Source organism: Terriglobia bacterium (genome assembly GCA_020072565.1).
Lineage (GTDB): Bacteria > Acidobacteriota > UBA6911 > UBA6911 > UBA6911 > JAFNAG01.
In genome coordinates, this window is sequence record JAIQGI010000038.1 from 1 (window position 1) to 57,671 (window position 57,671).

Sequence of the window (57,671 nt, forward strand, 5' to 3'; positions counted from 1 at the left end):
GCGGCGACCAGGTCAGACTGCGTTTCGAGCTCGAAAGCATCACAGAGAATACGACCTTCGTCCATCGCAAGCCTTACGGGGCACAATAACATTTTCATGCACCTGGGTGCACCCCCGGTGCATGGGAGACTGCGTTGATCTTTTGCTTTTCTTGCCTGAATGGCAAGGATCTGCAGGTAAGTAGCAGGAATGGCACGAAAGAGGAGATTCGTGCTGTTCGTGTCGTTTGCGGCTGCTTCTTTTTTGTTTTTTCTTCCCCTCCTGCGTTGTTATTTTGCTTTTAGGCATTTCGTGATAGCATTTTTGTTCGTCCAACCACGGGGGAGCTATGGCAAAAGAAGAGGAAGATCAGAGCTTTAGGGTGACGGACAAACGGCTTTTCACCGAGGACGGCAGGCTGCGCGAGGAGGCTGCCAAGGAAGCCCCGAAGCAGCCGGAGGCGCCAGGAGCGTCCGGAGGAAAACCGCGCGCGGCGGAACCTGAAGAGGCGCCGCCGGGAACCGGCGCCCGAATCGACTTTCCTTCCTACGTCCTCTCCTACTACACCCAAAGCCTTGTGCTGCTGGGGGAAGTGCCCAATCCTTATACCAACAAAAAGGAAGAAGACCTGGAAGCTGCGCGCCACACGGTGGACATACTCGGCATGCTCAAGGACAAGACCAAGGGAAACCTCGCCCCTGAGGAAGAGCAGCTCCTGGAGAGCGTGCTCTATGAAGTGCGCATGAAATATATGGCCAAGATCAACAAGATCAAATTGCCGTAGAGAGGTACATGAAGGTAGTCTTTCGCTTGGAGGATCTTCCCCTCGATTTTCCCCGCCCCGTGGCGACGATCGGCAACTTCGACGGTGTGCATCTCGGACACGAGCAGCTTCTGCGCGACCTCGTCGAACGCGCGGAGCGCATCCGGGGTACGCCCGCCGTGGTGACGTTTCACCCGCATCCGTTGCAGGTGCTGGCGCCGAACAACGCTCCCAGGCAGATTCAGACGCTCCACCAGAAACTGGCGACCATGGAGAAACTCGGGATCCGCCTGGTTGTGGTGATACCTTTCACGCGCGAGTTCGCCCTCACCAGCGCGCGCGACTTCGCCCTCGGGATCCTCTGGGAGAAACTCAGGATCCAGGAAATCCATGTCGGTCCCAATTTCGCTTTCGGACACCGCCGTGAGGGGAGCTTCAATCTGTTGAAAGAAATCGGCACAGAAAAGGGCTTTTTTGTGGGCAGGATCCACCAGGTCCAGTTTCGCGGCAACCGCGTGTCGAGCACCGCCGTGCGGCAGGCCCTGGTCGCCGGCCAAGTTGCCCTGGCGCGACGGATGCTCGGCCGCCCCTTTTCACTCGAGGGGGAAATCGTTCACGGGGCCGCCATCGGCACGGGCATCAGCGTGCCGACCGCGAACCTGCGCACGTCGAATGAACTGATCCCTCGCGACGGCGTTTATGTGGTGCTCGTCACGCTGGAAGGGCGGCGTCACCGCGGAGTCACGAACATCGGGGTGCGTCCCACGGTAACCTCCGAAGGATCTGTTGCGGAGCCGACCATTGAAACCCACCTCCTCGATTTCAAGCGGGATCTCTACGGCAGTGAAGTCACGATCGAGCTGCTCCTGTATTTGCGTGAGGAACGGCGCTTTGACAACAAGCAGGCGCTCGTGGCCCAGATTCGCAGAGACATCGCGCGGGCGCGCCGCTATCTCCGCTGGTTCGAGCGCGCGGCGCCGGCCAGGTGGACGGGAAACATCGATTGATCGACAGGAGCGACATAGGTGGCACTACAAATCTCAACGCGGAGAGCGCTGAGATCGCAGAGGCTTCTAAAGGGTAAATATCTGAGGGGTAGTAATTTGGAGGGCTGCTGTGGCTATAACACGTGCGGAAGTGCTCAGAATTGCAGAGCTGGCAAAACTCCACTTCAGCGAGTCGGAACTCGACGCCTTCACGGCACAGTTCCAGCATATCCTCGACTATATCGAAAAACTGAAGGAAGTGGATGTCGAAGGTGTGATGCCGACGAGCCACGTAGCGCTCGCCGGAGATTTTGACAAGCACACTTTCCGTGAGGACCGGACACGCCCTTCCCTCCCTGTGGAGGAGTCTCTGATGAACGCCCCGGACCGCGGCAACGACCATTTCAGAGTTCCGAAGGTCATCTGACGGCAACCACGAAATACGCGAAAAGGCCTTGCGTGCATTTCGTGTGTTTCGTGGTTTGAGAGGCTTAAGGTGGAATTACACAGCGCGTGGGCAATTCGGGAGGCGGTAAACGCCGGCAAGACCACGGCGGTGGCGGTGGCGCGCGCGGCCCTTGCACGTATCGAGGCTGCCGACACGACGCTCCAGGCTTTTATCACGGTGGAGCCGGAGCGGGTGCTGGCGCGCGCGTCTGAAGTGGATCGCCACGTACGTGCTGCGGGAGGCTTGCCCCTGGCCGGAGTGCCCGTCGCCGTCAAAGACAACATCTGCACGCGCCATCTCAAGACTACCTGCGGCTCGAAGATCCTCGCGAATTTTGTGCCACCGTACAATGCTACGGCGGTCGAGCGCATGGAACACACCGGTGCGGTTATCATCGGCAAGACCAATTGCGATGAGTTTGCCATGGGCTCCTCGACGGAAAACTCCGCTTACCAGACGACGCGAAATCCCTACGATCTCGCGCGCGTTTCAGGTGGCAGCAGCGGCGGCAGCGCCGTGGCGGTCGCGGCCGGAATGGCGACGCTGGCCCTCGGTTCTGAAACCGGCGGCTCCGTGCGCCAGCCCGCATCGTTCTGCAACGTGCTCGGGCTGAAGCCGACCTATGGCAGGATCTCACGATATGGCCTGGTGGCTTTTGCTTCTTCGCTGGATTCCATTGGGCCTCTTGCGCACAACCCTCGTGACCTGGCCTTGCTGCTGTCGGTGATCTCCGGCCGTGACGAGTACGACTCGACCTCGGCGCCTGTGCCTGTCCCCGACTATGCTTCTGAAATAAGCCGGGCCTTGACGGGAATGCGCATCGGGATCCCGAGGGAATATTTTGGCGCAGGACTCGATCCGGCCGTCAGGTCGATTGTCGAGCAGGGACTGCGCAACGCCGAAGCACTGGGTTGCTCGCTGATCGAGGTCTCGATGCCCCATACGGAGTATGCGATCGCCGATTATTACATCATCGCGCCCGCCGAGGCGAGCTCGAACCTGGCACGCTATGATGCCGTGCGTTACGGCTATCGCGCGCCCAATCCGGATGACCTGTCGGAGATGTACGAGCAGAGCCGCAGCTCAGGCTTCGGACCGGAGGTGAAACGCCGCATCATGATCGGCACCTACGCGCTATCGTCGGGTTACTACGAAGCCTATTACGGCCGTGCCATGCGGGTGCGCACCCTGATCAAGCGTGATTTCGAGATGGCGTTTGCGAAGGTGGACGCCCTGTTGGCTCCGGTGAGCCCGACCGCGGCTTTCGGCATCGGCGAAAAGACCCAGGATCCTCTCGAGATGTACCTTTCCGACATCTACACGGTCACGGCGAATCTGTCCGGCGTTCCCTCCCTCTCCTTGCCTTGCGGATTTACCCCGGCAGGGCTGCCTGTGGGGCTGCAGGTCCTGGCCAATCAGTTCCAGGAGCCGGCGATCTTGCGGTTTGCCGAAGCCTATGCACAGGCTTACCCCCTCACCGTTCCCGCCCTCAAAGTGTAGCGGGCAAGATTCCTAGGATTACGTTGGATGTGCTGGCCCTTCGGGCCTCACGTCAGATCGTGCCCTAACCCCGCGCTGACGCACTGCCGGTGCTTCGCGCCTCTTGCAAGTTGGGGGCTCGAAACCAGCTTGAGAATGGCCCTGCTACTCGCATTGATTCGTCCATGCTTCGGACTCGCTATCCCCAAGAGGATCTGTTGTGGTTATGATCCGGGTGACAAAGCAACTTCCGAATCCGGGCTGAAGGCGGCGGCGAGCTGCCGCAGTCCAAGGATTTTTCGCTCAAAACGGCGCGCCGGCCGTTAGAAGGAGTATGAAACGGGCATTGGGTGTGATATTGCTCGCTCTGGTCCAACCCCTAGGGGGTGCGGCCAGCGGCCCTCAATCGCTGGCTGAGGTGGCGCGCAAGGAAGCCGAGCGCCGGCAGAAACTCGCGCAGCAGGGCGTTCAGGAGAAACGGATCGAGGCGTCGGATCCAGCACAGCTCGCTCCTGGAGGAACGATCAGTCTCTCCTCTCCGGACCCGCGTCCGGCTCCTGCACGTGCGCCGGCGACGAAGGCCGAACCGCGGGCTTCTCTGCGCTCATTCCAGACACGGCTGCAGAAGCTCGACCGTGACATCGTGCAGGCGGAGGATCGGCTCAAGCTGCTGCGGGCGAGGTTGGAAGCGGAGCGCTGGGCACCCATCAAGACGGCCAAGGGATCCAAAGGGTCCGCTTCGTCAGCGGGGCTGGAGCAATTGCGCTGGCAGATCGTCGAGCAGGAAGGTAAGTTGGCTCGCCTGCGCCAGGACCGCAGCGACACCTTCCAGGCCGGCCGCAAAGCGGGATACCTCCCAGGGGAACTGGAAGGCAGGGGCATCATGCGCTAGCTGGATTCCCATGGAGGGGAGCCGGCCTAACGAGAACTCAAGTGGAAGCCGAAAGGGCGCCGGAGGAGTGGCAGCGGTGGACCGAGGAAGATGGACTGACGCTGCAACCGGCGAAGACGCGGATTGTGGACGCGAGCAACAAAAGGGGCTTCGATACACGATGTCTCATAAGTGGTTCCTTAGATGGAAATAGTTAATCGTAAACCTTCGACAGGTTTCCCTGGTAACCTTCCCGCGATCCTATTTCCGGCGATGTGCAATCGACAAAGCAAAATCAACTTTCCCTAATGCTTTGTTCAGGACCGCCAGATGACCAGAGCATTATTCTGAACGGCCTGCAATTCAGGTTCGCATGTAACAGAGAGAGCAAGGCAATCGGTGTGGTTTTGCGCCTAAGTATGAATTTTTCTTCACCTTCTTCGGCCCCTCTGCATTGAATCAATTTCGACCAATAGGTGGGATTATTCTCTCTTGCCGCATCGACCCGTTTTCTTCTGAACGAATGCGCCCCAGCGCATAAGGGGCGGCAAAGCCCCGCGCCCTCTGCGTTGATCTGTTGCGGCTTGAGGTAGTTTTGATGCGCGTGCATGCCTGCGCGGCACCTTACGGCTTGAGACTTTTCCGGGCAAGCAGCAACTGGCGGTAAGCATCTTTGCGGGAGATGCCGCGCTGCCGGGCTATGGATTTCAGCGCATCTTTCCGCGAGGCGCCGGTCTTCTGCATTTCTTCCTGGAGGTGCTCTGCGATCGACGCCGGCCAGCTGGCTTGCGCCGGTGGCGGAACGGATGCGCCGCGATCTACGATTAGCGTGATCTCTCCCCGAATTTGCGGACGGGTGCGGAGCGCGGTAAGTATCTCTGGAAGGGTTCCCTGGAGCCACTCTTCGTGAATCTTGGTCAATTCGCGGGCCAGGCATGCCTGCCGCGCGCCCAGGATGCCGACCATGTCCTCCAGCGCGGCCTCGAGGCGGTGCGGAGCCTCGTAAAAGACCAGGGTAGCCGGGATATCTGCAATTTCCTGCAGCCTCTTTCTGCGCGGGCCTCGCCTTGGCGGCAAAAATCCCGCGAAAAAAAAGCTGTCGGTCGGGAGCCCGGAACCCGTGAGCGCGGCCACGATGGCGGACGGTCCGGGTATGGGGATAACTGAGAGCCCGGCTTTCCGGCACGCCGTGACCAGAGTATAGCCAGGGTCGGAGAGCAGCGGTGTGCCAGCATCGGATACCAGCGCAACATTCTTTCCTTCCTGGAGCAGCGCCAGAAGACGCCTGGTATGGCCGGCTTCATTGTGCTCGTGATGGCTTTCGCACGGCGTCTTGATCCCGTAATGGTTGAGAAGCCGGGCCGTGTGGCGGGTATCCTCGCAGGCGACCAGATCCACTTCCTTCAGCACGCGCAGGGCACGCAGGGATATATCCTCGAGGTTGCCGATCGGCGTGGCAACCAGAAAAAGGGTCGAGGTTCCGATGCGTGATTCCCCCAATTGACCCTCCGACGATTTTGGATTTTAGATTTTGGATTGCTGATTTGGAGATTTTTTTGTTGAGCAATTCGAGGATGCCATCGCAGTCCTCAAATCCAAAATCGAAAATCAGATTGATCTCATGGCTTCGATCATATCGACAACGGCTTGGCGCATTCCGACCAGGGCTGCGTGCGCCACAATGTTATGGCCGATGTTGAGCTCTTCGATGACCGGGATGTCAGAGATGAGGCGGACGTTGCGATAGGTCAGCCCATGGCCGGCCAGGATTTTCAGGCCTCTCTCGGCGCCCCGGTTGGCTGCGGCCAGCACCTTCGCCAGTTCGCGCCGAAGTTCCGTGCCTGCCAGATCCGGGCTGCGCGGGCAGGTCTCGGAGTAGGCGCGCGTGTTGAGCTCGATCATTGTGGCGCCCGCTTTGATCGCCGCGTCCACCTGGGGCGACTCCGGGTCAATGAACAGGCTTACCTGGATGCCCCCGCCCTGAAGCTTCCTGATCGCGGCTGCAATCTGCTTCAGGTTGCGCGCGACATCGAGGCCCCCCTCGGTCGTGACTTCGCCTTCCCGTTCAGGCACGAGGGTCGCCTGGTCGGGCCGAAGTCCGAGCGCGGCGCGGACCATCTCTGAAGAAGCTGCCATCTCGAGATTGAGGCGCGTAGTTATGGTCTCCCGGAGGCGCCGGACGTCGCTGTCGCGAATGTGCCGGCGGTCCTGGCGCAGATGAACCGTGATGCCGTCGGCTCCGGCCAGTTCCGCCAGCACGGCGGCGGCGACGGGATCGGGCTCGATGGCCTGCCGCGCCTGCCGGATGGTTGCGATATGATCGATATTCACTCCCAGCCTGGTCATTTCCTTATCACCCCCGCGATCGGATGAACTGCATGAGATGGACAGAATTCCACGCGCCTTACAACGCAGATCAAGGCTCACCAGGCCTTGCCTCTACACGTGCAGCTGCTCGAGATAGTGGGCCAGCCTGCGCATGCGTTCAAGTGTGCGCTCCCGCCCCAGCACCTGCATCACTTCGAACAATCCCGGAGCCACTCCCTGCCCGGTCAAACCCACCCGCAATGCATTGATCAGCACTCCCGCCTTGATGCCGCTCTCCTGGGCGAGGGCGCGCAAGTGCTGCTCTGTTGACTCCGGTGTGAAGGAGGCGTCGCGCTCATATCGGTCGAGCAGGGCGGGAATCAGCGTTTTCAGCTGCGGGTCATCCAGGAACTTGGCCGAAGCTGCCGGATCGTACTCATACCGGTTGGTGAAAAATGCACGAAAGCGGCCGCTGAAATCCTTCAGAACATGCGCGCGGTTCTTCAGCAGGGCGAGAGTCCGATCCATGGTTTCGAGATCAAGTCCGGGAATCGTGCCTTGCCAGACACGGACGGCTCTGAGCTCCGCTGCGACCAGACGGCGCAGTTCCGCAGGTGGAGTCGCGTTGATATATTGGCCGTTGAACCAGTTGAGCTTGTCAATGCCGAAAACCGCATTGGCTTTGCCCACCCCTTCGAGAGAAAAGAGGGACACCAATTCCCGGCGCGAAAGGATCTCCCGATCATCGCCGGGCGACCATCCCAGCAGTGCGAGAAAATTGAAAAACGCTTCGGGGAGGTACCCCATCTCCATGTATGCCATCACCGAGGTCGCGCCGTGGCGTTTGGAGAGCCGCTGCTTGTCCGGCCCGAGGATGAGGGGCACGTGGGCAAATTCAGGGAGAGGTTGGCCGGCCGCCTGATACAAGAGAATCTGCTTGGGCGTGTTGGAAATGTGATCGGCGCCGCGGACGACATGAGTAATGTCCATATCCAGGTCGTCGACCACGACTCCGAGGTGATAGGTCGGGACTCCGTCCGAGCGCAGCAGGACGAAATCTTCGACGGTGGCATGCTCGACCTCGATCCGGCCGAACACGTGGTCGAGGTAAGAGGTCTTACCTTCGGGCACCTGGAAACGAACTGCGAATGGGGCACCGGAGCGCTCGAGGGACTCCGACTCGTCGGGCGGAAGGGCGAGGCAGTGCCGGTCGTAGAGCCAGGTGCCTCCCGTGCCCTGCTGGGCGCCCTTGCGCCGGCCGAGTTCTTCGGGAGTGCAGAAACAACGGTAGGCGTGCCCGCTCCCAAGCAGGCTGCGCGCAAACGCCTGATACCGGTCGAGCCGCTGGGACTGAAAATATGGGCCCTCATCCCAGTCGAGGCCAAGCCACCGCATGCCTTGCAATATGCCTTCCACCATCTCTTCGGAGGAACGCGCCAGATCGGTGTCTTCAATGCGCAGGACGAATTTCCCGCCGTGATGCCGGGCGAAGAGCCAGTTGAAGAGGGCGGTGCGGGCCCCGCCTACATGAAGGTAGCCCGTGGGACTGGGAGCAAAACGAACGCGCACGGACGTGGCCATACCGTTTCTTCAACCTCGCTGAAAAACACCAAGATTATAAGACCGTAGCAAAAAAATCAAAGCAACCAAACCCAAAAACAGAAACCACGAAGGACTCGAAACACACGAAAGCCTTATTTGTGGGTTTCTTGGTTATCGTTTTTGAGGCACGGGTGGAATTGCGGATTTTGCATATCGTCCCTGGTTTTCTCTGGCAAAGAACGGCGCGCTTCGCTAACATTGCGTGCTGTGCCGCCGCATAGTTCATCGCGAGCGCATCCGAAATCGACTATGGAGAGGTGCTGGAGTGGCCGAACAGGGCTGCCTGCTAAGCAGTTACACTGGCAAAACCGGTGTCGGGGGTTCGAATCCCCCCCTCTCCGCCATACCCCTGGACGGCATTCGACCCCGCCATGATCCCGCCGCCAGCTGACCTGCGGATGAAGGATAACCGGCGCCGGCCGATCCGCAATTAGTCACCACCCCCGTTTGTCGGGATGTTCCTGTCCGCCGTGCCGGCATCGACTGCAAAAGAAATTGACAGGGGCCCTTCTACGGGAGCCTGTCGACGATCGACGGGACCGATGTCGGTTTCAAAACGCTTTCGTCCTGGATGTTCACAGGAATTGCGCCCGCGGGTTTCACCCCGGATTCACGTGGGAGGTTCCGTCGCGCCGGCGGCGCTTGAGGCGATAGAGCAGCCTGCCGTCGGGCGGAACGGACAGACGCTCGGTGGCCACCGGAGGACGGCCGGCATGACGAAAGAGCCGTTCCAGCCGCATGCGGTCGGCTTCTTCGACTCTCAACCCCAGAGGCGGTGGTTTGACTTGGCCGAATGAGCCTCCATCCGGGCCAGCGGTCTTGCTGAAACAAGGTCGAGTCAGGGATCTTCCACGCCAGGTTAGACTTCCGGCACTCAGCTTTTCTTTCGGACGAACGCGCCGATCAACAGAGAGCAGACAAACCCGGTGACCACGGTTCCGGCGAATCCTGTGATGGCCTGAAAGAACGAAGTCTGAGTTCCGGCTACCATGTCCAGCATGGTTTTGATCTCCGCCGGAGACCGTCCTGATATTCGAAGCGCTTCTTCCCGCATAGCCCTCATTTCAGAGAAGTAATTCGGATACAGGACCGAAGTGAAAAGAAAGGAAACGAAGAAGAGAATCACTCCCGCGATGAGAGACATGAGGGTCCCAAGACCCACCTGGGCCCAATACGCCTTCCCTTCTTTCGCAGTGCGCCTCAATCCCCAGATGAGGAATCCGATCTGAATGAGAATCACCACCCAGAACATGTTCATCATGACAGGATCCTTGTACCAGCCTGTCACACCCAACAGAAGTTGCCAGAGTCCACAAAAGACACCAATGAGAATCCCTGCAGTCAACACATGCTTCATGAGAATCTCCTTGAATCGCACCGGTGCTGATCAGATTACTTCACATGTTCGGAAACGACGGAGGCCAGATTAGCGCAGCCCGGGGGACTAATGCAATGGCGTATGGCAAGAAATGGCCACGTGGCCGGAGCTCAGAGGCTCAGGTCCAGTTGCTGAAAGGTCCCTATGGATCCATCCTCCCTGATGTAAGCACTGGTGGACCTGATCTGGACCAGACCTTCCCCACAGAAAGTCGCCGGGAGCGGCGCGATTAGGGCTCTACTGCCTTTTTCCCAAAGAACTACAACCTTTAGGGTATGGCGAGCAGGATATTGAAATGATAGCGTCACTCGCTGTACGGCTCTTACTCGATCAGGGTCCCAATCTCTTAACAACCACGGTTTATAGGTCCCGGAGCGGCATTCTTGCCTTTGCCCTGAGGGGAGCTGCTGAAGCGGAAATCGTTCCGCCGCCGCTCACCCCTGTCGGGAACTTCCGCGGCCGACAGGGGAAGCACCCGATCCCTGATCCGTTTTGGCGACTCATCAAAATGACAGGCGACCGGATGTTTGCGCGGAGAGAGATCTTCATCGGCCTCGGCCTTTTTCTGCTGACGATCAGCGTTTACTACCCGGCACTCGAAGCCAGCATGGTCGCTGATGATTTCCGCATCGTCGAACGGTTGAACTTTGATGACGCCTTCCGGTCCCTTCATGAAACCGTCGGCTACGGACGCAATGAATACCGTCCTCTGATCGCCTTCTCGTACGCGCTCAGCAACACGCTCTGGAGGGGTGATCCTCGTGGCTACCACCTGGAGAGCATCCTCCTACATGCCCTGAATGTCCTTCTGCTTTTTTCCTGGCTCTTTCTGTTGACGAGGTCGTCGCTGATTTCGAGTGCAGCCGGACTGATGTTCGCCATACATCCGATCCATCATTCCCGCGTCGTCTGGATCGCTGCGAGGGACAGCCTCCCCAGTTTGTTTTTTCTGCTCGCCGCGCTAATAGCGTACACTCTTGCACGCCGCCCAAATGACCACTTATGCGCGAGAAAACCGGGTACCGCAAGAGTACTCGTCATCCTGTCGATTGTTTTTTTCGCTCTAAGCCTCCTTTGCTATGAGGGCGCGGTAGTGCTTCCGGGAATCCTGTTTGGGCTGGAGTTTTTGCTTTTGGCTCGCCCGGCGCAGGCTTTCTGGAGCCGGGTCCGGACTGCGGCCGTCCGGGTCCTGCCGCATGCAGCAGCTCTGGGCATTTACCTGGCCTTCTGGCTGCTTCTGTTTCGCGGGGAGGTAGGTCAATACGATTTGTCCCTCACTTTTGGAAACTTCGTGGGGAACTACCATAACCTGCTCTATCAGTTGCTTCACGGCCATCAGCGTCTTGCCGGCATCCTCTATTTCTTCCTCTTTATTCTAGGGCTGCTCCTTCCTCGAGGATGCCGGCCCCTGCTCTGGTTCTCGATCCTGTTCATGCTGGCCGCCTTTGTTCCCTTCGTGATGATCACGGGCTTTGCTGCCAGGTTTGCCTATGCCAGCGCCATCGGTTATGCATTGCTGGCCGCGCTCTTGCTTTCCGCGGGCTTCCTCCGAGCAAAAGCGGACTCGAGCCGCACGATCCGAATCCTCGCGCCTTCCCTGGCGGCCATGGTCTTGTTGCTGCTCGCAGGATACTACGTGACCGATCTGCGGGCTCGGATCGCCGAGTGGAAGGCCGCGGGTGAAATCGCCGATTCCATCCCTCGGCAAATCAAGGCGCGCTACCCTGATTTGCCGACCGGATCGACGCTGGTGCTGGCGCGGATACCCCGAATGCATGGGCATGCATACTTGTATCCCCTGGGGCTCAAGGCTTCGATCGAGCGTTTCTATTCCGGACGGGATCTGCAGGTCTATTACGGGCCGGGCGAGGTGGATGAGATTCTGCAGGGAAGGAAAATGGGAACACCGGACACCTACCTGTTCCGATATATCCAGGACCGCCAGGGCATCGAAGAAATCACGATACCGCACAAATAGCATATGTGGTTCGTGGACGGCGATCCTCGAACCGCCGGGTGCGTGGAGGCGGGGCAAGCATCGGCCGCGCTCATACAAGGATCTTCTTGCGGACGGCATAGAGAACGATCTCTGCGGTGGTGTGGAGATTCAGCCTCTGCATCAGATGGGCCCTGTGGGTTTCAACGGTATAGACGCTCAGTCCGAGAATAGTGGCGACTTCCTTGTTCGATTTTCCCTCGGCCAGCAGTTGAAGGATTTCTTTTTCGCGCTCCGTCAGCAGATCGTAGGAATCTTCAAGCCCCCGCTCCTGCAGTTGACGCATGTAGTCCTCCAGCAGGGTTTTCGCGATCTGCGGGCTGAAGAAAGGCTTGCCCTGGGCTACGGCCTCGACGGCTCGAACCACATCCATTTCTGCGCAATCCTTGAGCAGATATCCCTTGGCGCCGGCGGTCAAAATGCGCACGAGGTAGCTTTCGTCCGCGTGCATGCTCAGAACGATGATCCCGATCCCGGGATTGCGCTTGATAATCTGCGCGGTCGCCTCGATCCCGTTCAACAGCGGCATCGCAATATCCATGATCACGATCGCGGGATTCAACTCTTCGGCGAGGCGTACTGCCTCCCGGCCGTCCTTCGCTTCTCCTACCACCGCCATGCCGGGCTGGCGTTCCAGCAGAAACCGCAACCCCTTTCTCACCACGCCATGATCATCGGCCAGTAGGATTCCTATATTGCTCATGATGCCTGCTGCTGCATCATCGGAATGGCTATTTCCAGGCGGGTTCCCTGGTTCCGCTGCGAAGAAATCTTCATCGTCCCTCCGAGCTCGCGCACACGTTCCTCCATTCCGACCAGCCCGATCCCCCGGCGCGCTGAGCCGGCGGGGTCAAATCCGACGCCGTCATCCTGAATCGTAATGGCAAGATTGCCGTTGTTGCTGTGGACCGTGACGCGCACATTTTTGGTGTGCGCATGCCGGGCGCAATTGGTCAGGGATTCCTGGACTACCCTGTAGACGCAGGTGCGAAGCTTATCCGACAGCCCCTCAAGCGCCCCCTCCACCTCGACCTTAGCGGGTATGCCGTTGTGGCGCGCATATTCCCGGGCCTGCCACTGCAGCGCCGGCCCAAGGCCGAGGTCATCCAGCATAGATGGGCGCAATCCCATCGCCAGGTCGCGGATGGAACATAGGGACCTCTCGGCCAGATCTTTGGCCTCGACGAGGTGCTCCATGAAATCCGGACCGGCCGACGTGCGCAGTTCTTCCACGTTGCGGAGTTCCAGACGGAGCCCGGTCAGCATCTGGCCGATTTCGTCGTGCAACTCCCGGGAAATCGATCTGCGCTCCTCTTCCTGGGCCTGTACCAGCTTTTGGGAAAGATCCCTCAGCTCCAGTTCGGTTTGTTCGGTCCTGCGGCGCTCCCTCTCGGAGTTCCGCTCCAGCCGCGAAATATGGAAGCAACTGATGCCCGCGATAAGCAGGGCCAGGGACAAGGCAACGACAAACACACCCACCATGTAGCGGCGGAATTCCGCCTGGCTCTGGCTTATCTTTTGCTCTTCTTTCTGGAGATTCGCCGCATTCAGATCATTGATCTCCTGGGTGAGCAGAATGACGGCCTGCCGGTGGGGAATAACGCTTCGCAGAAGGCTGAAACCCTCTTTCGATTTCTGTTGGGGAGTCAAGTCAAAAATGGAGTCACGCGAGTTCCAATAAGTATCTATCGCCCGACGGAGGCGATCGAAAGTGCCGCTGTCTCCTGTCCCGGCGATCGAGTGCAGGTCAGCCAGATGTTTCTCCATGGAAGCGCGGAGTGTCACCAAGTCGTTTCGATAGAGTTCCATTGCCTCGACACGCGGATCCATAAGATAGTCACGCACGATGATACTGGTCGTGTAGACATTCGCATGTATGCCATCGAGCACGGAATCGGCTTTTCGGTACGCGTCATGGATGGCCGCCATCTCGTCGTAGAGGTGTTCGGCCTTCCAAAAAGAACTCAGTACCAGGAAACCGATCAGGATCAGCAGGCTTCCGAAGCCTATCAATAGGATGAATCTGATGGGCGACTTCATTGACTTGTGTCTCCAGTTGCTATTTCATCATCGTGCGACGGCAGACGAACCGAAATGCGCAACGACGATGATAAGAATATTCTAATATGAAGCTATGGTAACACACCTGGCGCATTGTTATCCTCAGTTGTGTGATGGTGCCGGAGTTTGCTGATACCCTTGCAGGCCGAGGTAAGAAAAGAGGTTCCGGACCGATCCCACAAGCGCTAGCCGCACGACGGCCCGGCCGACCGGCCAACTTATCGCCGGCCGATTCGCAAATAGCCACCGCTTCCGTTGGTCGGAATGTTCCTGTCCGCCTTGCCGGCATCGACTGTAAAAGAAATTGACAGGGGCCCTTCTGCGTACATAGAGTGATGCAAAATATCAGACTGGATTTGCTCGCGGAATCGCACAACGCGGCGTTGCGCGGCCCGCGTTCGCTTGGCTCTCAGGAGGCATGAAGATGAGCGGGAAAATGAAACGCCGGGAATTCGTTCTCACCACCGCGGCTGCAGGCTTGGCGGCCGCCTCATCGCACAAGGTTTTCGGACAGGCCCCTGCGGTGCTGACGCGACAAGGCGTCAGGCCGATCGTGATTTCGTCCGCCAATGGGCACCGATTTAAGAACGGAGGCACGCAGACCTGCGTCGAGAAGGCATTTTCCATGATTACACAGGGAGCCGACGTTCTCGCCGCCGTCATCGCCGGGGTCAATATTGTGGAACTCGATCCGGAGGACAACAGTGTGGGCTACGGCGGGCTGCCCAATGCCGACGGCGTGGTGCAACTGGATTCATGCTGCATGCATGGCCCGCTGAAGCGTGCCGGCGGGGTTGCGGCTCTGGAAGGAGTGCGCACTCCGTCGCTCGTAGCCAAAGCCGTCATGGACAATACGGACCACCACCTCCTGGTAGGGAAGGGCGCACAGAGCTTTGCCAGGAGCCTGGGATTCAAAATCGAAGACGACCTCAACACCGAGCGATCGCGCAGGGCCTGGCTGGATTGGAAGCGCCGCACTGACTCTGACCACTACCTCGATCCGAAAAGGCGCGTCGAGGCGGGCCTGAAGGCGGCGCTGGAGATGGCCAACGAGGGATTGATCGATCTGGAGCACCTCTGGGGCACGATCAATTGCGATGGCATGAATGCCAAGGGCGAGATCTGCGGCGTGACGACGACCAGCGGCTTGGCCTTCAAAATAGCCGGGCGGGCAGGGGATTCCCCCATCCTGGGTGCGGGTCTCTATGTGGACGGCGCCATAGGCGCAGTGGGCTCAACCGGCAGGGGCGAGGCCAATCTCTATAACCTCACGTCGTTCCTCGTCCTGGAAGCCATGCGCAAGGGCATTCCTCCCAAGGACGCGGGCATGGAAGGGCTGAAGCGGATCAAAGAAAACACGGTGGAGAAACGGCTCCTCAACGCAAACGGCAATCCGAACTTCGGCATTAATTTCTACATGCTCAACGCCAAGGGGGAACACGCGGGCGTCACCATGTATGCGGGCGATAGAGCCCGCTACGCAGTCTGCACGGAAAACGGCCCGCAACTGCTGGCCTGCGAAGCGCTGCTGCAGGGATCGCCGACGGGAGGCTAGACCGCACTCGAGCGGCTGCTGACGTAATCGCAAGTGTAAGCGCGAGAATGCGAATTCTTATGCTGCCGATGCAATCTTTTTTCTTTCTTTATCTCAATCGCCAGTTGTGTTATTCATGGAGATGTCGGATCTATCCAACGGATGAGTTCTCTCAGGCGCAAAAGCAGAAGACACGTTTTTGCTGCAGGGAGTGCCGTTAACTTATCGTACGCCAAGTAGATATAGCTTGGCTTCCTGCTGTAGCCTTCCGCTTGGGCGCATTAAGCGCCGCACCTGGTGGGCAACGAAGTCCAAGGATGGACCGATTTCTGTGATCAAAGGGGTGCAACGCCCCTAACATCAACCGTTTCAAGACCGTGGGGTTGCCTGCATTCTTTGGGGCACCTCCCGCAATGGAGGTTGATAGCACGGAACTTGTCCACAGGTGTGAGGGAGGAAAAAGGTGAGGGGGCCTCTAAACGCTTGTGGGCAGGTTCCTCTATTTAGCCCACGCTCCGGAATCTCAGCTCAGGCTTATGTCCGCTCCCCGCTGCCCGGCAGCGCCTTCAACTGTTCCCGATAGATGTATCGGAGTCGTGTGAAGAACTCATGGTAGCGGCCGCTGCGGAAATCCGGGAATGACCAAGGGAAGGCCTGCCACGACCCTGCCGAATAGTGGAGAGTCACTTCACCATAGATGCCGTCCGAGAGCAGGATACGATGATAGAAGTTCTTTGTTGAAGCCAGGATGATCTTCGACTCTTCGAGATAGCCGGGATCAAGATTTACCGGCCGCTGCACCTGTCGGTGCTCAACTGCGAAGGCCGCTTCCAGGTCGTTGGTGGCTCTTTTGATGGATGAAATCGCCGTCGGAGCGATCAACGTACGGAAGGCCAGGAAACTGCGGATGATCGGACTGCCCATTTGCCCGTCATAGTAGTGCGTCAATTCGAAGGGAAAAGCATCGCTGGCCAGGTCGACGGAACCATACCGGTCGGTGAGGCGCCCTTGGACTTCGGGAATGATCTCCGGTAGAGATGTCAAGATCCCGGTAAAGAGCTTTACCGGCACCGGTGAGTTTATTATCCCCATAATGACCTGGGTGGGCAATCACGCCCCTCGTTGATAGCCGTCATTCTGGCCCCCGACTCCTGACTCCTGGTCAGGCCGGATGTCGGAGGTCTGCATACCGCGTCGGATCTGTGATGCCCGATTCCATGAAACCAAGCCGCCGCACCGTACAGGAGTCGCAGGAGCCGCAGGCGAGCCCTTCCGGCGTGGGATCATAGCAGCTGTGCGTGAGGGAGAAATCTACGCCGGCATCATGACCAACCCGGATGATCGCGGCCTTGCTCAAGTCGAGCAGGGGCGCATGAATACGGTAACGCGCTCTACCTTCCACGCCGGCCTTGGTGGCGAGTTGGGCCAGGCGCTCGAATTGTTCGAGGAAGCCGGGCCTGCAATCCGGGTATCCGGAGTAATCGACGGCGTTGGCTCCGATGAAAATATCCTGCGCCTGCAACACCTCACACCATCCCAGCGCAAAACTGAGAAAGATCGTGTTGCGCGCCGGCACGTAGGTCACGGGTATTTCCGCGGGCAGTCGTTTTGCGGGCCGTCCCTTGGGGACTTCGATGTCTGCCGTGAGCGCGGAGCCGCCGAAAACACGCAGGTCGATCCTGGCAATGACATGTCGCGTCACCCCGAGGGAGGACACGACACGGCGAGCTGCTTCCAGTTCGCAACGGTGGCGCTGGCCATAGTCAAAGGTCAGAGCATAGACTTCGAATCCTTCTCTGCGGGCCAACGCCAGGGTGGTACTCGAATCTATGCCGCCGCTGACCAGAGCCACTGCCTTTGTACCAGGTACGACCACGATATGCTGCGCCCTCAGGTATCCTGCCTTGAGGATTTCGCTTTTCAGAAATCCGGCCTCCATCGGGCACTTGCGTGAAAAGCGAAATTTTCAAGTCCTGACATCCGTTTTTGTTAAACTAATGGATTTTCGAGGGAATGATGCTTCAAATCAAGGGCCTCGGCAAGGCTTTCCGCGGCGACTGGCTCTTCCGCGCGCTGGATTTCCAGATCAACGAGCGGGATCGCATCGGGTTGGTAGGGGACAACGGAACCGGAAAATCGACGCTCATGAAGATGCTGGCCGGCATGCTCCCACCCGATGAGGGCGAGGTTGTCGGCTCGCGGGATTTGAGCTTCGGCTATCTCCCGCAGGACGGCCTTTTCGTCCGGGGCCGCACTGTTTTCGAGGAAGCCCTGTCGGTGTTCGAGGAACTGCGCGGCCTGGAGCAGGAGTGCCGCCGGTTGGAGCACGAACTGGCCGGAATGCAGCACTCCGGTCCCGAGTATGACAGGACGACAGAGCGCTACTCGTCCCTGACGCAGCAGTTCCGCCTCCATGGAGGGTATGCCCTGGAAGCCAGGGTCGGTGCTGTTCTGAACGGTCTCGGTTTTTCGCAGGGCGATTGGCTCCGCCAGTGCGATGAATTCAGCGGCGGTTGGCAGATGCGCATTGCGCTGGCGAAGCTGCTGCTGCAGCAACCGAGCCTGCTGTTGCTGGACGAGCCGACCAATCATCTCGACCTGGAATCCCGCAACTGGCTTGAAGGATACCTGCAGGATTATCCGCACGCGCTCGTGCTCGTTTCCCACGACCGGTACTTTCTCGACGCCACGATCCAGCGGGTCCTGGAGATCCGTAACCGGGCGGTCCATTTCTACAGGGGCAACTACCAGGACTTCGTCCGGCAAAGAGAGGAACGGATGGCGCAGTTGATCGCGGCCTATGAAGCGCAACAACAGGAGATCGCCCGTATCAAGGCCTTCGCCGACAAGTTCCGCTATAAGGCGACCAAGGCGGCGCAGGTTCAGAGCCGACTCAAGGACCTCGAACGCATGGAGCGGATCGAGTTGCCTCCGGAAGTCAAGCCGATTCATTTCCGATTCCCGGAAGGACCGCGGACGGGGCGGGTAGTCCTCGAATTGGCGGGCGTCACCGCCGGCTACGGCGCAACCGTCGTATTCCGGGATCTGAATCTCAATCTCGAGAAGGGGGATCGAATCGCACTGGTCGGACCCAACGGTGCGGGAAAGTCCACCTTGATGAAGATCCTTGCCGGGAGACTGCCGTTGATGTCCGGAATGCGCCGGGAGGGGCACAACGTCCTGGTCTCTTTTTTCTCCCAAGACCAGGATGACCTTCTTACTTCCGAAAAGACGGTCTGGCAAGAGGTGTTTGAGGTCGCGCCTCACTACATCGTGCCCCAACTACGCACCTTGCTCGGCTGTTTTCTGTTCTCCGGCGACACGGTCGAAAAACAAGTCGCGGTGCTGAGCGGTGGTGAACGAAGCCGCCTCGTGCTGTGCAAGCTCCTGCTCTCACCCGCCAACTGTCTGCTCCTGGATGAGCCCACCAACCACCTGGACATCCGCTCCAAAGACATTCTCATGGACTCATTGCGCGAATATGGCGGAACGCTCGTGTTTGTGAGCCACGATCGTTATTTCCTGGACGGGTTGGCAACGAAGGTGCTCGAGGTCGGCCGCGGCACGGCGACGTCCTATCTCGGCAACTATGAGGATTACCTGCTCAAAAAGAAGATGGAGGAAGAAGCGGAGCCACAGACCGGGTCAGTGTCCGAAGCCGCGGCACGGAGCCGCGAGCTGGAAGTATCCCGCGAGCGCGCGAGGAAGAAAGTCAATCCCTACAAGATTCAACAGCTGACGGAGAAGATTGAAGGACTTGAATCCGCGATTCACACCCACGAGACGCGCATCGCCGCCCTGGCGCAGAGGCTCGCCTCCGAAGAACTCTATCGCGACTATACGCTGTTTCGGGCCACGATGGAGGAACATGAGCAGCTCCGGCAGGAGCTGGCATCCTTCATGGAACAATGGGAAAAGCTCCAGACGGAGCTGGCCCGGTTGCAGGACTGACTTCTGCAGTTCCGAGCATACAAAAGCAGCCGCGAAGGGCGCGAATTACACGGATTGCGATTTTCGTGAGGTTCGTGCGATTCGTGGCCGACTCTGAAAAATCGCGAGTCGTTTTAAACAGACTGACCGCGATCCCAAGACTCCAGAGTTATCGAATTAAATTAAAATAACCTGCCCTTAATCCTGCCTTAATGATCCGGCTGATAAGCTCACGCGCGGAACTGAACCGATAGTCAAGGGAGAACAAGGTATGAAAAGAGTATTTGCTGTAATGATCGGATTGTGTTTGCTCGTGTCTGCTGTTGCCCTCGCTCAGGCTCCCAAAACCGTCAAGCCGGCCCCCAAGCCGACCACGAAGCAGGCGGTGGGAACGATCGACTCCGTCGACGCCTCGAGCCTGGTCCTTACCCACAAAATGGCTGGCAAAGATGTAACGACGACTTTTGTTCTGAATGCCGATACCAAGAAAGAGGGCGACCTGGCGAAAGGCGCCAAGGTGACCCTGCACTACGTGGTTGCGAACGGCCAGAACATCGCGACCTTGGTGAAGGCATCCCCTGCGAGTGCGCCAAAGCCCGCCGCCACAAAGAAGAAGTAATCCGTTAATCGGGAATTGGAGTTGCTGCGAAGGGGGGACGCAAAGCTCGGCCGCGTCCCCTTTTCCAGGGCTCCATTCGTGTTGTGCGCACTACTGACCGCCGCAACCTTGCCCGACGCGAAAGAACCTTATAGGTTCTGCGGTCTGCGCGATCTCAGCGCACGCTCCGGAAACCTCCGCCAGGAGGGCCGCGAATTCAATATGTATTCACCATATATTCACCATAGGTTCCCCTCGCGGCGCGAATAACTAAAAGTTTCTTTTCTCAATGAACGGCGACGATAGTCGTCGCAGGAGCTCTACGTTGAGATATCTTGCATGCGGCTATGCCGCGCCCTGCCATTCGACGCACCTGCTCGCAGTGTCTGAATCACACGGGCTCCGATAAAAGTTGTGGACGTAGCACCCTGATTTGGGCCAAAATACAATTCTGTTTTAGCAAACAACGCGTCTAGCCTCGGAACAGCGCAAAGCCTGTAATTTGCGTAAAGCTCATTCGCAGCCGTATAATACAACCACCGTGGTCCGGAAAGGTGGGAAGCAGGTCCGCGACCTGATCCAGTATTTCGCGACGCACTAGAGCGACACATGTAGTCCAAGCGAGCCGTTCAGGATTGGTCTTGCGACGTTCGTGCAGCAGAGTGTGCCTGGTGGTTTCCGCTAAACCGTCTCAAAGTTAAGCAAGATCCTGAGCGGGATTGTTCCCAGTTGAATCAACAGGCTATGACAGGTCCGGCGCACTGAACGCCGCATGCCCACCCTCCGCAAAGAAAGTGGCGACTCATGACTGCAGCTTCCCGGACGAGGGGAAACCGCCATAACCGATGCCCTGGGGAGGGTTGAGGTCGCCGAATCCTGACACCAGCAGGCTGTTCACCACTGGTGTCTATCTTCGCAGTACAAGAGTTGCTCCGGGATCAACGTCCGCCGATAGTCGGCGGCAGGCCCGGAATTATCAGTGAGTCATGGCGGGTGAAGGCGAAGTTGTCCCGGCGACGCTGCGCCTGTCACCGGGTTTCATCCGATCGCGTTCTGGAACGTCTGGACCGCATCGTCGGGGATGTGTATCATATCTGGTGAATCCCGTCCTTGCAGGTCTTCTCCAGCACAATGTCTTTAAGGAGGAAAATGAGCAGAAAGTATCGTCAACATGGTTATCAGGATGAGGACCGCGAGAGGAAACCCAAACCGCCGCCGCGTCCCAAAGGTGCCGGTGCCCGCATCGAAACGCGCTTCCATTTGATCACTCGCTGTAACAATTGTGCCGCGGAAATCCAGGTTACCGATCAGATCAAGGTAACGGACCAGTGCAAGAATTGCGGGACGGATCTGCACACGTGTCGAAACTGTCTGAACTTCGATCCTTCCGCGCGCAACGAGTGTGTCAAGCCCATCGAAGTGCGCGTACCCAACAAGAGCGCCAATAACCTCTGTCCCTTCTTCGAAGCCAAGGTCCTGGTTGAAAAACAAGGAAGTGGCGCAGCTCCTCCCAAACCCGAAAACAGCCACCGGCAGGCATTTCTGGACCTCTTTAAGAGGTAGTGATCCGCTTGATCTGTGGGGTTCAAAAGCGTTTGAAACTCCATCGCATCGTCAGCTCGGCGTGATTCCAGCTCGCGTATCCCGATGAACTGACGTGATTGAACGCAAAGTTGATAAGAAAGTCGGTTCCGGGGATCCGGCGCGGCAGTTTGACCATGGTGCATAGCAGGATGCGTGCCGCTGTCAGACCGAGAGCAGGCGAACTGCCCTCCTGCCGGCGGAGGTCGAACGCCGGAGCCAGCGATAGTTTGTCTCCCCCCACGTTCATGCGCGTATCGAACTGCAGGCTGGAAGTGGATACGACCTGTAGAAGCATGTGCTGCCTCAACCCGCTCGTTTCATAACGCATGTGGAGACTGCGATTCGGGCGGATCTCGATAGTGGCATCGCCGGAGAGAACAGCGCGCTCCCACAGTAGGAGCGCCGATCCAGCGTCGGCGCGCACTCCGCGGAGGTAGGCGAGGCTGGCATGGAGTCGCCGGAGCGACTTGTCGAGGGAGAGCCGAAAAGTTTTTTCTTCCTCCCGTCTGCCTGCCACCGTCAGCCGGCTCCAGCCTTGTGATGCGGAAATCTGAGGCAGCCGCGGGTGAACATAGGTCCAGCGCAAGCTGTTCTCCGAGACATCCCGGACCACCCACCCTAGCGCGGGAGCCGCCCCCTGGCTATTTGACTGGCCGCCGTATTGAAAATGGTGCCGCTTCATCTTCCGGCTCACATCCAGCCGGAAACCCCGTTGTGCAGGTCCATACACCGGCGCTGCGGGATCGGCAAGGCCTTCATCCCTTGCAACATAGGCGAAGTTGAAATCGGTCCGGGCAAGCGAGCCGTCGAGCCTGACCAGCAAGCCGCGATGCGCCCCCCGGGCGAGACCGTTTCGGTTGCCGGACGAGAGGAGTGCATAACGAGCCTGAACCCATTCGGCCTGGAGGGTGGTGCCCTTCCTCAGCTCGCGCACCACAGTGACGCCAATCTGAGAACCGTCCGATCCTGCCAGAGAATTACTGTTGGACCTCCGGGCTTGCGAGGTGGGAGTGGCCTGCAGGAAATAGGCAGACAGGCGCGTGCCGAAAACAGCCTTCGGCGTCTCCACTCCGGCCCCGGTGATGGTGCGGGCGAACTCGGGCGACACCAGACGCGAATTGTAGCGGAGGCTCCGGAATCCATGGACTGCTCCCCATTTTCTTGAGAGGGAGAACTCTGTGAGCTGATAACCCCCTGGAAACCCTTGAAACTGCTTTCCGCTCAGAAAATCGGGGGCTTGATCGGAGAACTGCAGCTTGACGTTTTTCGTGCCGGCCAGGAGCTTGAAGCGATCGGTGACCAGCTTGCTTTGAGCCCAGGGATTCAGAGACTCGCTCCATTCCACCGATAACGGCAAAGGGAGAATCAGTGGCTCGACTTTCACGCCGTTTGTCTGAGCGTATCCCGTCCAGCGAGGCAGGATAAGCAGAGACCACAGCAGGGTGCCAACCGCGATCCTGCGACTGGAGGAGCGGGTTATGACAGCAGCGGTGCTTGTCACGTGTACTCGCCGAAGGCTCAGGGTCTCCAGGATTTGTCCTTGAGTAAGCCTTCACTGGATCCCATATCAGACGCGAAGTTACCCCTCTTATCATCACGAGACAACAATTATCTCCAGGCAAGAATGCGACATTCCACAGCTCGTGCCGTGTTCCGCGCTTGAAGTGCCGGGGTGTATCTGTTAGAAAGGCAGCTCGGCGAAGGGTACGGCAATGGGAACGACCGCAGAAAAGACCACGCGGCGGGAGCTTATGCGATTGGGGCTTGGCGCCATCCTCACGCTTCCGGCGGCGTTACGACGCGCAGAGGCTGCCGGCACGAGTGCCGCCACAGAGCTCAAGATTACGGATCACCTCAGCCCGAAAAACAAGCGCCGGCCGTTGCGGCCGCATACTCTCTACATCGTGCTCCACACGACGGAAGGAGCGGAGGCGGGTTCGCTGGACAAGTTGTGGCGGCGGGGGGAGGCACACTATTTCGTAGAGACCAACGGCAGAGTGCTGCGCATCATCGACCGCGCCAAGATCGCGACTCATGCGGGCAGGAGCATGTGGGAAGGGCATCGCAACATCGACAACTATGCCCTCGGCATCGAGGTCGTCGGCTATCACGATCGGGAAATCAACGAGGCTCAATACGCGGCGCTGGGCGACCTGCTGCGCATGCTCCAGCGCACGTACCGGATCGCCGATAAGCGCGTGCTTACTCACTCGATGGTGGCCTACGGACGCCCGAACCGGTTTCATCTCAACGATCACCGTGGGCGCAAGCGATGTGGCATGATCTTTGCGCGTGCCGATGTCAGGTTGAAACTGGGATTGGCAGCCAAACCCGAGCATGATGCGGATGTTGAAGCACGACGGTTGGTCGTGGCCGACGCCGAGCTTTATCACTTTCTCTATGCGCCAGGCCCGGTGGCCTCCGCTGCCGCTGCATCGGCGCGCGCACCGGCGCCCGCGGTCCAGGTCCCGGCGGAATCGAACCTCGTCTCCAGGAACTGGACCCCGTGGCACATCGCGCGCGAGAGGTATAACCAGCCCGATACTACCTATGTCTTTCCTGACGGCAGGAAGCTGCGCGGCGACCAGATCCAGGATTGGAACAGGATTCCCGAGGGCACGCGCGTCCTGGTAGCCGAAGGCGAAAGCGAGAACGAACCTTCCATGGAAGGCTTTCTCGAGATCGGCAAAGACGGCGATAGCGCGCAAGCACTGGCAGGCGAGGTCTTCGACCGGGAATCGACGATTTACTTTCTGCCGAACGGGCTGATACGGACAGGGCGCGATCTCAGAAGCAGCAAGGCTTCGCAGGCCCTCCTGGATCGGCTGCCGCAGGGTACGCGCGTGCTCGTGGGATACATCTACGGCGGCTATGTGAGGTCACGCAGGCCGCCGTCCAGCATTGCCGGCATCAAATGGAATTACCCTTCCACTTTCTATCGTTTTCCCGACGGCCGCATCGTCAGCGGTGACGAGATCGACGATGCCGCCATCCCTGCTCATACTCTGATCTTCTATCAGAACTAGCTGGCCGATATCGGTTGACGAAGTCGGATCTCGGATCTCGGATTCCGGACTAAAACGCCTCCAAGTCGAGGATGTTCTGAGCTGGGGGTTACCGGCAGCCGCGATTGTCGATCCAAAATCCAGAATAGACTCTCAGTCTTCTGCTCCTGGTTCTCTTTTTCGTTTGGATGGGACGGCAGGCGACTCAGCGGCAATCCGGGATTTTCAGCTTCGGTCGCTCCAAGGCGCGGCAGTACAAGGCAGATCAGCCGGCTGTGACTTTTGCGGACGTGGCCGGCGTGGACGAGGCCAAAGCGGAGCTGGAAGAGGAAGTGGATTTTCTCCGCCACCCGCAGAAGTACCACGACCTGGGGGCGCGCATTCCCCGCGGCATCCTCCTGGTAGGCGCACCCAGCACTGGAAAAACGCTTCTGGCTCGGGCCGTGGCCGGAGAGGCCGGCGTTCCTTTCTTCAACATCAGCGCCTCCGAGTTCGTGGAAATGTTCGTGGGTGTCGGGGCCAGCCGTGTGCGCGATCTGTTTGAACGAGCCAAGGCAGCCGCGCCGGCGATTGTTTTCATCTTGGATCGTCTTGTCGAAACGCTGCTCAAGCGTGAAACCGTAAAAAAGGAGGAGCTTGCGGATCTTCTTGGACCGCGCGCCGCAACCCAGCCTCAGGGATCCGTGCCGGAATCCAGGGAAACACCGAGCGTGGTATTGCCGGCGAACTAGGATGCGGGAGATCAAACATCGGTTGAGGACGGCATGAAGCGAGCCGGAGGGAAGGTTTTGGGGGTTCCGTGCCGGCTGCGCCCTGCGATGGTTCCACTTGACCCTCTAATCCACGGATGTTAACCTTTTTCCATGGATGTTCGTAGACCGTTCCGCAGCTAAACCGGAAGAGAAGCGAGGCTTCTCTCGAGGTTGTTCCTCACAGCGCTCCACTACATCCCAATCCGGGCGGCACGCTGTTTCCGCTCGAGATCCTGTCGGGGGTGGGCATCCGTGTGTCTTGATTTCTATGAGCGAAATCTTATGAATCACCGGGACCTCGATATGCATCTATATACGTAGGTAGCTGCTGGCTTGGGTGAGTGGCTAGGCAGAAATACCAAAGGAGCGGAGATGGAGCAAGTTACCAGCAAGTTCGGGAAAATGATCCAGGAGGATCGGGACACGCGGGAGAGACATGTCTGGCGCGGAACATTCCTCGGGTACCTGGATCAGCTGAGGGATAACCCTGGTCTTACGAAACTGACACACGCGCGATTGTACGATGTCATCACAAGCGCAGGATCGCGCGACATCGGCGATATCGACGATGCTCGTACCAAAAGGCTCTTTAAGGATGAATCGCTCAAGGTTTACAGTTTCTTCGAGGACGAGTTCTTCGGCATCGAGCATGTGCTTTCCAAGATCGTCCGCTACTTCCATTCGGCGGCCTTGAAAGGCGAGGAGAGCCGCCAGGTGCTCTACCTGATGGGGCCTGTCGGATCCGGCAAGAGCTCGCTCGTGGAGAAACTGGAGCGTGGACTGGAGGACAGCGAGGCGTTTTTTGCCATCGAGGGCTGCCCGATGGGGGAAGAGCCGCTGCACTTGATACCACGCCACCTCCGGCGCGAGTTTGAAAAAATGCTCGGCGTTCACATCGAAGGAGACCTGTGTCCGGTCTGTCGTTTCCGGCTTAAGGAAGAGTTCGGCGGGCGCTATGAAGAGGTCCCAGTAATCACCAAATTCTTCTCCAAGCGTAACCGGGTCGGCATCGGCGTGGTGCCTCCGGTAGACCCCAACAACCAGGACACCTCGGTGCTGATCGGCAGCGAGGACATCTCAAAGCTCGACCTCTATTCGGAGGGGGATCCGCGCGTTCTCGATCTGAACGGCGCGCTCAATGTCGGCAACCGCGGCATGGTGGAGTTTATCGAGGTTTTTAAAAACGAAACCGAGTATCTCCATGCAATGATCACGGCTACGCAGGAGAAGGTCATACCGGCACCCGGCCGCCACGGCATGGTGTACGTCGATACGGTGATTGTCGCGCACTCCAACGAAGCCGAGTGGCAGAAGTTCAGATCCGATCACACGAACGAAGCTATCCTCGACCGCATCGTGGTGATCAAGGTGCCTTACAACCTGCGGCTTTCCGAAGAGGTGAAAATCTACCAGAAGATCATTCGGCATTCTGATTTCCACGCCCACATTGCCCCGCACACGCTCGAGGTCGCCTCGATGTTCGCCATCCTGACACGCCTCGAGCCGAGTGCGAAGTGCGACCTGCGCACCAAACTCAAGCTCTACAACGGTGAGGAGGTGGTCGAAAAGGGCAAGACCAAGAAGGTCGACATGCAGGAACTGCGCGATGACACCAAGCGCGAAGGGATGAGCGGCATCTCCACTCGTTTCATCATGAAGGCGCTCGACAATGCCCTGTCGGATAATGCGGCGGGGAATTGCATCAACCCGATCAATGTGCGCGAGGCCCTGATCAACATGACCAAGGAAGCCGACCTTCCCGACGATACGCGCAAGCAGTACCTGGACTTCCTCCAGGATATTCTGCACAAGGAATACCTGGAGATTCTCGAGAAGGAGATTACCAAGGCCTTCGTCTACTCATACCAAGAGCAGGCCGAATCGCTGTTCCAGAACTACCTCGACCATGCTGAGGCCTATGTCAACAAGACCAAGGTGAAGGATAGAAACACCAAGGAGGAGCTGCAGGCGGACGAGGGATTCCTCAAATCGATTGAAGAGCAGATCGCGATCATCGGCTCCGCGGCGGAAGGGTTCCGCCAGGAGGTGATCGCCTATCTGTGGGCGTCGGCACGCCGCAACGAAAGGGTCAGTTACACCAGCTATGAACCTCTCAAGGAAGCCATCGAAAGAAAGCTGATGACTTCGGTGCGCGACATCAGCCGCATCATCACCAAAGCACGTACCCGGGACGAGGCTCAGTCGGAAAAGTACAGTGCCATGGTCCAGAACCTGATGCAGATAGGCTACTGCCACAGCTGCGTCGACGTCGTCCTGAAGTACGCCGCCAACAATCTGTGGAAAGACTGAGGCGGCACGGGGGCGGTCGCTCTGTGAAACCGGCGCGTGCGCCTCATGGCCGCGCCTGAGTGAGCCTGTATCATGAAACCTTTTTCGGAGACCATCTTCCGACCCTTTCGCCAGTCTGAAGCCGAGCACAGCGACCGCTCTGCAGGCGACCGCCTGCGCCATCGGCAGAAGGTCCGGGAATCCATCCGCGATAACATCGCCGACATCATCGCCGAAGAGTCGATTATCGGGCGCGACAGGGACCGGATCATCAAGGTGCCGATCCGCGGGATCAAGGAGTATCGCTTTATCCACGGCGAAAACGCTCCGGGTGTAGGGGAAGGACAGGGCGATGAGCAGCCCGGGCAAACGATCGGCAAGGCCGGTGGAAAAGGGGATGGCGCAGGCCAGGCCGGCGATCAGCCCGGCGTCGACTATTATGAAACAGACGTCACCCTGGATGAGTTGATCGAGATCATGTTTGAAGACCTCGAGCTGCCCGACCTCGAGCGCAAGAAGCTGCGCGAAATCGAGGCGGAACGCATCAGCCGCAGGAAGGGCTATCGCCAGGTAGGGATCCGCGTTCGACTGGACAAGCGGCGCACGGTCAAAGCCAGGGTGCGGCGCCAGCATGCCACGCGCCGCGGGCCGGACGATACGCGCACGCGCTTTCCGTTTCACGACGACGATCTGACCTACCGCCACATGATCACGGATACCAAGAAGGAGTCTAATGCGGTGGTGATTGCCATCATGGATACCTCCGGTTCCATGGACACCATGAAGAAGTACCTCGCGCGCAGCTTTTTCTTCCTGCTGTCGCAGTTCGTCGCCACTAAATATCGCACCGTTGAGACGGTGTTCATCGCCCACCATACCGAGGCCGCCGAAGTGACCGAAGAAGAATTCTTCCACAAAGGAGAATCCGGCGGGACCTTTGTTTCTTCAGGTTACCGAAAGTCGCTCGAAATCATCGAGGCCCGCTATCACCCGTCGCTATGGAATATTTACGTGTTCCACTGCTCCGATGGAGACAACTTCGATTCCGACAATGCTGCCGCATTGCAGAGCGCAGATGAGCTCTGCCAGGTGTCCAACCTTTTCGGCTACGGCGAGATCAAGCCGCAGGGCATGAGCTATTACGAGAACTCCATGATGAAGATCTTCAGCCGTCTCGAAGCCGGCAACTTTCACACGATGCTTATCGAGCGCAAGGAAGATGTGTGGCCGAGCTTCAAGGCATTTCTCGCAAAGGATCGCGCGGCAGAACAGTGAGGAAGTTGCGACATGGCTCCGCTTTACGACATCAAAGATCTGGAAAAGTGGGACGCCCGCATCCGAGAGAAGGTAAATGAATTCGGCCTCAGCTGCTTCCCTCAGGAATTCGAGATGTGCGATCACAACCAGATGCTGGCCTATATGTCCTACTCGGGGATGCCGGCGCACTATCCGCACTGGTCCTTCGGCAAGGCTTTCGAAAAGCTCAAGACTCTTTACGATTACGGGGTCTCCGGCCTTCCCTACGAGATGGTCATCAACTCTAACCCGGCGCTTGCCTACCTGATGCGCGACAACTCCCTGCTCCTGCAGATTCTGACGATTGCCCACGTCTATGCCCACAACGACTTCTTCAAAAACAATTTTACTTTTCGTACCACACGCCCGGAGTACACGCAGGCCACCTTCAAGGTCCACGGCGGCCGCATCCGGGCATACATCGAAGACCCGAGCATAGGGCTGGACAAAGTCGAAGGCATGCTGGATGCCGCGCACGCCGTCTCGCTGCAGTGCCGCCGGAACCTTGCCGTGCGCAAGCCTACCCTGGAGGAGGAGCGCCGGCGACTCCTCGACCAGGCATGCCCGCCTGCCGACAAGTTCGCCAGGATCCACCGCCGCCAGCCGTACGTCGAGCCCGATCTGCACAAAGTCCCGCTCGTGCCCGACGAGGATCTGCTGCTTTTTATACGTGACCACAATCCCTACCTGGCCGAGTGGGAAAAGGACGTGCTCACGATCGTGCACGAGGAAGCTCAGTACTTCATTCCTCAGATTGAAACCAAGATCATGAATGAAGGTTGGGCAACCTACTGGCACAAGCGCATCCTCGACAGCCTGAACCTGCCCCAGGATCTGCAGCTCGAATTCATCGTGCGCCACAACCAGGTCGTGCGGCCCTTCCCCAAAGGATTCAACCCGTACCACATCGGCTTGCGCGTTTGGGAAGATATCGGAAGGCGCGGGGAAGAAGGGAACGTGAAGAAGGAAGAGGCTGAAAAAGCAGCTCGCTTCCCCGGCACCCGCCTGCTATTTGAAGTGCGCGAAGCCGACCGGGATACCTCGTTTCTGCGCCGGCACCTCGGCGAGCAGCTCATGCGCGAGCTGAACCTCTTCGAGTTCGAAAAGCGCGACGAGGATCTGGTGGTCAGCCGGGTTTCCGACGAGGCGGAATGGCGCGCCGTCAAGGAGACGCTCCTGAAGAACGTGGGTGTGAACGGCATGCCCGTGATCAAAGTGGAGGATTCCGACTACAGCCACAACCACACCTTGTATCTCAAGCACTACCACGACGGCCGCGACCTGCAGTTGGAGTACGCAGAAAAGACCTTGGCCCACCTGCGCCGACTATGGCAGCGCGACGTCGTTCTCGAGACCATCGTCAACAGCGAGCCGGTGCTGCTCCTCTATCAGGAAGACGGCCTCTCGCGGAAACACATCTAGAATCTCGACGCACAGGGCGCAGGGCATGCGGAGAAAAGCATGGATTTCCTCTCTGTGCCCGGCGCCCTCTGCGTTGAGATTTTTTTGATGTTACACTAGTCTGAACCTATCGATGCCTGATGATGAAGGAGCGAGGTCTATGGGCAATCTTGAGAGCATGTCGATCGAGGATTTGACGATCTGCACGATCCGCACTCTGGCGATGGATGCCGTCCAGAAAGCCGACTCAGGCCATCCGGGCACGCCGATGGCCCTGGCCCCGCTGGCTTATGTCCTTTGGCGGAGATTTCTCCGCTTCAATCCCGGCAATCCCGATTGGTTCAATCGAGACCGTTTCATCCTCTCATGCGGCCACGCCTCGATGCTGCTGTATGCCATGCTGTATCTGAGCGGCTATAGTCTGACGCTCGAGGATATCAAGAACTTCCGGCAGTGGGGCAGCAAGACTCCCGGCCACCCCGAATATGGTTTGACCCCCGGAGTGGAGACCACCACGGGACCCCTGGGGCAGGGGATTATGAACTCCGTGGGGATGGCGATGGCCGAAGCTCACCTCGCCGCCAGGTTCAACAGGGATGGCCACGACATTGTCGATCACTTCACCTATGCGTTTTGCAGTGATGGAGATCTGATGGAAGGCGCATCGAACGAAGCCGCCTCGGTTGCCGGACACCTTGGCCTGGGAAAACTGATCTGGGTCTACGACAACAACCACATCAGCCTGGAAGGGCCCACCGAACTCTCTTACTCGGATGATGTGGCGCGGCGCTTCGAAGGTTACCGGTGGCACGTCCAGGATATCGGCGACCAGGCCAATGATCTGGAAGCTCTGAGTTCGGCCCTTCAGCAGGCCTGCGAGGAAAAAGAGCGGCCGTCGCTCATCATCGTGCAGTCACACATCGGCTATGGGGCCCCGCACATGCAGGATACCTTCGAGGCGCACGGTTCTCCTCTGGGCGAGGAAGAGGTCAGGCTCGCCAAAAAGTTCTACGGCTGGCCGGAAGAGGCAAAATTCCTGGTGCCGGACCGCGCGCTCCAGCACATGCGCGAAGCGGTGGATCGGGGACGGAAATGGGAGGCAGAGTGGCAGGCGAAATTCAGCGCTTACAGAAAGGCGTTCCCGGAGCCGGCGCGGGAATTCGAGCAGGCGCTGCGCGGCGATCTTCCTCCCGGGTGGGACAAAGATATCCCCGTTTTCAAACCATCCGACGGCCCCATGGCGACGCGCTCGGCCTCGAACAAGATCCTCAACGCCTTTTCGGACCGGCTCCCCTGGTTGATCGGCGGCAGCGGCGATCTGGCGCCGTCCACCAAGACGCTGATGAAGAACACATCCTATTTCGAGAAGGGCGCCTGCGCGAACCGCAATATTGCCTGGGGAGTGCGCGAGCACTGCATGTGCGCCTCGAGCTCCGGCATCGTCCTCCACGGCGGGGTGCGCGCGTTCGCCGCTTCGTTTTTCATCTTCACCGATTACGCCCGTCCGGCGATCCGGCTGGCTGCACTGATGGAGCTGCCCGCCATCTACGTGATGACCCACGATTCGATCGGCCTGGGCGAAGATGGACCGACACACCAGCCCGTGGAGCAACTTGCTTCGCTCCGGGCTATGCCGCACATGTGCGTCATCCGGCCCGCCGATGCCAACGAGGTCTCCTACGCCTGGCGCGCCGCACTTGCGCGCACAACGGGCCCGACCATGATGGTGCTCAGCCGTCAGAATCTGCCGATCGTCGACAGGAGCAAGCTGGCCGGAGCCGAAGGCGTTCTGAAGGGCGCTTATGTTCTCTCGCGGGAAAAGGGGAAAGTGCCTCGCGCGCTGTTGATTGCCAGCGGCTCTGAGGTGCCGCTGATTCTCGCGGCCCAGGAGAAGCTGCAACAGGACGAAATCGGCGTGCGCGTCGTGAGCATGGCAAGCTGGGAGCTTTTCCGGGAACAGCCGCAAAGCTATCGGGATGAAGTGCTGCCGCCGAACGTGACTGCCCGGTTGGCGGTCGAAGCCGGTGTAGCGCAAGGCTGGCATGAATGGGTAGGCGATGCCGGCGATGTCATCGCCATCGCTACGTTCGGCGCCAGCGCCCCCTACCAGGAAAACTTCAAGCATTACGGACTCACCGTGGAAAACATCATCGCGAAAACCAAGAAACTCTTAAAAAAGTGATGGATGATGAGTCATGAGTGACAGGACGGTGATCGATGAAGGTGATGTCAAACCACCGGTACGCTTGGCTCATCATCCGCGACTCATGACTCATCACTCGTGAAACATGCGTGGGATGGAGGAACAATGAACAATCTACTCAAGCTCAGGGACTACGGACAGAGCTACTGGATGGACAATCTTACCCGGGGCATGATTGTGCGCGGCGAGCTGAAGAAACGTGTCACAGAGCAGGGCCTGTTGGGAATCACGTCCAATCCGACAATATTCAACAAAGCAATCTCCAAGAGCAGCGACTACGACGAACAGATCAGGCAACTGGTCGAGGAGAAACGCGGGGTTCGTGAGATCTACGAAGCCCTGGTGGTGAAGGACATCCAGGATGCTTGCGACATTCTGCGTCCGGTATACGACCAGTCCGATGGCATCGACGGTTTCGTGAGCCTGGAGGTTTCTCCCTATCTGGCCTACGACACGCAAGGCACCATCCAGGAGGTGAACCGGCTGTTTCAGGCGGTGTCACGGCCGAACTGCTTCATCAAGATTCCCGGCACATCCGCCGCCGTGCCTGCGATCGAAGAGTGTCTCTACCGGGGAGTGAATGTCAACATCACGCTCCTGTTTTCGATTCAGAACTACGAAGCAGTCGCGCATACCTACATCCGAGCTCTGGAGCGGCGCGTGGCGGAAGGCAAGCCCATCCGGCAGCTGGCTTCCGTCGCCAGCTTCTTCCTGAGCCGCATCGACACGCTCGCCGACCAGCTTCTCGGGCATAGGATCGTCCCCGGTGCGGAGGTCGACGACACGCCGCCGGTGCAGCTGCTCGGCAAGGCCGCCGTAGCCAGTGCCAAGCTTGCCTATGTGAGCTTCAAGAGAATTTTCAACGGCGATCGCTGGCAAAAACTGGCCGACCAAGGCGCGCGCGTCCAGAGGCCTCTCTGGGCCAGCACCAGCACCAAGGATCCCCTCTATCGGGACGTCAAATATGTCGAGCCGCTCATCGGGCCGCATACCGTCAATACCATGCCTGAACCGACCATCTCCGCTTTCGCGGACCACGGAATCATTGAAGCGAACTCCATCGAAAAGGATGTAGAGGAAGCGCGGCAGGTCGTGAACGACCTCGGGAAAGCGGGTATAGACCTGGATTTTGTCACGCGCCAGCTGGTGAATGAAGGGATTCAAAAGTTCATCGAACCCTACAACACACTCATGAGCGCCCTCGCCGGCAGGCGCCGGCAGCTGCTGGCTGACAAGGAATCCCCACAGATAGTGAGTTTCGGTCCCTCCAAAGCCGAGGTTGCCGCCGCATACGAATCGCTGGACGCGAAGCAGTTTGCCAGGCGCCTGTATGCGCGCGACGCACTCCTGTGGAAGTCGGACCCCAAACAGGTCGCTGCGATCCGCAATCGGCTCGGCTGGCTGGACAGCATGAAGGATTTCCTGGTGAAAGCGGATGACCTCACCAGCTTCGCCCGCGAGATCAGGGATGCGCAGTTCCAGCATGTGGTACTGCTGGGAATGGGTGGCAGCAGCCTGTGTCCCGAAGTGGCCCGGGAAACCTTCGGATCCGCGCCCGGCTGGCCGAAGCTCCTGGTGCTCGACAACACCGATCCTGCGGCAATCGCCGACGTGGAGTCGCAGATCGATCTCAAGCACACCTTGTTCCTGGTTGCGAGCAAATCGGGCACCACCACGGAAACCATCAGTTTCTACCGCTACTTCTACGGCCGGATGAGCGGGAAGGGAATCGACAAGGCCGGCAGCCACTTTGTCGCCATTACCGATCCGGGGACACGCCTGGCAGAGGAGGGACGAGGACGCGGCTTCCGGCGCATCTTCGAAAATCCCGCCGACGTCGGCGGCCGCTACTCTGCGGTTTCCTACTTCGGGCTGCTGCCCATGGCGCTCATAGGCGTCGACATCCGGTTGCTTCTCGATCAGGCTCTTCAAATGCGCCAGAGCTGCGGGCCTTCCGTGCCCCCGGAAGCCAACCCCGGTGTCAGTCTCGGCGCGCTGCTCGGCATCAACGAACGGAACGGACGTGACAAAGTTACATTTGTACTCTCCCGTTCGGTGAGCCGATTCGGTGCCTGGGCCGAACAACTGCTTGCAGAAAGCACCGGCAAGGATGGACGCGGGCTGATACCCATCGATGGTGAGGAACTCGGCAAACCTGAAGACTACGGACAGGACCGCACCTTCATTTTCATGAGACTGAAGGACGAAACGGATCAGAAGACCGAGAGAAAGCTGCAGACTCTGGAGGCGGCCGGTCACCCTCTGGTTCGCATCGAACTCAGGGACAGATTGGCGCTAGGGGCCGAGTTCATGCGCTGGGAAGTGGCCACGGCTGCCGCCGGCGCCGTCCTCGGCATCGATCCCTTCGATGAACCGAACGTCGCGGAAAGCAAGAAGAACACGACGGACCTGTTGCAGGAGTGGAAACAGAAAGGCACCTTTGCCGAGGGCAGTCCAATCATCGGTGACGATCGACTCAATGTTTATTGTGCGGGGGGCGCCCGCTGGCTTTTTGAAGGAAGCCGGAATTCCATGGCGAACTTCGTGAATGCATTCCTTGGCCTGGCCCGATCCCCCGATTATGTGGCATTGCTGGCTTACTTCCTTTCGACTTCAGGGCGCGACAAGAGGCTGGATGCCCTGCGCCTCCATGTGCGCAATCGGGCGCGAGTGGCAACCACTCTTGGATATGGGCCACGCTACCTCCACTCCACCGGACAATTGCACAAGGGGGGGCCGGACCGGGGCGTCTTCGTCCTGCTTACTGCAGATGCGTCCGAAGACCTTCTCATTCCCGGGGAAGACTTCGGATTTGCCGTCTTGCAGCGGGCCCAGGCACTTGGCGACTTCCGGTCGCTGAACAGCAAGGGCCGGCGCGTCATTCGCATCCACCTGGGACCCGACGTTGACAAAGGACTCAAGCTGCTTGTCGATATGGTAAACGAGAGAGGCGGTGCGTAGTGACTGCGGAAAAGATCACAGGTCTGCCTTCCGCGGTCTCCTTTTCTCTGAGGATTGAAAGATTCCGTCAAAGCTGATATCTTGCCTCCAAATCTCTCGGGAGGCTATATGAGCAATGACGCGGAGATGGCTGCGCCAGCGCGCATGATGGCGGAGTTTGCAGATCAGAAGCGCCATTTAAAAACTGTTAAATCCGAGGCGCACAGGATCGGTGAGCAGTTAATGGCAATCGGAAAGTTGATTTGCGATCACCCCAGCAGCGTTACGATTGATCCGGAATCTTATCCTTTTCTGAATGTGATGATGCTTCAGGCCATGATCGAGGATTGCCGGATCAGGGAAAACAAAGTATCTGATCTGCGCGCACAATTGATTTCGATGGGATTGCTGGCCCATCCTGTCCCGCCGAGTTTGCGTCGGGGTTAGACGAGTCTTTCGGTCAGGAGCGCATGGCGATCGCCATCGCTCAGCTCACGCATAATCGAATCCACGGCCCTCTGCATCCCGAGCGCCACTGCCGGGCTCAGGGACTCGCCGAATGTCTGCGCATCTTCCGCCTGGATGCCAAAGATTGTAATGTCTTCGGGCATCCGCAAGCCGAGGTGTCGTCCGAGGCCGAGGGCGGTAGGGAGGTCTATTTCGTGAACCGAGCGGAGCCTGAGAGAGGTCCGGAGATCATGAGGTGCGATCTGGACCACCGTCCCAGGTTCCAGATTATCGAACTGGATGGAATCCACCAGGATCGCTCGCCTGCATCCGGCCAGCAGCTCCATGAGGGCGAATCCAGCAACTTCCGATTCGACAACGTCCACGGCCGATGCGAGGCCGGCGTGAGCGAGCCGCCGGCCGATTTCCCGCGCCGCGTATATGCCGACACCGTCGTCGCTAAGGATCGTGTTGCCGAGGCCGATGATGCGCATGCTTATGAAGCCCTCAACCGTCAAACCCTAGCGGGCCTCACGATGAATAATCTCTCCGTCGGCGGTCTTTACTTCCACTATCAGCGGCATCTTGCCGGGGAGCGAGTGCGTGGCGCACGAGAAACACGGGTCGTAGAGCCGGAATGCCATCTCAATCATATTCAGCAGACCTTGTCCTACTTCCTTTCCCGGTTGAATGAGCTTCTGGGCCGCCCGTTTGATGGCCATCGAGATCGGCGCGTGATTGTTGGTCGTGCCGACAATGAGGTTGGCTTCGGTCACCAGCCCGTTCTTGTCGGTCTTGAAGTGATGCGTGAGAATTCCACGCGGCGCCTCCACGATCCCGACACCTTCTTGTGGTGTTTCGGTGGGCAGTGTCCGGAAGTTGGGTGAGGTGATCTCAGGATCTTCCGCCAACTCGAGCATTCTCTCGGCGGCATACAACAGCTCGATGAGGCGTGCCCAGTGCGTGGCCAGGAGCTTCTTGACCGGCTTGCCGCCCAGGGTCTTGTACATCTTCTCGTACTCCGCATGCGCCAACGGCGTGGCCATGCCATCGGCGGCGTTCAGCCGGGAAAGTGGCGTGGCCTGATACAGGCCGGACTCTGGACCGTCGACAAAACCCTTCCAGCCGATTTTCTTAAGGAACGGGAATTTCAGATAAGTGAATTTCTCCACGTGCTCCGCTATGTAGTCCAGATACTCGTGGTCCTTGTACCGGAAGACTTCTTTGCCTTTCTGGTCCACGACGCGGTGATCGCCGTGGTAGAAGTTCACGCGGTTTTTCTGATCTACGGTGCCGATCCAGTACGTGTCCATTTCATAGATGTCGGACAGGACTATGTCCAGGTATGCCTTGTTGTTCAGGACTATGTCCTCGAACAGCTTCAAGGAGAACTTAGCGAACTCGATGCTGGATTTCGCCTTCTCGACGATCTCTTTCCGCTGCTCCTCGGTGATTCCCTTGGAGACTCCGCCGGGCAGGGTCCAAACCGGGTGCGTCGAGCGGCCGCCCACCATGATCTGAATGTCCTGTCCGATGGCGCGGTGCTTGATCACTTCTGCGCCGATAGGAACGCCTACCTTGTCCACAATGCCGAGAATATTGCGTTTCGCAGGGTCGGCGTCCGGTCCCATGACGAAATCCGGCGCAGCCAGGGCATAGAAATGCGCGATGTGGCTGTGGAAGTAATGAGCACTGTAGTAGAGCTCCCGGAGCTTCTTTGCCGCCGCGGGTGGATCAATCTTGTACACGGCGTCGACAGCCTTGCCCGCGGCCAGGTGGTGGGCGGCCGGGCAGACGCCGCAGATGCGCGACACGACCCGGGGGACTTCCTCGATCGGCATGCCCTCGATGAATTTCTCGAAGCCGCGCAACTCGGGTACCTGGAAGTAACAGTTGGCAACCCCTCCGTCGTCGTTCAGGAAGATTTCGATTTTGCCGTGTCCTTCGAGGCGTGTGATCGGGTCAATGGAAATGCGCTTCATAAGGTCTTCCTCCTCAGGAGTGATGCGGGGATGCCAAAGCGATTCAGGCTCCTCAGACTGTCAGGAACTTGCGCCAGGATGCGCTCGATTTCGGCTTCCTCTTTCGCCTCAATCACAGATGCTATCGCCGATACCGCCTTTGCCCCCTGGTCGAGCACTCCGGGAGGCGGCCCGTAACAGCCGCGGCACGCGACACCGGAGGTCTGACAGCGCGTATCGCACCCTCCCCTGGTGACGGGACCCAGGCAGAGGAAGCCCTGTTCGAGATAGCAATTCTCCTGCTCGGGCTGCGCTGTAGCAATGCGCTTGAAGCTCGCGATCTTCTTCTCGTTCTTCTTGCGCGGACACTCGTCGCACTGGGTCTTTTCCGATGCCCCGACCACGGAACCCTTGGGCGGGAGTTGTCCGCTCACGATCGCCTGCACGACGTTCCAGATCTGCTTGGGTGTCGGCGGGCAACCGGGCAGGTAATAATCGACATCCACCACCTGGTCCAGGCATTTGACTGTGTCGTACATCTCGGGAATGGTAATTTCTCCTTCGGGCACCTGGGTTCTTGCCTGCGGTTCGACCTTTTCCGGATTCACCGTGGACGGCGAATCATGGTAGACCCGCTTGAAGATTTCCTTCTTGCTGAACAGGTTCGCGAGCCCGGGAATCCCTCCGATATGGGCGCACGTGCCGAAAGCCACCAGGACCTTGGACTTCGCCCTCAGGAGGTGTGCCAGGTGCTCATTTTCCGAGTTTCGGACGGCACCGTGAAAGAGGGTCACATCGATGTGACCGTCCGGCATGGCTTCCACGTCCGCGTATTTGAAATCCGTGGCAATGGGCCAGAAAACGATATCTGCCGCCGCGGCAATATCCAGTATCTTCTCGTTCGTGTCCAGGATGGCCACATCGCAACCTCCACAGGCAGCCGCCCAGTATGATGCCAGCTTTAATTTTGCCATCCGTCCCTCCGATATGTATCAAATTTCAAAGATTTAAAACACTCCAATTCGCTTCGTCAGGACGCTCAAGCAGGGATTTTTTTCTTACGTGCTGCCCTGAAACGTGCCGGTCCAAGTTTTCTCACATCCTCGGTGATCTGGTTCACGACCTGGGCCCACCGATCTCCCTCCGATGCCGAGACCCATTCCAGCCGGAACCTTCCCGGTTCGATGCCGTAATCGGCCAGCATTTTCTTAAAGAGCGCCATCCGGCGCATGGTCTTATAGTTTCCTTCGATGTAGTGGCAGTCCCCCGGATGGCAGCCGGCCACGAGGACTCCGTCAGCGCCGTCCGCGAATGCCTTCAAGATGAAGGTCGGATCTACCCTGCCGGAGCACATCACGCGCAGCACGCGCACGTTAGGGGCATACTTGATACGCGCGGTTCCTGCAAGATCCGCACCGGTATAGGAACACCAGTTGCAGAGGATTCCCACGATCTTAGGCTCGAACGTCATACAATACTCCTTCTATCTCGGCAAACAACTGCTCATCGGTAAAGTGCCTTGCCGTGATGGCAGCACTCGGGCAAGCCGCCGCGCACGTTCCGCATCCTTTGCATAGAACGTCGTTGATGACGGAGATCTTCTTTTCCTCATCAAAGCTGATCGCCGACAGCGAACAAAGCGTGTTGCATATCCTACAGCCGGCGCACTTCTCCGCATCCACGACACTGGTTGCAGATTCAACCTCGATCTCACCCTTTGCCATCAGGGATTGAACCAGAGAGGCTGCTGCCGAGGCTTGGGCTACCGTATCAGGGATGTCCTTGGGGCCCTGGCATGCGCCTGCGATGAAGATCCCGTCGGTCGCGGTCGACACCGGAGCCAGTTTCGGATGCCTTTCCATGAAGAATCCGTTGCCGCAGCTGATATGGAATGTGCGTGCCAGCTGGGCAGCATCGTCGGCTGGACTGAGGCCTGTCGCCAGGACGACCATGTCCACGGGAATCCGTCGAACCTGGCCGACGAGAGTATCTTCGACCCTGATTACCAGCTTGCCAACCTCCTTCTCGTTCAATGGGAAATCGGTGACCGAGGCGGCGCGTCCCCTGATGAACCGCACTCCCTCTTCCAGGAGCCGGTGATAAAACTCTTCATATCCCTTCCCGAAACAGCGCATGTCGATGTAGAAGTTGTAGACTTCGGCGCCGGTCTTCTCTTTGATCAGGTGCGCGAATTTCAGGGCATACATGCAGCAAACGCGGGAGCAATACTTGTTGTGGCGCTCGTCACGGCTTCCGACGCAGTGGATGATGCCGACCTGCTTGGGTTCCTTGGTGTTCGCGAGCAGTATTTTGCCGCCTGTCGGGCCGGAGGCGCTGTTCATCCTCTCAAACTCCAAGCCGGTGAGGACATCCTTAAATCTCCCGTAACCGTATTCGGGAATACTTTTGGGATCAGAGGGCTTGAAGCCCGTGGCCAGAATCACGGCGCCGACATCGATCTCCTCGACCTGATCGGTCTGCTGGTGGTCAATCGCCTTGACCTCGCACACCTTCTCGCACACCTTGCACTCCCCCGTCTTGAAGTGGATGCACGAGTCGTGGTCGATGACGGGCTTGTGCGGGACCGCCTGCATGAACGGGATGGCTACTGGTGTCAGCGGGCCGAGCGGCAGGGCCTGACGGACCAACTCGGAATCGTTCTCGATGCGTATGGCTCCGGTCGGGCAGACATAGGCACATGCCCCGCAGGCGATGCACTGGGGAGAGGTCTCGCCATAGGCCGTCGAGACCTCACGAGTCGTGCCCCTGCCGAAAAAGCCGAGCACGTTGGCCCCGACGACGTCCGAGCAGACGCGCACACACAGCCCGCAAAGAATGCAGTCGTCGTCCCCGCGGCCGAATCTCGGCTCGACGATGCCGTAGTCCTTGGCGAGCTGCTCCAGGACAGGGACATGGCCGCAACGCGACATGAGCCATTCAATGATCAGCTTTCGATCCCTGCGCACGCGGTCGGAGTTGGTCAGCACCTCAATGCCGTTGGTTGCCGGATAATTGCAGGCCGTCACCATGCGAACCCGTTTGCCCGACCGCACCTCAACCGTGCAGATGCGGCAAACACCGTATGGCTCCAGGATCGGGTGATGGCAAAGCGTGGGAATTTTGATCCCCAGCTTCTCGGCGATTGCCAGTACCGGCGTTCTGTCTTCGGCTGTCGTCTCGATTCCGTCGATCTTGAGCTTGATTGTTTTCATGCTGCATGACTCCTTGGAACCTTCTGGATTGCTTCACGCTTGCACACCTCGACGCAGGCGCCGCACTTGATGCACATCGTCTTGTCGAGCATATGCAGTTTCTTGACCTCTCCCATGATCGCCTTGGTCGAGCAACCGGCGACACAGGCGTGACAACCATCGCATTTTTCGGGGTCAATGACGTATTCGATCAGATCTCTGCAGGCGCCCGCCGGGCATATGTGATCCTTGATGTGGGCGTCAAACTCATCCTTGAAGTACTGGATCGTGGACAGGACCGGGTTGGATGCCGAAGTGCCGAGAGCGCACAGGCAACAATCCTGCATGACTGCTCCGATTTCGCGGAGAAGGTCGATGTCCTCGGGGCTGCCCTTGCCCTGGGTGATGCGGGTCAGGGCATCCAAAGAGGTTCTCAGCCCCTCGCGGCACGGCACACATTTGCCACAGGACTCCTCGGTGAGGAAGGAGATGAAGTATCGAGCCACTTCCACCATGCAGGTCTGATCGTCCATTACGATCATCCCTCCCGAGCCCATCATCGATCCGGCGCTGGTCAGGCTGTCGAAATCGACGGGCATGTCCAGGAGCTCTTCCGGCAGGCAACCGCCCGACGGTCCTCCCGTCTGGACGGCTTTGAACTTGCGCCCTGCCGGGATGCCTCCTCCGATGTCGAATACGATCTCGCGGAGCGTGATCCCCATCGGGACTTCAATCAAGCCCGTGTTGTTGACCTTGCCCACCATCGAGAAGACCTTGGTCCCGCTGCTTCCGTTCCAGGGGTTCTCGCTCACCTCGCCGGTGCCCATGGAAGCGAACCACTGCGCGCCGCGGTTGATGATGAGGGGCACATTGGCCCAGGTTTCCACATTGTTCAAGTTGGTGGGGCGGTTCTGGTAACCGTACTCGACGGTATGGATGTATTTGGCGCGGGGCTCGCCGACCCTGCCCTCCAGCGAAGCCATCAAGGCGGTGGACTCGCCGCAGACAAAGGCGCCGGCGCCCTGGACGATCTCGATGTCAAAATCCATTCCGGTGCCCAGGATGTCCTTGCCAAGAAATCCATAGTCCTGCGCCTGTTCGATTGCTTTGAGCAGGCGCTCACGGGCGAGCGGGTATTCGTGCCTGATGTAAATGAAGCCTTCCCTGCATCCGATGGCACGCGCACCGATGACCATGCCTTCGAGCACGGCATGCGGATCGCTCTCGATGATGCTTCGGTCCATGAAGGCGCCGGGATCACCCTCATCGGCGTTGCAGACTATGACCGGTTCGATCCCCCTCGCCTTGGCAGCATGGCGGCAGGTCTCCCACTTGATGCCGGCCGGGAATCCACCGCCGCCGCGCCCTCGCAATCCCGAACGCTTGATCTCGGCTATGATCTGCTCCGGCGTCATCTCGGTTACAGCCTTCCCCAGGGCCATGTATCCGTCGACGGCGATATAGTCATTGATCCGTTCGGGATCGATGATGCCGCGGTTGCGGAGCACGACCAGCTTTTGCTTGGCGAAGAAGGGAATATCCTTCAGGGCGGGGATGGGGCTCTTCTCGGCCGGCGGCGAGTACATGAGGTTCTTTAGCGGCCGTCCCTTGAGGAGGTGCTCCTGGACCAGGTGGGCAGCCGACTTCTGATTGACGCCGCAGTAGAAGACGCCGTCCGGTTGCACGATCACTATGGGTCCTTGAGCGCAAAATCCCTGGCAACCTGTTCGAATTATCTGGACCTCGCCTGCCAGACCTTGCTTCTGCACTTCGGTCTCCAGGGCCTTAGCCGTAGCAAACGAGTCGCCAGAAACACATCCTGTCCCCGCGCAAACTAGAACATGTGTGCGAAATGCCATTGTCTTTATGCCTCCCAGCCGGCCCCTTAGCCGGTTGTTTCACAACCGCTCGCAAGCGCGAAATCGGTAACGATTTTCCCCTCGATCACGTGTTCTTTGAGCACCCTCACTATCTTGTCGGGCTTTAGCTCCACATATTTGACAGGGGATGCGCCTGTCAACTCCACGGTAGCCATGGGTTCACGGCTGCAAAGCCCTGCGCAACCCGAGGTGGTCACGATGACATCAGTTAACTTCAGGTTTTCAATCTCCTTCAGCAGCGCTCCCATGACTTCACGCGCTCCGGCCGCGATGCCGCAGGTGCCCATGTGCACGGTCACCCGGGCACGCGCCGTGCCGGACCGCAGCGTCAAAGTCTGCTTCCCCTCTTCGCGTATGCGCTTCAGGTCTTCAATGGACAGTCTCGGCATGTGTCGCCTCCTTTGCCCGGTAACGTTTGATTATTCTTGGAACGGAAGTTTGCTTCAGCTTGCCATGCACGTCGTGCGCCACGGTCATCACTGGAGCCAGTCCACAACAACCGACGCAGTTGACCGTGTCGAGACTAAACTGCATGTCAGGCGTGGTCTCGCCCCGCTTGATCTTCAGTTCGCGTTCGAGCGCCTCGACCAGCTGGGGCCCGCCCTGGATGTTGCAGGCGGTGCCCATGCAGACGTGGACCTGGTAGCGACCCACGGGCTTCAGGCTGAAGGCCCGGAAAAATGTTGCGATCGAGAGAATAGACGTCAGCGGTGTGCTGATCCGGATCGACAACTCCTCCAGGACTTCTCTGGGAAGGTAGCAATACTCTTCCTGGCAGTCGAGCAGGATTGCGATCATATGGCCCTTCTTGCCACCGTGCTGGTCTACGATCTCGCGAACCCTAGTAACGTCAACCATGTTCGGCCTCCACAATCTCTAGTGCAATTTGGGCGCAATGCCCGGCCTGCCCAGGCCGGCTTCGCCCTTACGTATGGACTCACGCAGCGTGGCCAGTCCATCCGGTGAGGCCGGGTAGGCACTGGAGGAGCGGAGGACCTGCGTGTTCACCTCAAAGCCCTCGCTCCCCACGCAATGCTTAAAGCGGATATCCAGATCAGGGTGGCCGGCCAGCAGCACCATGAGGGTTGTCTCCAGGTCGCCTACCGGCGCCCTGTCGATGTGGTGGTACTGGAAGATGGCCCGGACGCGACTTCCGGCGCCTGGTCTGGATTCAATCTCAATTCTGCCTCCCGCCGCGCGCGCGGCCTCACTGAGCAGCGAGAGGCCCAATCCCACTCTGCGCGTCGTGCGAGTGGTATAGAACGGATCCGTGGCCCTGGCGATTGCTGCCGCATCCATCCCGCGTCCATTGTCCCGCACCTCAATAATCAGCTGGTCCGAGGACGGATACTCCAGCAGGTCTATTTCGAGCGCGGTGGCTCCGGCCTCGATGGAGTTTTGTGCAATATCGAGGATGTGCAACGCGAGGTCCTCCATCGGCCTTCCTCCTCCGAGAATCGCCCTGCCGTCTTCCTCTACAAACGCGCGCCGCAACTCGGCGAGCGTCGGCTCCGCCAGCAGCACGAATGTCACCGCCCTGCCTACATCCTTGGGCTCGTGCGCGTCGGAAGCGCAGACAATCGGGAACTCACCTTTCGGTGCGAATGCCGCACGACCCGCCGGAAGAGCCGTACGGCACGAGATTTCCAGAGCATCGAGCGCCAGGCCTTTTGGGATCATGCCGAGCTGGCCGATGATGCCGTTTCTTTCCCGGTCGACATGGGAGGCAACGGCGAGCCCCGCGACATCGTGGATTGCGGTAACGACCCTGTCCACACTGAGTGTCGTCGCGCCGGACAGGAGGTGTTCGTCAAAGCCGAGTACCTCTGCATGCTCGTTGGCAATTACCTGGGGACCGAAGGCTCGTTCATCGTTATGCCCGGGCAATGACCTGTAAATCCTTGACTGCAGCGCCAGCGCTGCCTCGCTGCCGGGCAGCAAGCCGAGGATGTGAGCCTCCTCCGCGGTTGTGATCTCAATGCCGGCGATCACCGCCATGCCGGCGGTATGCCCCGCCCTCTCCACCGCCGCCACATTCCCGGCCGAGTTGTGATCGCAGACGGCTACCGCGTCCAGCCCGGCGCAGATGGCCGCATCAATCAACCCCGCGGGGTGCATGTCGAGCACCGCACAGGGCGAGAGGCAACTATGCAGGTGAGGATCGATCACAAACACCTTCAGGCCGACCTCCTTCCCCTGACGCCCCGGTCATAAAGAATGCCAGCCACATCAAAAGCCGGCAATTCGGTGACGATGATCGGTATGTGTTCCTCTTCCGCCCTGGCCACGGCAGCCTCTTCCGGCTGGCGGCCATTCACCACCACGATGCCGGCCAAGCCCTTGAGTTGAGCAACCGCCACGATGTTCACGTGTTTCTGCATCGTCACCCACAGATCCCCCTGGCGACTGTTCCCCATCGTGTCCGAGAGCAGATCCGACGCATATCCGCCGCGCACTTCCCTCACGATCGCGGATGCGGCGCAGGCGATTACAGTTCCCTGGATCTGCTCGGAGGCTTCCGCAACGGTCACCGTGGCACTCCTTTCGTGGATGGCTGAAGCTGGATCAGGCGGGCGAGGTCCTCAACCCGGCTCGCAAGCTCGCGCTGCCAGAAGAAGGTACATGCTTCCCGCTCTACTTCTCCCAGGACCACGTCTTCGGCAAACGCCCGGCACGAAGGTGCGCCACAGGCGCCGCAGTCGACACCCGGCAGTTCCGAGATGAGCTGGTCACGCTCCCTCATCTTGGCAATGGCCCCGGAGATATTCTCGTCCAGCGGCCTGAGCGGCCGGCTGGTAAAAGGCTCGTCCATCAGAAATTTCCCCTCCCGGTAGTCCTGCGCCACTTCCTTCCGTTCCACGACCGGCCCTGCTGGGAGTTTCTGCCTCAGTTTGACTATTTTCCCCCGTGCCACGTACGGATTCTCGACCGTGAGACAACCGCCCACGCATCCCTCGGGGCAGGCGTGACATTCGATGAATGAGTACTTCCGGAGTTTCCCCTTGACGATATCGTCGAGTATCCGGATTACATTGGGCAACCCGGCCACCGACAGCGTGTTTTCTGCGGGCACGGACCTCGGCAAACCACCCAGAAAGGCCCAACTCACCCCGGATGCGGTCTCTCCTGCATCCATCCTCACCTCCGCCTCTCGAACCTTGGAGACAGCCGGAGCCAGAGTTTGATACAGGTCGATGATGGAAACCGCCGCGTCCAAATATGAGTTTGACATGCCGGGGTGTTCAAGGATGGCTACGATCTTGGCGGGACACGGAGTGATGTAGACGGCGCCGATCCGGTCTGTAGCCAACCCGGTCTCCGCTGACTTGCGCGCTTTTGCATCTCTGGCTGAGATCTCGCGCGGGGACAAGATCGGCAGCAATTGCCCGACGAATTCGGGGTACTTCACCTGCACCAGACGCACGACTGTGGGGCAGAAGGACGAGATCAACGGAGACTGGCCCCGATACTCGCTCAGGAAGATCTCGGTAGCCACACTCACCGCGTCACAGGCTGGAGACAGGGGTTCCACGTCATCGAATCCGCAGCGCTGCAAGGCCGCTACGACGATCCCAGGGGGCAGGTCCTCATCGAATTGCGCATATAAGGCAGCCGACGGTATCGCCACCGCGTAATCGAACTTGGAGAGGTCAGCCATGTGGTCCGTTAGAGGTACGATGGCGCCCGCCTCGCACACCTTGATGCACTCTCCGCAGTCGATGCAGCGGTCGTCGAGCTTCATCGCCCGTCCCTTGCGAACTCGCACTGCCGCGGTGGGGCAAGCACGCATGCACGACCTGCAGCCATCGCATTTGTCGGGCACGAAGCGTAGAGAGTGGTGATATTGAGCTGCCACGCGGGTTCCTTATGCAATCTGGTTGACACGGATATAGAGCTGCGTTCCCTTGGAAACCTCCGAAGTAATCTCGAACTCATCCGCAATTTTTTTGATGTTCGGCAGTCCCATTCCGGCCCCGAATCCCATTTCTTGCATTTCGGGCGTTGCGGTCGAATAGCCCTCCTGCATTGCCAGATCGATGTCCTCGATGCCGGGACCCTCGTCCTTGACCTCGATGGTTACAGCCTGCGGGCTGACCCTGAGCGATATCGTCCCACGCAGGGCATACATGACGACGTTCATTTCGGCCTCGTAGGAGGCAATCGCGACGCGGCGCACAACCTCTGGATCCGCGCCGAGGCGCTTTAAGATATCCATAATCGCCGTCGAGATCCTGCCGGCGTTGGTGAAGTCCCTGCCCGCGATTGGATACACACTCTTGAGTTCCTCCGGCGGATCCATGACCTACCTGCCGGACATGGCCATGTAAAGCAGCCCCACCGCCTCGAACATCGGGAGCGGCGTTCCCAGCAGCGGGATTTTTCTCTCCCGGGCCAGCGCCAAAACCGATTCATCCGGTGTTCTTCCTTGCACAAACACCACGCCGCAAAGGCCTGCCACTAAAGCGGTTCTTATCACCTGGGGGCTGGCGAGGCTCGTCAGAAGTAGCATCCCCCGCTTGCTCTGGATGAGGACGTCGCTCATCAGGTCCGCTGCGACCACGTGCTCCACCTGCGGGGAAAGGTCTTCGCCACAGAACGCCTTCGCTCCCAGCAGGTCGCGGATCTGAGTCAGACTCACCGCCTTCAGGTTCACCAATGTAGGCATGGGACAGTCATCCTCGGGATTCCAGCACTATTCCTTGCCGGGAGGTACACTGCCGTGAGGGCCGTCCCCGACCGCAGTGTTCCCGATCACCAGCTTGCCTTTACGTATCACGCGCGCAGCAGGGATTTTCCTCGCGGGGCATGATTCCCAGCAGAGCCCGCATCCCGTGCATTTGGCATGATCCACGTATGTGGCCTTGTGCCGCAGCTTCACTTTGAAATTGCCGACAAAGCCACGGACCTCTTCCACTTCGCTGGAGGACATCAGCTTGATGTTGGCGTGGTTCCCCACCTGCACCATCTTGGGAGTAAGGATGCACGCAGCACAGTCCAGCGTGGGAAACGTCTTGTCGAACTGCGCCATATGCCCGCCGATCGAAGCTTCCTTCTCGACGAGGTAGACGGTCCGCCCCGACTCAGCGATATCCAATGCAGCCTGGATGCCGGCGATGCCACCCCCCACCACGAGGGCGGCATTGTTGACAGGGACCGTCTTGCGGGGCAGTTCGGCCAGAAACGTGGCCTTCGCGACGGACGCGGCGATGAGCGCCTTGGCCTTCTCGGTCGCAGCGTTGGGATCCACCGTAACCCACGAGCAATGCTCCCGGATATTCGCCATCTGGAAAAGGTAGCGGTTCAGATCCGCCCTCTCGCAGGCGCCCCGGAAAGTCGGTTCGTGCATGAGCGGGGAACAGGAGGCAACGACAATGCGATCCAGCCCGGCGTTCTTGATATCGTCCTGGATCAGGAGCTGGCCAGGATCGGAGCACATGAACTTGTATTCCCGGGCTATGACCACATTCGGAAGCGTGCCGGCAAACGCGGTCACTTCCGGAACGTTTACTTTGCCCGAGATATTGGTGCCGCAGTGACAAACGTATACGCCGATCCGGACACTCATACGACCTCCTCGGCAAATCGGGCCACGACATCGGTTGCCGGCACGATGCAGCGCTGCAGTCCCAGCTGTTTGGATTCCAGAGCGAATGCCAGTCCCATCAGTTGCGTGAAGTACACAATCGGAATGCGAAAATCCGTCTTATAATACTTGTTGATGCGGGCTTGGTAAGCATCGAGGTTAATCTGGCACAGAGGGCAAGTAACCGCGATACAGTCGGCCTTGTCCTGCTGCGCGCAGAGCAGAAGATTGCGGCACAACCGCAGGGCCACATCCTCGCGCGTTCCCATCAGTGAACCGCCGCAACACATGGTCTTCATCGGGAAGTAGGTCGGTGTAGCTCCAAGCGCCTCCAGAAGCCGGTCCAGCATTTTGGGGTTGTCCGTGTCATCTTCAATGCCATAGGGCCTGGCGATCTGGCACCCATAATAGGGGGCGACCCGTAAGCCCGTGAGCGGACGCTTCACCAGACCCTTCACACGCTCGAGCGCCGCGCCCTCGACCACCACTTGCAGGAAGTGCTTGATGACAGCTCCCCCGTCATAGCGCAATCCGGCCTCGCCGAGCGCCTGGTCCACCTTATTCTTGATATCGGGAGATTCCGCCAGGTACGCGTCCGTCTTGCGGAGGTTGGTGAAACAAGCACTGCAAGCCGTGACGATGGGATCTCCGTTACGATGGGCCTGGGCCAGGTTGCGGGCGCTAAGGCAGAAAGACAGAATCTCGTTCACGTTCATGTACGCCGTCGCGCCGCAGCAGTTCCAGTCCTCGATCTCAACCAAATCGATCCCGAGACATGAGGCAACGGCATGTACCGATTCCCCGTACGGTAGCGCAGTTGCGTCCAACGAACATCCTGGATAGTAGGAATAGCGCATTACTCACCCCCCAGTTCTTGCGCCTTCGCCACAATCTTGCAAAGGCCATCCATGTCACGAACCCGGGATCCCCCCAGGGGAAGACGTCCATGCATGCGGAGGTGTATGGCGATCGGCGCCGCTGCGACTGCACCCAGTGGATTTGTAGACAGCATGTACCGCGTCATCAGAGCCGTCTCGCGGTTGCGGCCATACTTGTTGACGATGTCGACGAAGTGTCTCGAGAGAGCGCGAGCCCGCTTGCTCCGCTGCCGATTTTCACGGATGGCCATGCGCTTGAGCATGTACATGATGTCCGTGATCTTGATCTGTTGCGGGCAACGGTGCGCACATTGATAGCATGATGCGCAAGTCCATATGGTGAGGCTATCCAAGATGCGATCACGCATCCCCGCCCGGACCATGGCGAAAATCTGCCGTGGTGTCTCTTCCATGGCCCAGGACACCGGACATGATCCACTGCACGTGCCGCATTGGATGCAGTCCTTTATCTTCTCACCTCCGTAAATGTTGTAGACCTCATCCAGAAATCCCGGGTCCATACTCTGTTCGTAGAGAACAGTCTGATGCACTCCAGTCATGAATGCCCTCCTGCCTCATAGGCCGTCTTCCCAGCAGTGGATAGCAGCTCTGTCGATCTGACTTTCCAAACTACTACAAGAGCTAAACTATTGCTGGAAAGTGACTTATGCCGCAACGTTCCCGTTTCAAACCTCGACATAAAACTCATCCGTCTCAATCGCCGGGAAGGATGATACAAGAGTAACGGCTAGCTCGTTCTGGGAGTAATTGCACGAGGTCAAGCGGGGGATCCCATCATTATTATGCCGTTGCCCCACTCGACTTCATGAAGGCCGGCGAGCCTCATCGGACTTCGTCATGGCCTCCATGAGCATACATCAAAGCACGTACCCTGCCAGATGGGGCAATTCCCGCACAGGACATTTCTTCCGGAAAATGACGAAATAAAGCGTTTTAAATGATAGACTTATAAACACTGCCAACCGAACTAGGCAAACATATAAAAATTTAATGAAATTAACAATTCACTACATTAAGGCTAAATGACTCACTTTTTGGGCTATATAACCCGCTTGATTTTGGGCGCCTGAACTGGTTCAGAAAGCAAAGTCCGGAGCTCAAGGGTTATGGTCGCTTTCTCGTTGTTGCCGATCCGGATCACCATGATGCCGCAACTGCTGAGTCGACTGTAGCATCCGCGCCGCAGCTGGCTTGAGCCCTTTCTGCTGACTGCGCTGACGCCACACTGGAACGTGAAACCCATTGAAATCCATCCAGGCACGGTTCTATTGTTGCGTCTGAGACAGTTCTCTTGAAAATCTTTACTGCACAGGTGCAGGCGATCGGAAGCGCAATCATAAAACCGTCTACGCTCAGGCTATTTTCGGATATTGACGAGGAAAGGGGAACATGGGCAGATCGACCATCCGGGGCAGGCTGATCAGAAGTTTCTCTATAGCGATTCTTATTCCTTCTTTGATCACGATGGTGGTGGGCATCAGAGTAATCGAGCAGCAGATCTACGCGCAGGCCCAGGCACAGGTAAACTCGGACCTCGAAGGCGCCATGGAGATTTGGCGGCATAACCTCGAGAGGCTCGAAAATGCGATCCGAATCCATGCCACGCGCATGGTTATCTACGGCGCCCTGGCCCGTAATGATCCCGGCGGACTGGGACCAGAAATGAATCGAGTGCGCGCAGCGGAAGGGCTCGACGTCCTGACTCTGCTGGATACTTCCGGCAAGGTTTTTTACCGCACCCTCAACCCCGCGCTGGTGGGAGACATCGAGATCGATGATGAGTTGATAGGCGGCGTTTACAAGAAAAAGGCCCCCCTTTCGGGGGTTGTAATTGTTGCCGCGGACGAGCTTGCCCGCGAGTCTCAGGATCTCAGACAGCAGGCAAGCATGGAGATTACCTTCACACCCAGAGCCGGCCCCCCCGGGAAGGAGAGGGTAACCGATGGAATGATGCTCAAGGCGGCGGCTCCGGTGACCACGGCTGACGGCCGTTTCGTGGGCGTGTTGTACGGGGGTACGCTCATCAATCGCAACTATGAGGTAGTGGACAAGATACGAAGTATCGTGTTCAGACAGGAGTCGTACAAAAATCGAGAGGTGGGCACAGCCACCGTCTTCCAGGATGATGTACGCATATCGACCAACGTCAGGAATGCCGACGGCACGCGCGCGATAACCACCCGGGCCTCGGCCGAAGTTGCTGACGATGTTCTTCAGCGCAACCGAACCTGGAGAGGCCGTGCATTCGTGGTCAACGACTGGTACATCGCAGCTTACGCGCCCATTCGGGACATAGCGGGGAAAACGATCGGCATGCTTTACGTCGGCACGCTCGAGCAGCCTTATCGCGATAGCCTGTGGCGGACATTATTCACGTTTCTGGGCATCACTCTCTTGGGCATGATACTGGTAAGCATTGTGGGCATCAAGGTGGCTCAGCGGATTTCTGAGCCTATTCAAGCCATGGCTGCAGCAGCCCGGCGAGTGGCCGAGGGTGACTACTCCCATAAGGTCGAAGTCCTCTCCAGCGACGAGACCGGCTATCTGGCCGAGTGCTTCAACCGGATGACCCTCGAGCTTGCCCGTGCGACACAGGAGCTGAGGCAATGGGCAGAAAGCCTGGAGACCAAAGTGGAGGAACGAACAGCTCAGGTGAAGGCCATGCAAGGCCAGTTGGTCCAGGCCGAAAAGCTGGCCGCCATCGGGAAACTCGCCGCCGGAGTCGCCCATGAAATCAACAACCCGCTCACCGGCGTTCTTACCAATAGCAGCCTCATGCTCCAGGATCTGGCTCCCGATGACCCCAGGCGTGATGACTTGCAGACCATCGTCGACGAGACCCTGCGCTGTCGTAAGATCGTGAAGGGATTGCTCGATTTTGCCAGGCAGACCAAACCCCTGAAGCAGGCAGTCAACATAAACCAAATCGTTGAGGACGCACTCAACCTGGTGAGGAACCAGGCCTCGCTCAGCAACATCACGCTTCAGACGGAATTGCAGGCCGATCTTCCCACGATCATGGTGGACAAAGACCAGATGCGGCAAGTGGTCCTGAATATCGTCATAAACGCCGCGGAAGCCTTGCCGAACGGGGGTGAGATCCGGGTCATTTCGCGGCTGGATCGCGGCGCCAATCTGGTATGTCTGAGTGTCGCCGACACAGGACCGGGCATTCCGGAAGCGGTCAGGACCAGGCTCTTCGAACCCTTCTTTACCACCAAGGCGAGCGGTACAGGCCTGGGTCTTGCCATTGCTTATGGCATTATGGAGCGCCATAGGGGCACGATCACAGTTGCCAGTGCTGCCGGCCAAGGTACCACGATCAGTCTTCGCCTTCCCGTGAACAGCAAGGAGGGAGATGAACAATCCTGACAGCCCCAGAGTCCTGGTGGCGGACGATGAACTGTCCGTGTGCAAGTCCTGCGAGAAAATCCTGCGCCGACACGGCTGCGAGGTTAGAACGGTTCTTTCCGGCAAGGAGGCGCTCGCCCTGTTGGAACACGAGCCCTTCGACCTTGTCTTCACTGATCTGAAGATGGCCGAGGTAGGGGGCATGGAGCTGCTTCAAGCCCTGCAGACTCGTTTTCCCGACATCGTGCCCATAGTAATCACTGGGTATGCTTCCGTGGCTTCCGTGGTCGAAACCATGAAGCTCGGGGCCTTCGATTATCTCCCCAAGCCCTTTACCCCGGCCGAGATGATCGTTGTGGTCACCCATGCCTGGGAGAAGCGGAAGCGTATCCTCGAAGCCCGCGCGGCAGCCAGCGGGGAGCCCGTCGAAACCTTCTCCGGCATGGTGGGCCGAAGTCCAAAGATGCAGCAGGTCTACAGCCTGATCCGGAAAGTCGCGCCCACCTCGAGCACGGTCCTGATCATCGGTGAAAGCGGGACAGGCAAGGAACTCGTGGCCCGCGCCATTCACAGTCTGAGCCCCAGGCAGGACCGGCGTTTCTTCGCTGTGGACTGTGGGACACTCTCTGCAAACCTTCTCGAAAGTGAGCTGTTCGGCCACGTCAGGGGAGCCTTTACCGGCGCTGTCGTCACCAAACGCGGCATTTTCGAAGTAGCGGACCACGGGACGGTATTCTTGGACGAAATCTGCAACGTCGATTCCGAGATCCAGGGCAGATTGCTGCGCTTCATCCAGGAACGAGAATTCCTCCCTGTCGGCGGCACGGAGCCGAAGCGCGTAGACGTTCGTCTCGTCTTTGCCACAAACCGAGATTTGACCCGGATGGTTTCCGAGGGAACGTTCAGGGAAGACTTATACTATCGGCTCCATGTGTTCCCGATCTACCTTCCTCCCCTCCGGGATCGGCCGGAAGACATCCCGTTGCTTGTGCGCTACCTACTACTGAAAATCAGGGGACGCAGCGGCAAAAACATCACCACGATCTCAGACCCGGCACTAAAGCTCTTGATAGAGCACAACTGGCCCGGCAATGTGCGCCAACTTGAGAGCGCCCTCGAGTGGGCCGTAATTTCCTGTGAGGATGATGTGCTGCAACCATCTAATTTTCCACGGTTTGCGCATTCGCAGGCGCAAACTGCCGACCTGTCGACGCCTCGCAGCAATGCGGAATTCCTGACATTGAAAAAGAAGATCAAGGAACAGGCGGTTTCCGAGCTTGAACGTGACTTTGTCCTGGCCGCCCTCCAAAGGAATCAATGGAATGTCACCCGGGCCGCGCAGGAAGTAGGCATCGCCCGTCCAAATTTCCAAGCCCTCATGCGCAAGCACGGGATTCGCGCCAGTGGGGAAAACTAGACGTTTGAATCTGATCTTAATGGCGCCGATGGTGGCAAGCCCACCTGCCCCTGGGTGTATTTACTTTGAATACACTGTATGTGAGACTCATACATACCTGTGGATGCCTGTTCATCAAATATTGCCGTATTTGCGCCCGATCCCTGGCTGCGGCAACCACCCGAGTGCCTATTTTCGATATACACCTGGAGTTAGAGCGGCGTCCTGGCCCTGACTTGACTTCTCATTAAGTCCAATTACATAAATCACTTACAGTGCCTCATCCCGCAAGGCACTGACTGGCACACCTCTTGCTGTAATCCCAGTTGAAGAATGTTAGAAGCAGTGGAACCAAATCAGTAAGGAATGGAGGTCATTATGCTACCGGATAATTCTCTTGCCAATAAATCTCGAGTCCTGGTTGTGGATGATGAACCCGCCGTCTGCCGAAGTGTGACCAAGGTCCTCGAGCGCAAGGGGTACAAGGTCGCAGAGGCGCTCTGCGCATCATCTGCCCTGGATCTATTGGAGCAGGGTGAGCCCTACGACTTGATCATTGTCGATCTCATGATGCCCCAGACGAGTGGTGTCGAACTTCTGAAGATCGCCAGGGAAAGATGGCCCAAGACACCGGTCTTGATCATCACAGGGTATGCCTCTATCGCTTCGGCGGTTGAAACTACAAAGCTCGGAGCCCTAGGTTACCTGCCAAAGCCATTCACACCGGAAGAACTGGCGCAGGCCGTCGAAGAGGTTTTGTCCGGGCCGGCTCCGGAGGTAGCTGACACTGACAGTTTCCCTCCCGAAAGCTCCCTTGACGTGGATATGCCTTTTGACCGCCGCGAGTTGGCGCAAGCGACTTCGGCGAGCTACGTGGAGCACCTGACGCGGTCGGATCTACCCCTGGTCGATCAACCGCGTCGCGCCGCCTTGCCGGTGGACTACTGCTCCCTCGGCGAGAGGTCCTGCAAGCGCTTTGCGAAACAGGGAATGTGCAAACAGGCGGAGTGTCCCATCATCGTGAGTGAGCGCAAGAAGGCAGCCAGGTCGGCGACGGTCGTGTACATGATGAATGATCCGATCGATGTCGACATGCCTTTCTCCCGCGCTGAGGTTGCCTCGATGACCGGCGAAGCCTACGTCAATGCGCTCGGCCGATCCGACATGCCCGTGGTCGGCTTCTGGCGATCCGCATCCGAGGGCGCGGCAGCGCCCAAGGTGCTGGTTGTGGACGACGAGCCTGTCGTGGTCAACAGCATCCGGAAGACTCTTGCCCGCAAAGCCTACAAGGTGGAGGAGGCGTTTTCGGGCCAGGAAGCCCTTTCCCTGATCGCGAAGCGAACCTACGATCTTGTGCTCCTGGACATGCGGCTTCCCGATGCCAACGGCCTCGAACTCATCTCCGACATCAGAAAGCGCAAACCCAAACTGCGGGTAGTCATCGTCACAGGCTATGCCACTATCGACACTGCCGTGGAGGCGATCAAGCGGGGGGCCAGCGATTATGTGGCGAAGCCCTTTACCCCTGATGAGCTTTATGACGTGACGAGCCGCATCTTGAAGCGTGCGGTCGCGTAGGGCGGACACAGGCATGCTGCAACGATCACAACTGCATTCCTGAGGATTACAGCAGTTCACGCACCTTTCCGGCGCCTGCGGCGACCGCTTGCTCGCTCAAGGCGCCGGGTCCCGCATCCGCTCCATATCCGCGAGCGGCCTTGTCCGTGCACAGCCCCACCAGGAGAATTTGCGTAGCTGCATGCGGATGGAGGCGGCGGAAGAGTCTTACCGCGAGGATGGGCGCGAGCTGGTGTGCGCTGGACGAGGTCTCCGGCCATGTCCGCATAGTCTGTTCTTCCAGAAGCACGACCTGACCGGCGCTGCCTACCTTTTGTTCAGGATCGAGAATGGCATCCACAAGCACCACGCGCTCGTATGCCGGGAATTGGTCGATCTGGCCCAGCAGATCGGTATGGGCATCGACCAGATCGGCTTGCAGCGGCGAATTCGAAGCCTCCCGGCGCAAACGCTGGATCACTCGCGATCCGAAAGCATCATCCCCCATCAGCGGGTTGCCCAATCCGATCACCAGCGTCCTCATGCTCTTGTCTTGCATCTCCATTCTTGATCTCGCGGGCGACGGGTAGCCTTATGGTAAATGTGGCTCCCGCCGACGAGCTCGAAGCCTCCACCCTTCCGCCGGCACGGGTAACGATGCCGTGGACGATCGAGAGACCGAGCCCGGTTCCCTCGCCCACCTTCTTGGTAGTGAAGAACGGTTCGAATATCAAAGGCAGAATCTCTGCGGGGATACCCTTGCCGGTATCGCTGATTCGGATGACGACCTCCTGCGCCTGCGGATCCAAATCCGTTTCGACCGTGAGCGTTCCAGCCTCCGCCATGGCATCGACCGCGTTCAATGCGATGTTTACCACCACCTGCTGCAACTGCCCCGGATCGATGAGCACTGGCGGCAAATCCGGGTTGAATCCGCGCACCGTGCGCACGTTCTGGAATATCGACTGATTCTGGAGCAACAAGAGGGTCTTGTCGACGACCTGATTGACCTCAGTCGGCGAGGCAGCAGCCGTCGATTGCCGTGCGAAGTCAAGCAGACCCTTGACGGTCTCACGACAGCGCATGGTCTGCTTGATGACGATTTCGAGATTCGGGCGCAGGGGATTCTTGTCATCGCAATCCTCGAGCGCCAGCATTCCGAATGTCAGTATCCCTCCCAGGGGGTTGTTGATCTCGTGTGCAACCCCCGCCGCCAGCCTGCCGAGCGAGGCCAATTTTGCCGACTGCGCCATCTGGTTCTGTACCGCAACCAGCTCCTCGGTCCGCTTGTTTACCTTCTCCTCCAGAGTGCGTCCCCACTCTTCCAGCTCGTATTTCATAGTCTTGATGCTGGCAACCATCTTGTTGAAACGATCGGCGAGGCGGCCAATCTCATCGCGCGAGCGCACGTTGATGACGCTGTGGTCGAGATCTCCGTCGGCGATCCGGTTGCTGGCCGCCACGATTTCCTCGAGCGGTTGAATCATGCTGCGGGTGATAAGGTAGGTCAGTCCCAATACCACGAGAACACCGACCGCGGCCACGATCACGAATGTGAGCATCATGTCGGTGCGGACCGCCAGAAACGGCTTCTCCTGCATGCCCACATAGAGGACGCCGATGACGGCTCCAGTGTGGTCGCGGATGGGTTCATACGCGGCGATACGCCAATCATTGACGACGTAAGCGCGGCCAATCCAGGGCCTGCCCCCGCTCAACACCGTGCGCGCGACCTCAGCTGAGACGCGGGTGCCGACGGCGCGCTGCTTGGGCGCCGTCAGCACGGTGGTGGCCACCCTGACATCCTGCATGAAGATCGAGACCGACCCGATCTCGCGGCCCGCGGACTGTTCCCCGCCAAATATGGCGCGATTGATCTGATCCACCAACTCAAAGTTGCGATTGAGCAGGATGCCGCCGTAGAGCACCCCTTTGAGTCCGGATCCGGTTGCTACGGGCGCGGCAGCCAGGAGCACCAGGCCCGAGTCAACGTCGGTGCGAGA

General features: G+C 58.6%; 48 protein-coding genes, 1 tRNA gene and 1 pseudogene (1 of these 50 running past the window's edge). 22 read left to right on the forward strand and 28 right to left on the reverse strand.

Annotation, left to right across the window (positions count from 1 at the left end; all coding sequences use genetic code 11):
- Positions 1 to 328: 328 nt before the first annotated feature.
- From LAP85_20520 to LAP85_20540, 5 genes are all read left to right on the forward strand, one after another.
- Complete coding sequence (locus LAP85_20520; protein MBZ5498789.1) at positions 329 to 763, forward strand: DUF1844 domain-containing protein; 435 nt, start codon at positions 329 to 331, stop codon at positions 761 to 763.
- A gap of 8 nt (positions 764 to 771) precedes the next feature.
- Entirely contained in the window at positions 772 to 1,749 is a 978-nt protein-coding gene (locus LAP85_20525; GenBank protein ID MBZ5498790.1) for a bifunctional riboflavin kinase/FAD synthetase, read from the forward strand.
- Positions 1,750 to 1,858: 109 nt separating this feature from the next.
- Positions 1,859 to 2,155 (forward strand): Asp-tRNA(Asn)/Glu-tRNA(Gln) amidotransferase subunit GatC, encoded by a 297-nt coding sequence (gene gatC, locus LAP85_20530; GenBank protein ID MBZ5498791.1) that lies wholly within the window; start codon positions 1,859 to 1,861, stop codon positions 2,153 to 2,155.
- A gap of 69 nt (positions 2,156 to 2,224) precedes the next feature.
- The gene (gene gatA, locus LAP85_20535) at positions 2,225 to 3,676 is read left to right on the forward strand and encodes an Asp-tRNA(Asn)/Glu-tRNA(Gln) amidotransferase subunit GatA (protein ID MBZ5498792.1); all 1,452 of its coding nucleotides are present in this window, start codon (positions 2,225 to 2,227) and stop codon (positions 3,674 to 3,676) included.
- Positions 3,677 to 3,989: 313 nt separating this feature from the next.
- A complete protein-coding gene (locus LAP85_20540; protein ID MBZ5498793.1) occupies positions 3,990 to 4,547 on the forward strand; it encodes a hypothetical protein in 558 nt (185 codons plus the stop codon).
- 603 nt (positions 4,548 to 5,150) lie between these two features.
- Here the strand turns inward: LAP85_20540 and rsmI are convergent.
- From rsmI to gltX, 3 genes are all read right to left on the reverse strand, one after another.
- Positions 5,151 to 6,026 carry a 16S rRNA (cytidine(1402)-2'-O)-methyltransferase gene (gene rsmI, locus LAP85_20545; GenBank protein MBZ5498794.1) on the reverse strand — a complete coding sequence of 292 codons (876 nt, stop codon included), beginning with the start codon at positions 6,024 to 6,026 and terminating at the stop codon, positions 5,151 to 5,153.
- A 108-nt stretch (positions 6,027 to 6,134) separates the two neighbouring features.
- The gene (locus LAP85_20550; GenBank protein MBZ5498795.1) at positions 6,135 to 6,872 is read right to left on the reverse strand and encodes a pyridoxine 5'-phosphate synthase; all 738 of its coding nucleotides are present in this window, start codon (positions 6,870 to 6,872) and stop codon (positions 6,135 to 6,137) included.
- A 93-nt stretch (positions 6,873 to 6,965) separates the two neighbouring features.
- Positions 6,966 to 8,414 (reverse strand): glutamate--tRNA ligase, encoded by a 1,449-nt coding sequence (gltX, locus tag LAP85_20555; protein ID MBZ5498796.1) that lies wholly within the window; start codon positions 8,412 to 8,414, stop codon positions 6,966 to 6,968.
- A gap of 272 nt (positions 8,415 to 8,686) precedes the next feature.
- Here gltX and LAP85_20560 point away from each other — a divergent pair.
- Positions 8,687 to 8,779 (forward strand) — tRNA-Ser (locus LAP85_20560).
- Between the two features lie 255 nt (positions 8,780 to 9,034).
- Here the strand turns inward: LAP85_20560 and LAP85_20565 are convergent.
- Both LAP85_20565 and LAP85_20570 read right to left on the reverse strand, forming a co-directional pair.
- Positions 9,035 to 9,199: a transposase gene (locus LAP85_20565; protein MBZ5498797.1), complete on the reverse strand. Its 165-nt coding sequence runs from the start codon at positions 9,197 to 9,199 to the stop codon at positions 9,035 to 9,037.
- A gap of 110 nt (positions 9,200 to 9,309) precedes the next feature.
- Entirely contained in the window at positions 9,310 to 9,792 is a 483-nt protein-coding gene (locus tag LAP85_20570) for a DUF4199 domain-containing protein (protein MBZ5498798.1), read from the reverse strand.
- A 316-nt stretch (positions 9,793 to 10,108) separates the two neighbouring features.
- On the opposite strand from LAP85_20570, the gene LAP85_20575 reads away from it, so the two are divergent.
- Positions 10,109 to 11,791 (forward strand): hypothetical protein, encoded by a 1,683-nt coding sequence (locus LAP85_20575; GenBank protein MBZ5498799.1) that lies wholly within the window; start codon positions 10,109 to 10,111, stop codon positions 11,789 to 11,791.
- 70 nt (positions 11,792 to 11,861) lie between these two features.
- On the opposite strand, the gene LAP85_20580 is transcribed toward LAP85_20575, so the two are convergent.
- A complete protein-coding gene (locus tag LAP85_20580) occupies positions 11,862 to 12,512 on the reverse strand; it encodes a response regulator transcription factor (GenBank protein ID MBZ5498800.1) in 651 nt (216 codons plus the stop codon).
- A complete protein-coding gene (locus LAP85_20585; GenBank protein MBZ5498801.1) occupies positions 12,509 to 13,849 on the reverse strand; it encodes a hypothetical protein in 1,341 nt (446 codons plus the stop codon). The genes LAP85_20580 and LAP85_20585 overlap by 4 nt, the downstream gene beginning before the upstream one ends.
- A gap of 445 nt (positions 13,850 to 14,294) precedes the next feature.
- Between LAP85_20585 and LAP85_20590 the strand changes: the two genes are divergently transcribed.
- Entirely contained in the window at positions 14,295 to 15,425 is a 1,131-nt protein-coding gene (locus tag LAP85_20590; protein ID MBZ5498802.1) for a N(4)-(beta-N-acetylglucosaminyl)-L-asparaginase, read from the forward strand.
- Between the two features lie 513 nt (positions 15,426 to 15,938).
- Here LAP85_20590 and LAP85_20595 read toward each other — a convergent pair.
- Positions 15,939 to 16,496 carry a DUF4416 family protein gene (locus tag LAP85_20595; protein MBZ5498803.1) on the reverse strand — a complete coding sequence of 186 codons (558 nt, stop codon included), beginning with the start codon at positions 16,494 to 16,496 and terminating at the stop codon, positions 15,939 to 15,941.
- A gap of 70 nt (positions 16,497 to 16,566) precedes the next feature.
- The gene (gene queC / locus LAP85_20600) at positions 16,567 to 17,343 is read right to left on the reverse strand and encodes a 7-cyano-7-deazaguanine synthase QueC (GenBank protein MBZ5498804.1); all 777 of its coding nucleotides are present in this window, start codon (positions 17,341 to 17,343) and stop codon (positions 16,567 to 16,569) included.
- Between the two features lie 77 nt (positions 17,344 to 17,420).
- On the opposite strand from queC, the gene LAP85_20605 reads away from it, so the two are divergent.
- The 3 genes from LAP85_20605 to LAP85_20615 all read left to right on the forward strand — a co-directional run bounded on the left by LAP85_20605 (position 17,421) and on the right by LAP85_20615 (position 21,495).
- Positions 17,421 to 19,355 (forward strand): ABC-F family ATP-binding cassette domain-containing protein, encoded by a 1,935-nt coding sequence (locus LAP85_20605; protein ID MBZ5498805.1) that lies wholly within the window; start codon positions 17,421 to 17,423, stop codon positions 19,353 to 19,355.
- Between the two features lie 250 nt (positions 19,356 to 19,605).
- Positions 19,606 to 19,953, forward strand: a complete 348-nt coding sequence (locus LAP85_20610) for a hypothetical protein (GenBank protein MBZ5498806.1) — start codon at positions 19,606 to 19,608, stop codon at positions 19,951 to 19,953.
- Between the two features lie 1,128 nt (positions 19,954 to 21,081).
- Entirely contained in the window at positions 21,082 to 21,495 is a 414-nt protein-coding gene (locus tag LAP85_20615; GenBank protein MBZ5498807.1) for a hypothetical protein, read from the forward strand.
- A 22-nt stretch (positions 21,496 to 21,517) separates the two neighbouring features.
- On the opposite strand, the gene LAP85_20620 is transcribed toward LAP85_20615, so the two are convergent.
- On the reverse strand, positions 21,518 to 23,017 hold the full coding sequence (locus LAP85_20620) for a hypothetical protein (protein ID MBZ5498808.1): 1,500 nt from the start codon (positions 23,015 to 23,017) through the stop codon (positions 21,518 to 21,520).
- Between the two features lie 211 nt (positions 23,018 to 23,228).
- Between LAP85_20620 and LAP85_20625 the strand changes: the two genes are divergently transcribed.
- The 8 genes and pseudogenes from LAP85_20625 to LAP85_20660 all read left to right on the forward strand — a co-directional run bounded on the left by LAP85_20625 (position 23,229) and on the right by LAP85_20660 (position 35,849).
- Positions 23,229 to 24,542, forward strand: a complete 1,314-nt coding sequence (locus LAP85_20625) for an N-acetylmuramoyl-L-alanine amidase (protein MBZ5498809.1) — start codon at positions 23,229 to 23,231, stop codon at positions 24,540 to 24,542.
- Positions 24,543 to 24,739: 197 nt separating this feature from the next.
- Positions 24,740 to 25,114 (forward strand): annotated as a pseudogene (locus LAP85_20630) (AAA family ATPase).
- Between the two features lie 531 nt (positions 25,115 to 25,645).
- The gene (locus LAP85_20635) at positions 25,646 to 27,583 is read left to right on the forward strand and encodes a serine protein kinase (protein ID MBZ5498810.1); all 1,938 of its coding nucleotides are present in this window, start codon (positions 25,646 to 25,648) and stop codon (positions 27,581 to 27,583) included.
- A 72-nt stretch (positions 27,584 to 27,655) separates the two neighbouring features.
- A complete protein-coding gene (yhbH, locus tag LAP85_20640) occupies positions 27,656 to 28,837 on the forward strand; it encodes a sporulation protein YhbH (GenBank protein MBZ5498811.1) in 1,182 nt (393 codons plus the stop codon).
- 12 nt (positions 28,838 to 28,849) lie between these two features.
- Complete coding sequence (locus tag LAP85_20645; protein ID MBZ5498812.1) at positions 28,850 to 30,280, forward strand: SpoVR family protein; 1,431 nt, start codon at positions 28,850 to 28,852, stop codon at positions 30,278 to 30,280.
- A 139-nt stretch (positions 30,281 to 30,419) separates the two neighbouring features.
- On the forward strand, positions 30,420 to 32,441 hold the full coding sequence (tkt, locus tag LAP85_20650) for a transketolase (GenBank protein ID MBZ5498813.1): 2,022 nt from the start codon (positions 30,420 to 30,422) through the stop codon (positions 32,439 to 32,441).
- A 126-nt stretch (positions 32,442 to 32,567) separates the two neighbouring features.
- Positions 32,568 to 35,423: a bifunctional transaldolase/phosoglucose isomerase gene (locus LAP85_20655; protein MBZ5498814.1), complete on the forward strand. Its 2,856-nt coding sequence runs from the start codon at positions 32,568 to 32,570 to the stop codon at positions 35,421 to 35,423.
- Between the two features lie 108 nt (positions 35,424 to 35,531).
- Entirely contained in the window at positions 35,532 to 35,849 is a 318-nt protein-coding gene (locus LAP85_20660) for a hypothetical protein (protein MBZ5498815.1), read from the forward strand.
- Here the strand turns inward: LAP85_20660 and LAP85_20665 are convergent.
- From LAP85_20665 to LAP85_20740, 16 genes are all read right to left on the reverse strand, one after another.
- Positions 35,846 to 36,343, reverse strand: coding sequence for a hydrogenase maturation protease (locus LAP85_20665; protein ID MBZ5498816.1), 498 nt, complete (start codon positions 36,341 to 36,343; stop codon positions 35,846 to 35,848). The genes LAP85_20660 and LAP85_20665 overlap by 4 nt on opposite strands.
- Positions 36,344 to 36,370: 27 nt before the next feature.
- Positions 36,371 to 37,831 (reverse strand): Ni/Fe hydrogenase subunit alpha, encoded by a 1,461-nt coding sequence (locus LAP85_20670; GenBank protein MBZ5498817.1) that lies wholly within the window; start codon positions 37,829 to 37,831, stop codon positions 36,371 to 36,373.
- Entirely contained in the window at positions 37,828 to 38,784 is a 957-nt protein-coding gene (locus LAP85_20675) for an oxidoreductase (GenBank protein ID MBZ5498818.1), read from the reverse strand. The genes LAP85_20670 and LAP85_20675 overlap by 4 nt, the downstream gene beginning before the upstream one ends.
- A gap of 65 nt (positions 38,785 to 38,849) precedes the next feature.
- Positions 38,850 to 39,281 (reverse strand): hydrogenase iron-sulfur subunit, encoded by a 432-nt coding sequence (locus LAP85_20680; GenBank protein ID MBZ5498819.1) that lies wholly within the window; start codon positions 39,279 to 39,281, stop codon positions 38,850 to 38,852.
- Positions 39,265 to 40,839 carry a 4Fe-4S dicluster domain-containing protein gene (locus LAP85_20685; GenBank protein ID MBZ5498820.1) on the reverse strand — a complete coding sequence of 525 codons (1,575 nt, stop codon included), beginning with the start codon at positions 40,837 to 40,839 and terminating at the stop codon, positions 39,265 to 39,267. The genes LAP85_20680 and LAP85_20685 overlap by 17 nt, the downstream gene beginning before the upstream one ends.
- Positions 40,840 to 41,018: 179 nt before the next feature.
- Positions 41,019 to 42,860 carry a 4Fe-4S binding protein gene (locus LAP85_20690; GenBank protein MBZ5498821.1) on the reverse strand — a complete coding sequence of 614 codons (1,842 nt, stop codon included), beginning with the start codon at positions 42,858 to 42,860 and terminating at the stop codon, positions 41,019 to 41,021.
- Between the two features lie 26 nt (positions 42,861 to 42,886).
- Positions 42,887 to 43,270, reverse strand: a complete 384-nt coding sequence (locus LAP85_20695) for a (2Fe-2S) ferredoxin domain-containing protein (GenBank protein MBZ5498822.1) — start codon at positions 43,268 to 43,270, stop codon at positions 42,887 to 42,889.
- Positions 43,251 to 43,739 carry an NAD(P)H-dependent oxidoreductase subunit E gene (locus LAP85_20700; protein MBZ5498823.1) on the reverse strand — a complete coding sequence of 163 codons (489 nt, stop codon included), beginning with the start codon at positions 43,737 to 43,739 and terminating at the stop codon, positions 43,251 to 43,253. Before LAP85_20700 ends, LAP85_20695 begins: the two co-directional genes overlap by 20 nt.
- Positions 43,740 to 43,757: 18 nt before the next feature.
- On the reverse strand, positions 43,758 to 45,050 hold the full coding sequence (locus tag LAP85_20705; GenBank protein ID MBZ5498824.1) for an ATP-binding protein: 1,293 nt from the start codon (positions 45,048 to 45,050) through the stop codon (positions 43,758 to 43,760).
- An 8-nt stretch (positions 45,051 to 45,058) separates the two neighbouring features.
- Positions 45,059 to 45,385 carry a serine kinase gene (locus LAP85_20710; protein ID MBZ5498825.1) on the reverse strand — a complete coding sequence of 109 codons (327 nt, stop codon included), beginning with the start codon at positions 45,383 to 45,385 and terminating at the stop codon, positions 45,059 to 45,061.
- Between the two features lie 23 nt (positions 45,386 to 45,408).
- Positions 45,409 to 46,671, reverse strand: a complete 1,263-nt coding sequence (locus LAP85_20715) for a 4Fe-4S binding protein (protein ID MBZ5498826.1) — start codon at positions 46,669 to 46,671, stop codon at positions 45,409 to 45,411.
- Between the two features lie 75 nt (positions 46,672 to 46,746).
- Positions 46,747 to 47,181, reverse strand: a complete 435-nt coding sequence (locus LAP85_20720) for an ATP-binding protein (GenBank protein ID MBZ5498827.1) — start codon at positions 47,179 to 47,181, stop codon at positions 46,747 to 46,749.
- Positions 47,182 to 47,184: 3 nt separating this feature from the next.
- Entirely contained in the window at positions 47,185 to 47,520 is a 336-nt protein-coding gene (locus LAP85_20725) for a hypothetical protein (protein ID MBZ5498828.1), read from the reverse strand.
- 54 nt (positions 47,521 to 47,574) lie between these two features.
- A complete protein-coding gene (locus LAP85_20730) occupies positions 47,575 to 48,447 on the reverse strand; it encodes an FAD-dependent oxidoreductase (protein MBZ5498829.1) in 873 nt (290 codons plus the stop codon).
- Positions 48,444 to 49,322, reverse strand: coding sequence for a CoB--CoM heterodisulfide reductase iron-sulfur subunit B family protein (locus LAP85_20735; protein ID MBZ5498830.1), 879 nt, complete (start codon positions 49,320 to 49,322; stop codon positions 48,444 to 48,446). Before LAP85_20735 ends, LAP85_20730 begins: the two co-directional genes overlap by 4 nt.
- A complete protein-coding gene (locus LAP85_20740) occupies positions 49,322 to 49,903 on the reverse strand; it encodes a 4Fe-4S dicluster domain-containing protein (protein MBZ5498831.1) in 582 nt (193 codons plus the stop codon). The genes LAP85_20735 and LAP85_20740 overlap by 1 nt, the downstream gene beginning before the upstream one ends.
- Before the next feature lie 850 nt (positions 49,904 to 50,753).
- Here LAP85_20740 and LAP85_20745 point away from each other — a divergent pair.
- The 3 genes from LAP85_20745 to LAP85_20755 all read left to right on the forward strand — a co-directional run bounded on the left by LAP85_20745 (position 50,754) and on the right by LAP85_20755 (position 55,689).
- Positions 50,754 to 52,736 (forward strand): cache domain-containing protein, encoded by a 1,983-nt coding sequence (locus tag LAP85_20745; GenBank protein MBZ5498832.1) that lies wholly within the window; start codon positions 50,754 to 50,756, stop codon positions 52,734 to 52,736.
- Positions 52,723 to 54,132: a sigma-54 dependent transcriptional regulator gene (locus LAP85_20750; protein MBZ5498833.1), complete on the forward strand. Its 1,410-nt coding sequence runs from the start codon at positions 52,723 to 52,725 to the stop codon at positions 54,130 to 54,132. The genes LAP85_20745 and LAP85_20750 overlap by 14 nt, the downstream gene beginning before the upstream one ends.
- A gap of 357 nt (positions 54,133 to 54,489) precedes the next feature.
- On the forward strand, positions 54,490 to 55,689 hold the full coding sequence (locus LAP85_20755; protein ID MBZ5498834.1) for a response regulator: 1,200 nt from the start codon (positions 54,490 to 54,492) through the stop codon (positions 55,687 to 55,689).
- A 46-nt stretch (positions 55,690 to 55,735) separates the two neighbouring features.
- Here the strand turns inward: LAP85_20755 and LAP85_20760 are convergent, their stop codons facing one another.
- Positions 55,736 to 56,212 carry a hydrogenase maturation protease gene (locus LAP85_20760; GenBank protein MBZ5498835.1) on the reverse strand — a complete coding sequence of 159 codons (477 nt, stop codon included), beginning with the start codon at positions 56,210 to 56,212 and terminating at the stop codon, positions 55,736 to 55,738.
- Positions 56,166 to 57,671, reverse strand: the 3' portion of a protein-coding gene (locus tag LAP85_20765; protein ID MBZ5498836.1) for a cache domain-containing protein. 552 nt of this gene lie beyond the right edge of the window; 1,506 of the gene's 2,058 nt are visible here — the last part of the coding sequence; its start codon lies off the right edge, out of view — the gene reads right to left on this strand; the stop codon is at positions 56,166 to 56,168. Before LAP85_20765 ends, LAP85_20760 begins: the two co-directional genes overlap by 47 nt.

Excerpts from the sequence above, each read along its gene's own strand:
- LAP85_20675 (MBZ5498818.1), bottom strand. The coding sequence starts at position 38,784 with ATGGCAAAATTAAAGCTGGCATCATACTGGGCGGCTGCCTGTGGAGGT.
- LAP85_20730 (MBZ5498829.1), bottom strand. The coding sequence starts at position 48,447 with ATGAGTGTCCGGATCGGCGTATACGTTTGTCACTGCGGCACCAATATC.
- LAP85_20670 (MBZ5498817.1), bottom strand. The coding sequence starts at position 37,831 with ATGAAGCGCATTTCCATTGACCCGATCACACGCCTCGAAGGACACGGC.
- LAP85_20755 (MBZ5498834.1), top strand. The coding sequence starts at position 54,490 with ATGCTACCGGATAATTCTCTTGCCAATAAATCTCGAGTCCTGGTTGTG.
- queC (MBZ5498804.1), bottom strand. The coding sequence starts at position 17,343 with ATGGAGGCCGGATTTCTGAAAAGCGAAATCCTCAAGGCAGGATACCTG.
- LAP85_20590 (MBZ5498802.1), top strand. The coding sequence starts at position 14,295 with ATGAGCGGGAAAATGAAACGCCGGGAATTCGTTCTCACCACCGCGGCT.
- LAP85_20625 (MBZ5498809.1), top strand. The coding sequence starts at position 23,229 with ATGGGAACGACCGCAGAAAAGACCACGCGGCGGGAGCTTATGCGATTG.
- gltX (MBZ5498796.1), bottom strand. The coding sequence starts at position 8,414 with ATGGCCACGTCCGTGCGCGTTCGTTTTGCTCCCAGTCCCACGGGCTAC.
- LAP85_20690 (MBZ5498821.1), bottom strand. The coding sequence starts at position 42,860 with ATGGCATTTCGCACACATGTTCTAGTTTGCGCGGGGACAGGATGTGTT.
- LAP85_20655 (MBZ5498814.1), top strand. The coding sequence starts at position 32,568 with ATGAACAATCTACTCAAGCTCAGGGACTACGGACAGAGCTACTGGATG.
- LAP85_20715 (MBZ5498826.1), bottom strand. The coding sequence starts at position 46,671 with ATGCGTGCTTGCCCCACCGCGGCAGTGCGAGTTCGCAAGGGACGGGCG.
- LAP85_20540 (MBZ5498793.1), top strand. The coding sequence starts at position 3,990 with ATGAAACGGGCATTGGGTGTGATATTGCTCGCTCTGGTCCAACCCCTA.
- LAP85_20735 (MBZ5498830.1), bottom strand. The coding sequence starts at position 49,322 with ATGCGCTATTCCTACTATCCAGGATGTTCGTTGGACGCAACTGCGCTA.
- LAP85_20750 (MBZ5498833.1), top strand. The coding sequence starts at position 52,723 with ATGAACAATCCTGACAGCCCCAGAGTCCTGGTGGCGGACGATGAACTG.
- LAP85_20660 (MBZ5498815.1), top strand. The coding sequence starts at position 35,532 with ATGAGCAATGACGCGGAGATGGCTGCGCCAGCGCGCATGATGGCGGAG.
- LAP85_20680 (MBZ5498819.1), bottom strand. The coding sequence starts at position 39,281 with ATGACGTTCGAGCCTAAGATCGTGGGAATCCTCTGCAACTGGTGTTCC.
- LAP85_20635 (MBZ5498810.1), top strand. The coding sequence starts at position 25,646 with ATGGAGCAAGTTACCAGCAAGTTCGGGAAAATGATCCAGGAGGATCGG.
- LAP85_20685 (MBZ5498820.1), bottom strand. The coding sequence starts at position 40,839 with ATGGTGACGGCCTGCAATTATCCGGCAACCAACGGCATTGAGGTGCTG.
- LAP85_20645 (MBZ5498812.1), top strand. The coding sequence starts at position 28,850 with ATGGCTCCGCTTTACGACATCAAAGATCTGGAAAAGTGGGACGCCCGC.
- LAP85_20740 (MBZ5498831.1), bottom strand. The coding sequence starts at position 49,903 with ATGACTGGAGTGCATCAGACTGTTCTCTACGAACAGAGTATGGACCCG.
- LAP85_20585 (MBZ5498801.1), bottom strand. The coding sequence starts at position 13,849 with ATGAAGTCGCCCATCAGATTCATCCTATTGATAGGCTTCGGAAGCCTG.
- LAP85_20605 (MBZ5498805.1), top strand. The coding sequence starts at position 17,421 with ATGCTTCAAATCAAGGGCCTCGGCAAGGCTTTCCGCGGCGACTGGCTC.
- LAP85_20580 (MBZ5498800.1), bottom strand. The coding sequence starts at position 12,512 with ATGAGCAATATAGGAATCCTACTGGCCGATGATCATGGCGTGGTGAGA.
- LAP85_20665 (MBZ5498816.1), bottom strand. The coding sequence starts at position 36,343 with ATGCGCATCATCGGCCTCGGCAACACGATCCTTAGCGACGACGGTGTC.
- LAP85_20745 (MBZ5498832.1), top strand. The coding sequence starts at position 50,754 with ATGGGCAGATCGACCATCCGGGGCAGGCTGATCAGAAGTTTCTCTATA.
- LAP85_20720 (MBZ5498827.1), bottom strand. The coding sequence starts at position 47,181 with ATGGATCCGCCGGAGGAACTCAAGAGTGTGTATCCAATCGCGGGCAGG.
- tkt (MBZ5498813.1), top strand. The coding sequence starts at position 30,420 with ATGGGCAATCTTGAGAGCATGTCGATCGAGGATTTGACGATCTGCACG.
- LAP85_20550 (MBZ5498795.1), bottom strand. The coding sequence starts at position 6,872 with ATGACCAGGCTGGGAGTGAATATCGATCATATCGCAACCATCCGGCAG.
- LAP85_20695 (MBZ5498822.1), bottom strand. The coding sequence starts at position 43,270 with ATGCCGAGACTGTCCATTGAAGACCTGAAGCGCATACGCGAAGAGGGG.
- LAP85_20610 (MBZ5498806.1), top strand. The coding sequence starts at position 19,606 with ATGAAAAGAGTATTTGCTGTAATGATCGGATTGTGTTTGCTCGTGTCT.
- LAP85_20525 (MBZ5498790.1), top strand. The coding sequence starts at position 772 with ATGAAGGTAGTCTTTCGCTTGGAGGATCTTCCCCTCGATTTTCCCCGC.
- LAP85_20615 (MBZ5498807.1), top strand. The coding sequence starts at position 21,082 with ATGAGCAGAAAGTATCGTCAACATGGTTATCAGGATGAGGACCGCGAG.
- yhbH (MBZ5498811.1), top strand. The coding sequence starts at position 27,656 with ATGAAACCTTTTTCGGAGACCATCTTCCGACCCTTTCGCCAGTCTGAA.
- LAP85_20700 (MBZ5498823.1), bottom strand. The coding sequence starts at position 43,739 with ATGGTTGACGTTACTAGGGTTCGCGAGATCGTAGACCAGCACGGTGGC.
- LAP85_20520 (MBZ5498789.1), top strand. The coding sequence starts at position 329 with ATGGCAAAAGAAGAGGAAGATCAGAGCTTTAGGGTGACGGACAAACGG.
- LAP85_20570 (MBZ5498798.1), bottom strand. The coding sequence starts at position 9,792 with ATGAAGCATGTGTTGACTGCAGGGATTCTCATTGGTGTCTTTTGTGGA.
- LAP85_20595 (MBZ5498803.1), bottom strand. The coding sequence starts at position 16,496 with ATGGGGATAATAAACTCACCGGTGCCGGTAAAGCTCTTTACCGGGATC.
- LAP85_20760 (MBZ5498835.1), bottom strand. The coding sequence starts at position 56,212 with ATGAGGACGCTGGTGATCGGATTGGGCAACCCGCTGATGGGGGATGAT.
- LAP85_20575 (MBZ5498799.1), top strand. The coding sequence starts at position 10,109 with ATGATAGCGTCACTCGCTGTACGGCTCTTACTCGATCAGGGTCCCAAT.